Source organism: Methylobacterium sp. JK268 (genome assembly GCF_054052225.1).
The window spans coordinates 1-55,859 of the sequence record NZ_JBSVZN010000007.1 but is presented as its reverse complement, the minus strand read 5'-3'; the positions used below and the strand labels follow the sequence as shown (position 1 = coordinate 55,859).

At 72.1% G+C, this 55,859-nt stretch carries 48 protein-coding genes, 3 tRNA genes and 1 pseudogene (1 of these 52 running past the window's edge); 30 read left to right on the top strand and 22 right to left on the bottom strand.

The genetic code is table 11. The features are described 5' to 3' along the window. Both ACW9J6_RS08925 and murB read right to left on the bottom strand, forming a co-directional pair. A protein-coding gene (locus ACW9J6_RS08925) for a cell division protein FtsQ/DivIB (protein WP_457116107.1) crosses the window boundary here: on the bottom strand, positions 1–338 show its start. 643 nt of this gene lie to the left of the window's left edge; only the first 338 of its 981 coding nucleotides appear in the window; its start codon is at positions 336–338; the stop codon falls past the left edge of the window. Between the two features lie 300 nt (positions 339–638). Next, positions 639–1,553, bottom strand: a complete 915-nt coding sequence (gene murB / locus ACW9J6_RS08920) for a UDP-N-acetylmuramate dehydrogenase (RefSeq protein ID WP_457116106.1) — start codon at positions 1,551–1,553, stop codon at positions 639–641. A 74-nt stretch (positions 1,554–1,627) separates the two neighbouring features. On the opposite strand from murB, the gene ACW9J6_RS08915 reads away from it, so the two are divergent. Together ACW9J6_RS08915 and ACW9J6_RS08910 are read left to right on the top strand one after the other, a co-directional pair. Continuing rightward, a complete protein-coding gene (locus ACW9J6_RS08915; RefSeq protein ID WP_457116105.1) occupies positions 1,628–1,882 on the top strand; it encodes a type II toxin-antitoxin system RelE family toxin in 255 nt (84 codons plus the stop codon). Between the two features lie 10 nt (positions 1,883–1,892). Then, the gene (locus ACW9J6_RS08910) at positions 1,893–2,276 is read left to right on the top strand and encodes a helix-turn-helix transcriptional regulator (RefSeq protein ID WP_457116104.1); all 384 of its coding nucleotides are present in this window, start codon (positions 1,893–1,895) and stop codon (positions 2,274–2,276) included. Positions 2,277–2,341: 65 nt separating this feature from the next. On the opposite strand, the gene murC is transcribed toward ACW9J6_RS08910, so the two are convergent. The 3 genes from murC to ACW9J6_RS08895 form a co-directional block, all read right to left on the bottom strand. Further along, on the bottom strand, positions 2,342–3,757 hold the full coding sequence (gene murC / locus ACW9J6_RS08905; protein ID WP_457116103.1) for a UDP-N-acetylmuramate--L-alanine ligase: 1,416 nt from the start codon (positions 3,755–3,757) through the stop codon (positions 2,342–2,344). A 25-nt stretch (positions 3,758–3,782) separates the two neighbouring features. Beyond that, complete coding sequence (locus ACW9J6_RS08900; RefSeq protein ID WP_457116102.1) at positions 3,783–4,928, bottom strand: UDP-N-acetylglucosamine--N-acetylmuramyl-(pentapeptide) pyrophosphoryl-undecaprenol N-acetylglucosamine transferase; 1,146 nt, start codon at positions 4,926–4,928, stop codon at positions 3,783–3,785. A gap of 106 nt (positions 4,929–5,034) precedes the next feature. Next, positions 5,035–6,174, bottom strand: a complete 1,140-nt coding sequence (locus tag ACW9J6_RS08895; protein ID WP_457116101.1) for an FtsW/RodA/SpoVE family cell cycle protein — start codon at positions 6,172–6,174, stop codon at positions 5,035–5,037. A gap of 207 nt (positions 6,175–6,381) precedes the next feature. Here ACW9J6_RS08895 and ACW9J6_RS08890 point away from each other — a divergent pair, with 207 nt between their 5' ends. The 6 genes from ACW9J6_RS08890 (at position 6,382) to ACW9J6_RS08865 (ending at position 13,359) form a co-directional block, all read left to right on the top strand. Then, positions 6,382–9,201: a bifunctional transaldolase/phosoglucose isomerase gene (locus tag ACW9J6_RS08890; RefSeq protein ID WP_457116100.1), complete on the top strand. Its 2,820-nt coding sequence runs from the start codon at positions 6,382–6,384 to the stop codon at positions 9,199–9,201. A 70-nt stretch (positions 9,202–9,271) separates the two neighbouring features. Then, positions 9,272–10,246, top strand: coding sequence for a phosphogluconate dehydrogenase (NAD(+)-dependent, decarboxylating) (gene gnd / locus ACW9J6_RS08885; protein WP_457116099.1), 975 nt, complete (start codon positions 9,272–9,274; stop codon positions 10,244–10,246). Positions 10,247–10,261: 15 nt separating this feature from the next. Then, positions 10,262–11,785 (top strand): glucose-6-phosphate dehydrogenase, encoded by a 1,524-nt coding sequence (gene zwf, locus ACW9J6_RS08880; RefSeq protein WP_457116098.1) that lies wholly within the window; start codon positions 10,262–10,264, stop codon positions 11,783–11,785. Between the two features lies 1 nt (position 11,786). After that, positions 11,787–12,509 carry a 6-phosphogluconolactonase gene (gene pgl, locus ACW9J6_RS08875; RefSeq protein ID WP_457116097.1) on the top strand — a complete coding sequence of 241 codons (723 nt, stop codon included), beginning with the start codon at positions 11,787–11,789 and terminating at the stop codon, positions 12,507–12,509. 225 nt (positions 12,510–12,734) lie between these two features. Then, positions 12,735–12,974: a hypothetical protein gene (locus ACW9J6_RS08870; protein WP_457116096.1), complete on the top strand. Its 240-nt coding sequence runs from the start codon at positions 12,735–12,737 to the stop codon at positions 12,972–12,974. Positions 12,975–13,065: 91 nt separating this feature from the next. Then, on the top strand, positions 13,066–13,359 hold the full coding sequence (locus ACW9J6_RS08865; protein WP_457116095.1) for a DUF2335 domain-containing protein: 294 nt from the start codon (positions 13,066–13,068) through the stop codon (positions 13,357–13,359). A 72-nt stretch (positions 13,360–13,431) separates the two neighbouring features. Here ACW9J6_RS08865 and ACW9J6_RS08860 read toward each other — a convergent pair whose 3' ends face one another. Beyond that, on the bottom strand, positions 13,432–14,517 hold the full coding sequence (locus tag ACW9J6_RS08860; RefSeq protein WP_457116094.1) for a 2'-deoxycytidine 5'-triphosphate deaminase: 1,086 nt from the start codon (positions 14,515–14,517) through the stop codon (positions 13,432–13,434). A 173-nt stretch (positions 14,518–14,690) separates the two neighbouring features. Between ACW9J6_RS08860 and apaG the strand changes: the two genes are divergently transcribed. Both apaG and argE read left to right on the top strand, forming a co-directional pair. Continuing rightward, positions 14,691–15,083 carry a Co2+/Mg2+ efflux protein ApaG gene (gene apaG / locus ACW9J6_RS08855; RefSeq protein ID WP_457116093.1) on the top strand — a complete coding sequence of 131 codons (393 nt, stop codon included), beginning with the start codon at positions 14,691–14,693 and terminating at the stop codon, positions 15,081–15,083. A gap of 79 nt (positions 15,084–15,162) precedes the next feature. Further along, the gene (gene argE / locus ACW9J6_RS08850; protein ID WP_457116092.1) at positions 15,163–16,347 is read left to right on the top strand and encodes an acetylornithine deacetylase; all 1,185 of its coding nucleotides are present in this window, start codon (positions 15,163–15,165) and stop codon (positions 16,345–16,347) included. 359 nt (positions 16,348–16,706) lie between these two features. Here argE and ACW9J6_RS08845 read toward each other — a convergent pair whose 3' ends face one another. Genes ACW9J6_RS08845 through ACW9J6_RS08835 form a run of 3 tightly spaced genes read right to left on the bottom strand, consistent with a single transcriptional unit; the run spans position 16,707 to position 18,940 of the window. Beyond that, positions 16,707–17,327: a LysE family translocator gene (locus ACW9J6_RS08845; RefSeq protein ID WP_457116091.1), complete on the bottom strand. Its 621-nt coding sequence runs from the start codon at positions 17,325–17,327 to the stop codon at positions 16,707–16,709. Next, on the bottom strand, positions 17,327–18,385 hold the full coding sequence (locus ACW9J6_RS08840) for a DUF2332 domain-containing protein (RefSeq protein ID WP_457116090.1): 1,059 nt from the start codon (positions 18,383–18,385) through the stop codon (positions 17,327–17,329). Before ACW9J6_RS08840 ends, ACW9J6_RS08845 begins: the two co-directional genes overlap by 1 nt. A gap of 60 nt (positions 18,386–18,445) precedes the next feature. Then, positions 18,446–18,940 carry a PRC-barrel domain-containing protein gene (locus ACW9J6_RS08835; protein WP_457116089.1) on the bottom strand — a complete coding sequence of 165 codons (495 nt, stop codon included), beginning with the start codon at positions 18,938–18,940 and terminating at the stop codon, positions 18,446–18,448. 234 nt (positions 18,941–19,174) lie between these two features. On the opposite strand from ACW9J6_RS08835, the gene ACW9J6_RS08830 reads away from it, so the two are divergent. Further along, positions 19,175–21,466 (top strand): NADP-dependent malic enzyme, encoded by a 2,292-nt coding sequence (locus tag ACW9J6_RS08830; RefSeq protein ID WP_457116088.1) that lies wholly within the window; start codon positions 19,175–19,177, stop codon positions 21,464–21,466. Positions 21,467–21,621: 155 nt separating this feature from the next. Here the strand turns inward: ACW9J6_RS08830 and ACW9J6_RS08825 are convergent, their stop codons facing one another. Continuing rightward, positions 21,622–21,897 (bottom strand): hypothetical protein, encoded by a 276-nt coding sequence (locus ACW9J6_RS08825; RefSeq protein WP_457116087.1) that lies wholly within the window; start codon positions 21,895–21,897, stop codon positions 21,622–21,624. Positions 21,898–22,339: 442 nt separating this feature from the next. Here ACW9J6_RS08825 and ACW9J6_RS08820 point away from each other — a divergent pair, with 442 nt between their 5' ends. Together ACW9J6_RS08820 and hrpB are read left to right on the top strand one after the other, a co-directional pair. Continuing rightward, positions 22,340–24,127, top strand: a complete 1,788-nt coding sequence (locus ACW9J6_RS08820; RefSeq protein WP_457116086.1) for an ABC transporter ATP-binding protein — start codon at positions 22,340–22,342, stop codon at positions 24,125–24,127. 55 nt (positions 24,128–24,182) lie between these two features. Continuing rightward, positions 24,183–26,645 (top strand): ATP-dependent helicase HrpB, encoded by a 2,463-nt coding sequence (hrpB, locus tag ACW9J6_RS08815; protein WP_457116085.1) that lies wholly within the window; start codon positions 24,183–24,185, stop codon positions 26,643–26,645. A gap of 84 nt (positions 26,646–26,729) precedes the next feature. Here the strand turns inward: hrpB and ACW9J6_RS08810 are convergent. The 3 genes and pseudogenes from ACW9J6_RS08810 to aroA form a co-directional block, all read right to left on the bottom strand. After that, positions 26,730–27,427, bottom strand: a pseudogene (locus ACW9J6_RS08810) (class I SAM-dependent methyltransferase). 300 nt (positions 27,428–27,727) lie between these two features. Further along, complete coding sequence (gene cmk / locus ACW9J6_RS08805) at positions 27,728–28,360, bottom strand: (d)CMP kinase (RefSeq protein ID WP_457116084.1); 633 nt, start codon at positions 28,358–28,360, stop codon at positions 27,728–27,730. 22 nt (positions 28,361–28,382) lie between these two features. Continuing rightward, on the bottom strand, positions 28,383–29,732 hold the full coding sequence (gene aroA, locus ACW9J6_RS08800; RefSeq protein ID WP_457116083.1) for a 3-phosphoshikimate 1-carboxyvinyltransferase: 1,350 nt from the start codon (positions 29,730–29,732) through the stop codon (positions 28,383–28,385). A 167-nt stretch (positions 29,733–29,899) separates the two neighbouring features. Between aroA and ACW9J6_RS08795 the strand changes: the two genes are divergently transcribed. The 4 genes from ACW9J6_RS08795 to ACW9J6_RS08780 all read left to right on the top strand — a co-directional run bounded on the left by ACW9J6_RS08795 (position 29,900) and on the right by ACW9J6_RS08780 (position 32,076). Beyond that, positions 29,900–30,283, top strand: coding sequence for a TIGR02300 family protein (locus ACW9J6_RS08795; protein WP_457116082.1), 384 nt, complete (start codon positions 29,900–29,902; stop codon positions 30,281–30,283). 179 nt (positions 30,284–30,462) lie between these two features. Next, positions 30,463–30,538: transfer RNA gene (locus ACW9J6_RS08790), tRNA-Ala, on the top strand. Positions 30,539–30,635: 97 nt separating this feature from the next. Continuing rightward, a tRNA-Ala gene (locus ACW9J6_RS08785) sits at positions 30,636–30,711 on the top strand. Between the two features lie 921 nt (positions 30,712–31,632). Further along, positions 31,633–32,076: a hypothetical protein gene (locus ACW9J6_RS08780; protein WP_457116081.1), complete on the top strand. Its 444-nt coding sequence runs from the start codon at positions 31,633–31,635 to the stop codon at positions 32,074–32,076. Between the two features lie 61 nt (positions 32,077–32,137). Here ACW9J6_RS08780 and ACW9J6_RS08775 read toward each other — a convergent pair whose 3' ends face one another. The 6 genes from ACW9J6_RS08775 to ACW9J6_RS08750 all read right to left on the bottom strand — a co-directional run bounded on the left by ACW9J6_RS08775 (position 32,138) and on the right by ACW9J6_RS08750 (position 38,295). Next, on the bottom strand, positions 32,138–33,400 hold the full coding sequence (locus ACW9J6_RS08775) for an FtsX-like permease family protein (protein ID WP_457116080.1): 1,263 nt from the start codon (positions 33,398–33,400) through the stop codon (positions 32,138–32,140). Further along, a complete protein-coding gene (locus ACW9J6_RS08770) occupies positions 33,397–34,083 on the bottom strand; it encodes an ABC transporter ATP-binding protein (RefSeq protein WP_457116079.1) in 687 nt (228 codons plus the stop codon). Before ACW9J6_RS08770 ends, ACW9J6_RS08775 begins: the two co-directional genes overlap by 4 nt. A gap of 4 nt (positions 34,084–34,087) precedes the next feature. Then, complete coding sequence (locus tag ACW9J6_RS08765) at positions 34,088–34,537, bottom strand: hypothetical protein (RefSeq protein ID WP_457116078.1); 450 nt, start codon at positions 34,535–34,537, stop codon at positions 34,088–34,090. Between the two features lie 224 nt (positions 34,538–34,761). Beyond that, the gene (locus ACW9J6_RS08760; protein WP_457116077.1) at positions 34,762–36,510 is read right to left on the bottom strand and encodes an alkaline phosphatase; all 1,749 of its coding nucleotides are present in this window, start codon (positions 36,508–36,510) and stop codon (positions 34,762–34,764) included. A gap of 160 nt (positions 36,511–36,670) precedes the next feature. Next, the gene (locus ACW9J6_RS08755) at positions 36,671–36,898 is read right to left on the bottom strand and encodes a hypothetical protein (RefSeq protein WP_457116076.1); all 228 of its coding nucleotides are present in this window, start codon (positions 36,896–36,898) and stop codon (positions 36,671–36,673) included. After that, positions 36,895–38,295 (bottom strand): YeiH family protein, encoded by a 1,401-nt coding sequence (locus tag ACW9J6_RS08750; RefSeq protein ID WP_457116075.1) that lies wholly within the window; start codon positions 38,293–38,295, stop codon positions 36,895–36,897. The genes ACW9J6_RS08755 and ACW9J6_RS08750 overlap by 4 nt, the downstream gene beginning before the upstream one ends. Positions 38,296–38,774: 479 nt before the next feature. Here ACW9J6_RS08750 and ACW9J6_RS08745 point away from each other — a divergent pair, with 479 nt between their 5' ends. From ACW9J6_RS08745 to ACW9J6_RS08735, 3 genes are all read left to right on the top strand, one after another. After that, positions 38,775–39,503 (top strand): CBS domain-containing protein, encoded by a 729-nt coding sequence (locus ACW9J6_RS08745; RefSeq protein WP_457116074.1) that lies wholly within the window; start codon positions 38,775–38,777, stop codon positions 39,501–39,503. 69 nt (positions 39,504–39,572) lie between these two features. Continuing rightward, a complete protein-coding gene (locus ACW9J6_RS08740) occupies positions 39,573–39,908 on the top strand; it encodes a phasin family protein (RefSeq protein ID WP_457116073.1) in 336 nt (111 codons plus the stop codon). A 441-nt stretch (positions 39,909–40,349) separates the two neighbouring features. Further along, positions 40,350–41,168: a PAS domain-containing protein gene (locus ACW9J6_RS08735; RefSeq protein ID WP_457116072.1), complete on the top strand. Its 819-nt coding sequence runs from the start codon at positions 40,350–40,352 to the stop codon at positions 41,166–41,168. A 927-nt stretch (positions 41,169–42,095) separates the two neighbouring features. Here the strand turns inward: ACW9J6_RS08735 and ACW9J6_RS08730 are convergent. Then, positions 42,096–42,839: a GntR family transcriptional regulator gene (locus ACW9J6_RS08730; RefSeq protein ID WP_457116071.1), complete on the bottom strand. Its 744-nt coding sequence runs from the start codon at positions 42,837–42,839 to the stop codon at positions 42,096–42,098. A gap of 125 nt (positions 42,840–42,964) precedes the next feature. Here ACW9J6_RS08730 and pcaB point away from each other — a divergent pair, with 125 nt between their 5' ends. The 4 genes from pcaB (at position 42,965) to ACW9J6_RS08710 (ending at position 46,868) form a co-directional block, all read left to right on the top strand. Then, the gene (gene pcaB / locus ACW9J6_RS08725; protein WP_457116070.1) at positions 42,965–44,338 is read left to right on the top strand and encodes a 3-carboxy-cis,cis-muconate cycloisomerase; all 1,374 of its coding nucleotides are present in this window, start codon (positions 42,965–42,967) and stop codon (positions 44,336–44,338) included. A gap of 105 nt (positions 44,339–44,443) precedes the next feature. Next, positions 44,444–45,784: a cation:dicarboxylate symporter family transporter gene (locus ACW9J6_RS08720; protein ID WP_457116069.1), complete on the top strand. Its 1,341-nt coding sequence runs from the start codon at positions 44,444–44,446 to the stop codon at positions 45,782–45,784. A gap of 402 nt (positions 45,785–46,186) precedes the next feature. After that, entirely contained in the window at positions 46,187–46,396 is a 210-nt protein-coding gene (locus ACW9J6_RS08715; RefSeq protein ID WP_457116068.1) for a hypothetical protein, read from the top strand. 298 nt (positions 46,397–46,694) lie between these two features. After that, positions 46,695–46,868 (top strand): hypothetical protein, encoded by a 174-nt coding sequence (locus ACW9J6_RS08710; protein WP_457116067.1) that lies wholly within the window; start codon positions 46,695–46,697, stop codon positions 46,866–46,868. Positions 46,869–47,060: 192 nt separating this feature from the next. On the opposite strand, the gene ACW9J6_RS08705 is transcribed toward ACW9J6_RS08710, so the two are convergent. Beyond that, positions 47,061–47,150 (bottom strand) — tRNA-Ser (locus ACW9J6_RS08705). Positions 47,151–47,554: 404 nt separating this feature from the next. On the opposite strand from ACW9J6_RS08705, the gene ACW9J6_RS08700 reads away from it, so the two are divergent. Next, positions 47,555–47,968, top strand: coding sequence for a hypothetical protein (locus ACW9J6_RS08700; protein ID WP_457116066.1), 414 nt, complete (start codon positions 47,555–47,557; stop codon positions 47,966–47,968). Here ACW9J6_RS08700 and ACW9J6_RS08695 read toward each other — a convergent pair. Continuing rightward, positions 47,929–48,573 carry a TetR/AcrR family transcriptional regulator gene (locus tag ACW9J6_RS08695; RefSeq protein WP_457116065.1) on the bottom strand — a complete coding sequence of 215 codons (645 nt, stop codon included), beginning with the start codon at positions 48,571–48,573 and terminating at the stop codon, positions 47,929–47,931. The genes ACW9J6_RS08700 and ACW9J6_RS08695 overlap by 40 nt on opposite strands. 79 nt (positions 48,574–48,652) lie before the next feature. Between ACW9J6_RS08695 and ACW9J6_RS08690 the strand changes: the two genes are divergently transcribed. From ACW9J6_RS08690 to dxs, 5 genes are all read left to right on the top strand, one after another. Further along, a complete protein-coding gene (locus ACW9J6_RS08690; RefSeq protein ID WP_457116064.1) occupies positions 48,653–50,170 on the top strand; it encodes an FAD-dependent monooxygenase in 1,518 nt (505 codons plus the stop codon). 83 nt (positions 50,171–50,253) lie between these two features. Further along, positions 50,254–51,426, top strand: a complete 1,173-nt coding sequence (locus tag ACW9J6_RS08685; RefSeq protein ID WP_457116063.1) for a phosphoserine transaminase — start codon at positions 50,254–50,256, stop codon at positions 51,424–51,426. A gap of 406 nt (positions 51,427–51,832) precedes the next feature. Further along, complete coding sequence (serA, locus tag ACW9J6_RS08680; RefSeq protein ID WP_457116062.1) at positions 51,833–53,425, top strand: phosphoglycerate dehydrogenase; 1,593 nt, start codon at positions 51,833–51,835, stop codon at positions 53,423–53,425. Positions 53,426–53,605: 180 nt separating this feature from the next. After that, positions 53,606–53,890 (top strand): exodeoxyribonuclease VII small subunit, encoded by a 285-nt coding sequence (locus ACW9J6_RS08675; protein WP_457116061.1) that lies wholly within the window; start codon positions 53,606–53,608, stop codon positions 53,888–53,890. An 83-nt stretch (positions 53,891–53,973) separates the two neighbouring features. Beyond that, positions 53,974–55,859: 1-deoxy-D-xylulose-5-phosphate synthase (dxs, locus tag ACW9J6_RS08670; protein WP_457116060.1), on the top strand; the 1,886-nt coding region annotated here is incomplete at its 3' end.

The following is a 55,859-nucleotide window of genomic DNA, read 5'->3' as shown; positions in this document are numbered from 1 at the left end:
TCGAGACCGAACCCGGACCCGCGGGCCACGATGTCGAGGGGCGTGCCGGAGCGCGCCACCATCTCCTTGTAGGCGCCGCTCGCGACGAAGCCCGCGGCGGCGACGAGGCCGAAGAACCCGAACAGCAGGCTCGTTCCGAGGAGCGGCGGCATGCGCTGCTCGATCGGGATCGCCACCGATCCGCGGCGGGGCCGCAGGAACCGGGGCAGCGCGCGCGTCAGGCCCCCGGGCAGCCCCCATCCGGCCGCCGGAGGCGGCGCGACGGGCGCGCTGCCGGCCGCACCGCCGGGCAGACCGGCGGCGAGCGGCGGCTCAGGGTAGCGTCCTCCACCATCCATGGGGCGACTTCACCGAAACTGGACCCGGCACGGGCGTCATGATCCGGCGCGGCAGGCACCCGGTCGCCACGGACCCGGCCTCCGACCCCGTCGGTCCCGGGCGCGTCGCCCGATGGATCACGAGAGGCAGGGGTCGGACCGGTCGCGTCGGCCGCCGAGTGCTTGATGCGCCGTTAACGCCGACTGTCGAACCCGCTGGTAAATTTTCGGTTTAATTTCGCCGGCAGCGGGGCCCCGGTCCCCGGGCCGGAGGCCCCGTCGCCGGGGCGCCACACCGCCGCGCGGCGGCCCGCCGGGGGCTCAGGCCGGCAGACCGATCCGCTTGATCTCCCACTGCAATTCCACGCCGGACTGCGCCCGCACCCGCGCCCGGACCTCCTCGCCCAGGCCCTCGATCTCGGCCGCGGTGGCGCCCCCCGCATTGATTAAGAAGTTGCAGTGCATCTCCGAGACCTGTGCCCCGCCCCGGCGCAGGCCGCGACAGCCCGCCGCGTCGATGAGCTGCCAAGCCTTGCCGCCCGGCGGATTCTTGAAGGTCGATCCCCCGGTGCGTTCGCGGATCGGCTGCGCGGCCTCCCGGGCGGCGGTGACCCGCTCCATCTCGGCCAGGATCGCGGCCCTGTCGCCGGGCCGGCCGCGGAACGTGGCCTGCGTGAAGATCACGTCGGCCGGCGCCTCGGAATGCCGGTAGGAGAAGCCCATCGCGGCGTGGGAGAAGGTGCGGACCTCCCCCGAGCGCGTCACGCCGCGGGCCTCGACCAGCACGTCGGTGGTCTCGCCGCCATGGGCGCCCGCGTTCATGCGCAGCGCCCCGCCGACGGAGCCCGGGATGCCGCGGTAGAAGGCCATTCCGTCGAGCCCGGCCTCGGCGGCCTCCCGGGCGAGCTTCATGTCCGGGACCGCGGTGCCGGCCCGGATCACCGTGCCCTCCACCGCGATGCTCCCGAAGGCCCGGCCCCCGAGGCGGACGACGAGGCCCGGCACGCCGCCGTCGCGCACGATCAGGTTCGAGCCGAGCCCGATCACCGTGACGGGGACCTCCGGCGGCAGCGCCCGCAGGGCCGCCGCGAGATCCTCCTCGTCGGCGGGCGTGAACAGCACCTGCGCGGGGCCGCCGACACGGAACCAGGTGAGGTCGGCGAGCGGGTGATCGGCGAGCAGACGGCCGCGCAGGGCGGCGGGGGCGAGGAGGGTGAGGATGTCGTTCGAGGTCATCGTTCCGTCCGCGCTCGACAGAGCGTGTCGAGGGATCGTAGCGTGTTCTGACGCAGCGTCAGATCGGGGTTGGCTTGAGCAGGATCGTCGCCTTCACGCGCGCGGCCGCCCGGGACCTGCATCGCCTGCCGGCCAATGTCGAGGCGCTGATCCGGGAGAAGCTCGCCCTCCTGGCGGCCGATCCCAACGCGCTTGCCAACAACGTCGCGGCGCTGAGGGGGCGCCCCGGCTACCGCCTGCGCGTCGGATCGTGGCGGATCCTCTTCACGCAGGACGCCGAGCGGATCATTGTCCACGCGGTCGGGCCCCGCGGCTCGGTCTACGAGTAGGATGCGGCGCATGACCATCGTCCGTACCAAGACGCCGGCCGGGGAGCCGATCGTGATCCTGCCGGAGGCCGAGTTCGAGCGGCTGCGGGTCCTGGCCGAGGAGGCGGAGGACGGCCGGATCGTCGCGGCCTCGCAGGCGCGGCTCGATTCGGGGGAGGACGAACTCCTGACCGGGGCCGACCTCGACGCCCTGCGGACCGCGCCGAGCGCCCTCGCCTTCTGGCGCGCGCGGCGCGGCATCGCCCTCGCTGCCCTTTCGGAGGCCGTCGGCGTTTCCGCCGAGCGGTTGCAGACCATCGAGCGGGGCGAGGACACGGCCGACATCCACCTCTCTGCGAAACTGGCGCGGGAACTGGGGATCGACATCGAGGACCTCGCACCGCCGCGCCCGTGAGCACCTGCGGCACCGGACGCGGTGCCGATGACCGGGAGCACGCGCCCGCCCCCGGCCGCCGCCCCTTACGCCGCCTTCTCGCCCAGCGCCGCCAGTTCGCCCGGCAGCGCGTAGGCCCATTGGGTGATGTTGCCGGCGCCCAGGCAGACGACGTAGTCGCCCTCTCCCACGAGCCCGCGGACCATCCCGGCGAGATCCTCGCTGCGCTCCAGCGCCACCGCGTTGCGGTGGCCGCGGGACTTCAGGCCCGCCACCAGGGTGTCGCGGTCGAAGCCCTCGATCGGCGCCTCGCCGGCCGCGTAGACCGGCGCCACGATCACCGTATCGGCGTCGTTGAAGCAGGTGCAGAAATCGTCGAACAGCGAGGCGAGGCGCGTGTAGCGGTGCGGCTGCACCACCGCCACCACGTTCCCTTCGGTCGAGGCGCGGGCGGCCTTGAGCACCGCCTTGATCTCCACCGGGTGGTGCCCGTAATCGTCGAAGATCTGGGCGCCGTTCCACTCGCCGGTCTTGGTGAAGCGCCGCTTCACGCCGCCGAAGCCGGAGAGTGCCTTGCGGATCGCCTCGGACGACACGCCGAGCTCGTGCGCCACGGCGAGCGCCGCAGTGGCGTTGAGCGCGTTGTGCTTGCCCGGCATCGGCAGGACCAGATCCTCCATCTCCATCCGGAAGCCCGGGCGGCGGTCGCGGATCATCACCCGGAAGCGGCTCTGGCCGCCCTTGAGGTCCACGTCGATCAGGCGCACGTCGGCCTGCGGGTTCTCCCCGTAGGTGATGATGCGGCGGTCCTCGATGCGCCCGACGAGATCCTGTACGGTCGGGTGGTCGATGCACATCACCGCGAAGCCGTAGAACGGGATGTTGTCGATGAAGGCCCGGAACGCGTCCTTGATCGCGTCGAAGGAGCCGAAATGGTCGAGGTGCTCCGGGTCGATGTTGGTCACGATGGCGATATCGGCCGGCAGCTTGAGGAAGGTGCCGTCGGACTCGTCGGCCTCCACCACCATCCAGTCGCCCTCGCCCATCCGGGCGTTGGTGCCGTAGGCGTTGATGATGCCGCCGTTGATCACGGTCGGGTCGAGCCCGCCCGCGTCCAGGAGCGTGGCGACGAGCGAGGTCGTGGTGGTCTTGCCGTGGGTGCCCGCCACCGCCACGCAGGACTTGAAGCGCATCAGCTCGGCCAGCATCTCGGCCCGGCGCACCACCGGCAGCCGGCGCTCCCGGGCCATGGCGAGTTCCGGGTTGTCGCGCCGGATCGCCGTCGAGACCACCACCAGCTCGGCCTCGGCGAGGTTCTCGGCCCGGTGCCCGACGAAGGTGCGGATCCCCTTCTCGGCGAGCCGCTTCACGTTGTAATTGTCGGCCGCGTCCGAGCCCTGAACAGTGTAGCCGAGGTTGTGCATCACCTCGGCGATGCCGGACATGCCGATGCCGCCGATGCCGATGAAGTGGATGGGTCCGAGCTTGTTCGGCAGCTTCATGGGTCGGCGGTCCTTGCGTCGTGTGTCAGCGGGTCGAGGCCGCGATGGCGGTCTCGCGGGTCGAGGCCGCGATCGCGGTCTCGACCACCAGGGCGGCGAGGCGCTCGGCGGCGTCCGGGATCCCGGCGGCCTTGGCGGCGGAGGCCGCCGCGGCGAGCCGCTCCGGCGCGCCGAACAGGCCCTCGAGATCGGCCGCGAGCCGCTCAGGAGTGAAGTCGGTTTGTGGTCTGGGAAAGGCGGCGCCGGCCTCGCCCAGCACGGCGGCGTTGGCTGCCTGGTCCTGGTCGAGGGAACCGGGCAGCGGCACCAGGATCGCCGGACGGCCGATCACCGCCAGTTCCGCCACCGTCGAGGCGCCCGCGCGCGCCACCACGAGGTGGGCCTGCGCCATGCGGGCCGGCAGGTCCTTGAAGAAGGGCGCGACGGTGACCGAGGCGAGCCCGGCCCCGCCATAGGTCGCGTCGGCCCGGGCGAGGTCCTCCGCCCGCGCCTGCTGGACCACGTGGAGCCGGGCGCGCAGGGATACCGGGAGGCGCGCCACCGCCTCGGGTACCACCTCGGTCATCACGCGCGCGCCCTGGCTGCCGCCGAACGCGAGGAGGTGGAGCGGACCCTCCGCCGACAGGGCCGGATAGGGCGTGCCCGCCGCCGCCAGCACCGCGGGGCGCACCGGGTTGCCGGTATGGACGCGCCGCGCCCGGGCCGCCTCGGGCACGCCGCGCACGGTCGCGAAGCCGGTGGCGATCACGCTCGCGCCGCGGGCGAGGAAGCCGTTGGCGCGCCCCATCACGGCGTTCTGCTCGTGGAGCAGCGTCGGCACCTTGAGCATCTGGGCGGCGAGCAGCGGCGGCACGGTCGGGTAGCCGCCGAACCCCACCACCACCGCCGGGTTGAGGCGCCGCACCGCTCCGACCGCGGCGGCGAAGCCGCGGCCGAGGGTCAGGAAGGCCGCCCCGCGGGCCAGCGGCGAGCGCCCGGAGGGCGTCGCCGAGGGGATGCGGACGATCTCGGAGGCCGGAAACCCGCCCGACAGGGTCTCGACGCGGCTGTCGGTGGCGAGGGCGACCCGGATGCCGCGCTCGCGCAGGGCGAGGGCCAGCGCCTCGGCCGGGAAGAGGTGCCCCCCGGTGCCGCCGGCGGCCAGGAGGACGAGGGGTTGGGCGACCGTCATGGCGGGCCTTTGATCTCCGATGCCGGCCGCTGTTTAGGCAGGTTCGGCCGCAAGATCACCCCCCGGCCGCGCGGCGGGCCGCCCCGCCGCCTCTCCGACCCGCGACCTACCGCGCCATCCCCTCGTCGCGGTTGAGGAGCGCGGTGCGCGGGCGGCGGCGGGTCAGCGCCACCAGGAAGCCCATTCCGAGGGCGAGCGAGATCATCGACGAGCCGCCGTAGGAGACGAAGGGCAGCGTCATGCCCTTGGCCGGCATCAGGCGCACGTTCACCAGCATGTTGATGCAGGCCTGGAGGCCGAACAGGGCGGTCAGGCCCGTGATGGCGAGCCGGCAGAAGATGTCCTCGCTGCGGCGCGCCAGCATCAGGCCGCGCATCACGATGAAGGCGAAGAGCAGGACGAGGCCGATGCAGGCGAGCGTGCCGAACTCCTCGCCCGCCACCGAGAAGATGAAGTCGGTGTGCGCGTCCGGCAGGTGGCGCTTGGCGACGCCCTCCCCGGGCCCGGTGCCGAACCAGCCGCCGGTCAGGAAGGATTCCTTGGACCAGAAGCCCTGGAAGTTTTCGCTCGGGTCCTTGTCGAGGAAGCGGTTGATGCGGTCGCGGACGTGCGGCAGGAACTCGTAGGCCGCCACCACGCCGAGCAACCCCGCCCCGCCGAGGCCCGCCACCCAGATCCAGTGCAGGCCGGCCACGAACACCATGCAGCACCACACCATGGTGAGCAGCATGGTCTGGCCGAAATCCGGCTGGGCGATCAGCGGCACGATGGTCATCGGCAGGAGCAGGAGCGCGAGGAGCCCGCCCGGCATGTCCCGGCGCCGGGCGCCCTCGGCGAAGGCCCAGGCCGCCAGGATCACGAAGGCCGGCTTCACGAATTCGGAGGGCTGCACGCCGATCGAGCCGTACTGGATCCAGCGATGCGCGCCCTTGATCTCCGGGCCGTACTTGGTGGCGAGCACGCAGAGCACGATCCCGGTCCCGTAGGTGACGAGGGCGAGCCGCCGCACGTGCCGGAGCGACAGGAACGACACCGCTACGATCAGCCCGATGCCCGGGGCAAGGTACATCACCTGCCGATTGAGGAAGTAGAAGGTCGAGAGCCCCAGCCGCTCGGCCACCGGCGGGCCGCCCGCCATCAGGAAGACGAGGCCGACCGTCATCAGCACGCCGAGGCCGGCGAGGAGACCCCGGTCGACGGTCCACCACCAGTCGCCGAGATGCGAGCGTTCCGCGCGGGACATCATGGGTCGGGGGATTCCTCGCTGGGGGCGGCCTCAGGCCCGAAACGGGCACGGGCCGCGGCACCCGGACCCCGCGGAGCATCCGACCGAATGGTAAACCGGGGGTTTCGGCGCGCCGCCAGACGCGCGATCCACCGCGCTCCGCCGCCTCTCCCCTGGACAGAGGCCCGCCGATCGCCACATTCCGGCGGGCAGATCAAGGAGGCCGGCATGAACCCGCTCAAGGCGCTGCACGCGGAACAGGGTCAGGCGGTGTGGCTCGACTTCGTGGCGCGCGGCTTCGTCGCGAAGGGCGACCTCGCCCGGCTGGTCCGCGAGGACGGGCTGCGCGGCGTGACCTCGAACCCGGCCATCTTCGAGAAGGCGATCGGCCACTCGGACGAGTACGACGAGGCTCTGCGCGAGGCCGGCGATGCGCGGGTGATCGACCTCTACGAGGGTCTGGCCATCGCGGACATTCAAGCCGCCGCCGACGTGCTGCGCCCGGTCTACGACGAGAGCGGCGGGCAGGACGGCTTCGTGAGCCTGGAGGTCTCGCCTTACCTCGCGATGAACACGCAGGAGACGCTGGCCGAGGCCCGCCGGCTCTGGGCGGCGGTCGGGCGCGACAACCTGATGATCAAGGTGCCTGCGACGCCCGAGGGGCTGCCGGCGATCGAGGCGCTGATCGGCGAGGGCATCAACGTCAACATCACCCTACTGTTCGCGCAGGACGTCTACGAGGCGGTGGCGAAGGCCTACATCGCGGGCCTGGAGGCGCTTGCCGCGAAGGGCGGCCCGGTCGCCAGGGTGGCGAGCGTCGCGAGCTTCTTCGTGAGCCGCATCGATGCCAATGTCGACGCGCAGCTCGACGGCCTGATCGCCAAGGCGTCCGGGGACGAGAGGGCGGCGCTCGAAGGGCTCAAGGGCAAGGTGGCGATCGCCAACGCCAAGCTCGCCTATCAGCGCTACAAGCGGCTGTTCTCAGGGCAGCGCTGGGAGGCGCTCGCCGCCAAGGGCGCGCATCCCCAGCGCCTGCTCTGGGCCTCCACCGGCACCAAGAACAAGGCCTATTCGGACGTCCTCTACGTCGAGGAACTGATCGGCCCGGACACGGTCAACACGATCCCGCCCGCCACCATGGACGCGTTCCGCGACCACGGGCGCGTGCGGGCGAGCCTGGAGGAGGATGTCGGCGGGGCCGAGCGGGTGCTGGCGCAGCTCGCGCGCACCGGCATCGACCTCGACGCGGTGGCCCGGGACCTCGTGCGCGAGGGCGTGGGGCTCTTCGTCGACGCCGCCGACAAGCTGCTGGGCGCGGTGGCGGGCAAGCGGGCGCAGATGCTGGGCGACCGCCTCGACCGGCAGGCGCTGTCGCTCGGCGGCCTCAAGGCGGCGGTCGACAAGGAGGTGGAACGCTGGCGCGCGGAGGGGCTGGTGCGCCGGCTCTGGCAGCGCGACGCCTCGGTGTGGACCGGCTCCGACGAGGGCCGCTGGCTCGGCTGGCTGGAGATCGTCGAGGACCAGCTCGGCAAGGTCGAGGACTACGCGGCCTTCGCCGAGGAGGTGCGCCGCGAGGGCTTCACCGACGCGGTGGTCCTCGGCATGGGCGGCTCCAGTCTCGGGCCGGAGGTGCTGGCGCAGACCTACGGGGAGCGGCCCGGCTTCCCGCGCCTGCGCATCCTCGATTCCACCGACCCGGCGGAGGTGAAGGCGGTGGAGGCGGCGGTGGACCTCTCCCGCACGCTGTTCATCGTGGCGTCGAAGTCGGGCTCGACGCTCGAACCGAACGTCTTCCGCGACTACTTCCTCGCCCGGATGCGCGAGACGGTGGGCGAGAGGGCCGGCCGCCACTTCGTGGCGGTGACCGATCCGGGCTCGGCCATGGAGAAGGCCGCCACCGCCGACGGCTTCCGGCGGATCTTCCACGGCGTGCCGGAGATCGGCGGGCGCTACTCGGTGCTCTCGGCCTTCGGGCTGGTGCCGGCGGCGGCGAGCGGCATCGACGTGGCGGCCTTCCTGGAGAGCGCGCGGCGGATGGTGCGGTCCTGCGGGGCGGACGTGCCCCCCGCAGTCAATCCGGGCGTGCAGCTCGGCCTCGCCCTCGGGGTGGCGGCGCGGGAGGCCGGCCGCGACAAGGTCACGCTCGTCGCCTCGCCGGGGATCGCGGGTTTCGGCGCCTGGGCCGAGCAGCTCATCGCCGAATCGACCGGCAAGGAGGGCAAGGGCCTGATCCCGATCGACAACGAGCCCCTGGGCGCGCCGGAGGTCTACGGGAGCGACCGCTTCTTCGTGCATCTGCGCCTCGACGAAGGGGCGGATCCATCCCAGGACGCGGCCGTGGCGGCTCTGGAGGCGGCGGGGCACCCGGTGGCGCGGATCGGGCTCGCGGGCCGCGAGGGGCTGCCGCAGGAGTTCTTCCGGTTCGAGATCGCCACCGCGGTGGCGGGGGCGGTGCTCGGCATCAACCCGTTCGACCAGCCCGACGTCGAGGCGAGCAAGGTCAAGACGCGGGACTTGACGAGCGCGGCCGAGCGGGACGGGGCGCTGCCGGCCGAGACGCCGATCGCCGAGGATGCGGGCCTCGCCCTCTACACGGACGCTGTGAACGCCGCGGCCCTGCGCGCATCCGGGAGCGATCCCGAGAGCCTGATCCGGGCGCTGATCGGCCGGGCGGGGCCGGGCGACTACGTGGCGCTGCTCGCCTACATCGCCCGCAACGCGGCGCATCTCGCCCCGCTCCAGGCCGCGCGGGTGGCTCTGCGGGACGGGAAGCGCGTGGCGACCTGCGTCGAGTTCGGGCCGCGCTTCCTCCACTCCACGGGCCAGGCCTACAAGGGCGGGCCGGACAGCGGCGTCTTCCTGCAGATCACCGCGGAGGGGCCGGACCTGCCGATCCCGGGCCGGACGATCGGCTTCGCGACGGTGATCGCCGCGCAGGCGCGGGGCGATTTCGGCGTCCTGTCCGAGCGCGGACGGCGGGCGCTGCGCGTCCACATCAAGGGTGATCTGTCCTCCGGGCTCGATCGCCTGCGCGCCGCGCTGACCTAACTCTAGGCGGGTGCAGGGCCGCCTCGGCCCTGCCGGCGTGCGGGGCAGCGCCCCGCGAAGGAGACGCGCGATGCAACTTGGGATGGTGGGTCTGGGTCGGATGGGCGGCAACATCGTGCGGCGGCTCCTCCGGGCCGGCCACACCGCGGTGGTGTACGATCGCTCCCCCGAGGCGGTGGCGGCGCTGGCGAAGGACGGGGCCGTGGCCGCGACCAGCCTGGAGGATCTCGTCGCCAAGCTCGACGCGCCCCGCGCCGCCTGGGTGATGCTGCCCGCCGGCGCGCCGACCGAGGAGTCGGTGACCCGCCTCGCGGGCCTGATGCAGCCGGACGACACCATCATCGACGGCGGCAATTCCTTCTACAAGGACGACATCCGGCGGGCCGCGACCCTGCGCGAGAAGGGCCTGCACTACGTCGATGTCGGCACCTCGGGCGGCGTCTGGGGTCTCGACCGCGGCTACTGCATGATGATCGGCGGCGACAAGCCGGCCGTCGACCGGCTCGACCCGATCTTCGCCACGCTGGCGCCCGGCCTCGGCGACGTCCCGCGGACGCCGGGCCGCGAGGGCCGCGACCCGCGCGCCGAGCACGGCTACATCCATGCCGGCCCGAGCGGCGCCGGCCATTTCGTCAAGATGATCCACAACGGCATCGAGTACGGCCTGATGCAGGCCTATGCCGAGGGTTTCGACATCCTGCGCCACGCCAATTCCGAGGAACTGCCGGAGGCGCAGCGTCTCGACCTCGACCTCGGCGACATCGCGGAGGTGTGGCGGCGCGGCAGCGTGGTGTCGTCCTGGCTCCTCGACCTCACGGCAGCGGCGCTGGCGAGCGACGAGCACCTCGACGCCTTCTCGGGCCACGTCGCCGATTCCGGCGAGGGCCGCTGGACGCTCAACGCCGCCATTGAGGAGGCGGTGCCCGCCAACGTGCTGGCCGCCGCCCTCTATGCCCGCTTCCGCTCCCGGGAGACCACCTCCTTCGCCGACAAGATGCTCTCGGCGATGCGCAAGGGCTTCGGCGGCCACCAGGAACCCAAATAGGCGGGACTCCTCCCCATGACCGAACGGACAGGCCGCACCGACGCGCCGCCCGCCCCGGACTGCACCCTGGTGATCTTCGGGGCGACCGGGGACCTGACCCATCGGCTGCTGATGCCGGCCCTCTACAACCTCGCCCGCTGGAAGCTCCTCCCTGAGCGCTTCGCGGTGGTGGGGGTGAGCCGCAGCGAGATGTCCTCCGAGGATTACCGGCGGGACCTGACCGAGACGGTGCGGGGCTTCGTCACCGCCAAGGGCGGCGAGGCGGGCGGCGGCCGCTTCGACGAGGAGGTCTGGTCCGGCCTCGCCGGCCGGGTCACCTACCTGGCGGGCGACCTCTCGCAGGCCGAGGACTTCGCGCGGATCAAGCGCCACGTCGCGGAGGTATCGGGCCGGGAGGACGGGGGCAGCGTCCTGTTCTACCTCGCCGTCGCGGCAAACCTGTTCGGCCCGACGGTGAAGCAGCTCGGCGCGGCGGGGCTCACCGCGGCGCCCGAGGGCGCGTGGCGGCGGGTGATCATCGAGAAGCCCTTCGGGCACGACCTGGCCTCGGCGCAGGCCCTCAACCGCGAGATCCTGGAGGTTCTCTCGGAGGACCAGATCTTCCGCATCGACCACTTCCTCGGCAAGGAGACGGTCCAGAACATCATGGCTTTCCGGTTCGGGAACGGGATGTTCGAGCCGCTCTGGAACCGGGACCACATCGACCACGTGCAGATCACCGTCGCGGAGACGGTGGGCGTCGAAGGGCGCGGGCGCTTCTACGAGGCGACGGGCGCGCTCCGGGACATGGTGCCCAACCACCTGTTCCAGCTCTACACGCTGGTCGCCATGGAGCCGCCGATCTCCTTCGCGCCCGAGGCGGTGCGCGACAAGAAGGAGGAGGTGCTGCTCGCCACGCCCCCGGCGAGCGCCGATGCGGCAGTGCGCGGCCAGTACCGGGCGGGCCGGGTGCAGGACAGGGACGTCACCGACTACCGGCGCGAGCCGGACGTCGCCGCGGACAGCCGCACCGAGACCTTCGTGGCCCTGAGGCTCGGCATCGACAATTGGCGCTGGGCGGGCGTGCCCTTCTACCTGCGCACCGGCAAGGCGATGACGCGGCGCGACACCGAGATCGCGATCCGCTTCAAGCCGGCGCCGCTGTCGCTGTTTCGCGGCACGGGCGTGGACGAAGCGGTCGAGAACTGGCTGGTGCTGCAGCTCCAGCCCGACGAGGGCATCTCCCTGCAGTTCGGCGCCAAGGTGCCGGGCCCGAAGGTCGCGCTCGACACCGTGCAGATGCGGTTCTGCTACAAGGACTACTTCCAGACCGAGGCGAGCACCGGCTACGAGACGCTGATCTACGACGCGATGATCGGCGATTCGACGCTGTTCCAGCGCGCCGACATGATCGAGGCGGGCTGGCGGATCGTGCAGCCGATCCTGGACGCGGCGGACCGCGACCCGGCGCCCTACCCCGCCGGGAGCGCCGGCCCGGGAGAGGCGGACGCGCTGCTCGCCCGCGACGGGCGCTCCTGGCGCTCTCTCGGGACGCGCTGAGATGGCCGTGCTGCCCCCCGGCGCCGTCGTACTCCGCGATGCCGACGCGGTCGCCCGCGCGGCGGCCGAGCGACTGGTCGCGCGGGCCGCCCCGGCGGAGCGGGTCACGGTCGCGCTCTCGGGGGGCTCGACCCCCAAGCGGCTCTACGATCTGCTCGCCGGACCGGATTTCCGGGCGCGGCTGCCCTGGGAGCGGATCCACTGGTTCTTCGGGGACGAGCGGGTCGGTTCGTCGCCGGAGGCCGGCAGCAACCGGCGCATGGTCGAAGCGGCCTTTGGGGTGCCCTCCCCGGTCCCGGCGGGCCAGCTCCACCCGGTGCCGACCGGGCCGGACCCGGATTCCGCGGCGGCCGCCTATGCGGCAACGCTCAGGGCGCATCACGGGAGCGACCGGCTCGATCCGGCGCGGCCGCTCTTCGACCTCGTCCTGCTCGGGCTCGGCGAGGACGGGCACACGGCCTCGCTCTTTCCGGGCAAGCCGGAGGTCGGTGTGACGGACCGATGGGTCGTGGGCGTGCCGGAGGCGGGGCTCGCGCCCTTCGTCCCGCGGGTGAGCCTGACCCTGCCGGCGCTGGCCTCGGCCCGCGAGGTGCTGTTCCTGGTCACCGGTGAGGGCAAGCGGGCGCCGCTGGCGCGGCTCGCCTCCGGAGAGGATCTGCCGGCCGGGCGTGTGCGGGCCGACGGGGACCTGGTCTGGCTGCTCGATGAGGCGGCGGCGGGGTGAGGGGCGGCCCGAGAGTTCGAAGTCAGGGTGTCGGCCAACGCGGAGCGGCATCCGCTCGCGCAGCCGGAGTGGTGAGGCCGGTTCGGGGATCGGCGGGCTGACCGCCGGCGTGCCGGCGCCCGACGACCGCCGGGCACACTCGTTCGTCGTGAGCACACCGCCGCTGCGCGGAGTTCGGACCGAGATCTGAGCGAACCCCATTGACGTTGGGAGGTGCGAGCCTCCATGTCTGTCGTCATGATCCGTCACACCTTGCCCGTACCCGAGCGGACGTCACGCCCCGGCAGCTTCGTCGCCGCCCTCGGCGCGCTCGTGCGGGCGTGGCCGAGCGCCAAGCGCGCGCCGCGTTATCCTCACCGGCCGGACCTGGACGCGCTCCGCGGTGACGGCTTGCGGATCGGCGCCGATATGCGTCGCGCCATTACGCGGGAAGGCGCTCGTGTCGAAGCCTCCGTCAAGGCGTGAGGCTCCGACGACACGAGATCCTTTGGAGCAGGACGAGTCTTCGCACACAGAAATAAACTAGTATTGGCAAGGCCCGCTCCCACCACCCGCGGTGCTCGAGCAATTTCGCCACCTCGTTCCGGATGCTCCCGAGCGCATCTTTGCGGCCTGGGAAGCGGAGAGCCGCCACCGGCGCGAGTGGGAGAATCGGGCTCTGGACGGTCAGATCACGACGACGCGGATCGGCCAGGCCGCAGCCATCGCCTTCGGCCTCGCGTCGATGGGCGTGACGTGTCTCGCCCTCTTGCTCAACCAGCCGTGGGTTGCGGGCGTTGTCGGCGGATCCACGGTCGTGTCCGTCGTCGGGGCCTTTCTCTACCGGCACGCCAAGGACGAGCGGGAATAGGACGAGCGGCTCCATCGGCGCCGGCCCGACCGGGGTGGATCCTGGTTTGCGTCCCTCGTGAGCGGTCAATCGTCACACGAAGTGCTTCGACAGCTTCAATCCCTGCGCCTGGTAGTTCGACCCGGCCTGCGCCCCATAGAGCGCCGCCGGCCGCGCGGCCATGCGCTCGTAGACGAGGCGCCCGACGATCTGGCCGTCCTCCAGCATGAAGGGCACGTCCCGGGAGCGCACCTCCAGCACCGCCCGCGCGCCCGATCCGCCCGCCTCGGCGTGGCCGAAGCCCGGGTCGAAGAAGCCCGCGTAGTGGACCCGGAACTCGCCCACCAGGGGATCGAACGGCACCATCTCGGCGGCGAAGGCCGGCGGCACCTGCACGCTCTCCTTCGAGGCCAGGATGTAGAACTGGCCCGGATCCAGGATCAGCGTGCCCGAGCCGTCCGCGTGGAGCGGCTCCCAGAACTCCCGCACCGGATAGGCCCGCGGCCGGTCGACGTCGACGAGGCCGGTGTGGCGCTTGCCGCGGTAGCCGATCAGCCCGTCGAAGCCCGCGAGGTCCACGGAGACAGCCACGCCGCCCTGAAAGGAGGGATCCTGCGCGCTCACCAGGGGGCTCGCCGCGTGGAGCCGCGCCAGCGCCTCGTCGTCGAGCCGCACCTGCCCCTTGCGGAACCGGATCTGCGACAGGCGCGACCCCGTGCGCACCAGGACCGGAAAGGTGCGGGGTGAGATCTCGGCGAAGAGCGGGCCCGCGTAGCCGGGCTCCACCATGTCGAACTCGCGGGCGTGGTCGGTGATCACCCGCGTGAACACGTCGATGCGGCCGGTCGAGCTCTTCGGGTTGGCGCTCGCCGCGAGGTCGGGCGGCAGGGCCAGCCCCTCCTGCAATTCGGCGATGTAGACGCAGCCCGTCTCCAGCACCGCGCCCTGGCTGAGATCGATCTCATGGAGCTTGAGCTTCGCGAGGCAGGCGGCCACGTCCCGGGTGCGGCCCGGCAGGAAGCTCGCGCGGACCCGGTAGGCCTTCCGCCCGAGGCGCAGGTCGAGGCTCGCGGGCTGGACCTGATCGTCCGCGAAGGGGGCCTCCGCGCGGATCACCCCCGCCGCATGCAGGGCGAGGATGCTCTCCGCCGCCTGAATTCCGTCGCGCAACGCCACCATGGACCCGTCCTCTTGCCCGATCGTCCCCGATCCGTCTTTCGGATGGGTGAACCTCCCGCAGGATTGCGCAGCCGCCCGCCGGCCGATTGACGGGCGTGGTTGCGGACCGTACCACGGCCCGGCTGGGCGGCGGCTCCGGTTGGCGGGGCGGTCGCGACCCCGGAGGCTCCCTGATGTACAAGGCAGAGACCCGCGGCATCAGCGTGATCGTCACGCCCCGGTTCGTGGAGGAGGAATCCTCGCCGGACGACAGCCGCTACTTCTTCGCCTACACGGTCGAGATCACCAATAACGGCCGCGACAAGGTGCAGTTGCGCTCGCGGCACTGGCGCATCGTCGACGGTCGGGGGGCCCTGCAGGAGGTGCGCGGCGCCGGCGTGGTCGGCAAGCAGCCGGTGCTCGGGCCGGGCGAGTCCTTCAGCTACACCAGCGGCTGCCCGCTGCCGACGCCGAACGGCACCATGGAGGGCACCTACACGATGGCGACGGCCGACGGCGAGAGCTTCGAGGCCGCCATCCCGGCCTTCTCCCTCGACGTGCCGCACGTCCGGCGGGTCATGCACTGAAGGTATCGCGCGCGCGTTGGAACCGGCGCCGGAGGGGCGTAGGCTCGGAGCGTTCCGCCCCCTTCCCTCCCGGATCCCGATGACTCCCACCGGCCAGAGATTGACGCCGCTCGCGATGCTCGAGCGGCTCGTCGCCTTCGACACCGAGAGCGCCAAGTCCAACCTCCCCCTGATCGCCTTCGTGGAGGACTACCTCTCGGGCTGGGGCGTGTCGTCCGTGCGGCTGCCGAACGCGGCGGGCGACAAGGCCGCGCTCTTCGCCACGATCGGTCCGGAGCGCGACGGCGGCGTGCTGCTCTCGGGCCATACCGACGTGGTCTCCCCGGCGGGGCAGGACTGGACCGGCGACCCTTTCCGCCTGCGGGTGGCGGAGGGGCGGATCTACGGGCGCGGCGCCGTCGATATGAAGGGGTTCTGCGCGCTCTGCCTCGCCCTGGTGCCGGACATGCTGGCGGCGGGCCTCGGGACGCCGATCCACCTCCTCCTCTCCTACGACGAGGAGACCACCTGCCTCGGCGTCGTCGACGCGATCGCGCGGCTCGGCGCCGACCTGCCGCGGCCCGCCGCCGTGATCGTGGGCGAGCCGACTGGGCTCGAAGTGGCCGACGCCCATAAGAGCGTCGCCACCTTCCTGACGACGGTGCACGGCCACGAGGCCCACTCGGCCAAGCCCGCGCTCGGCGCCAACGCCATCATGGCGGCGGCGGAGCTGGTGGCGGACCTCAACCGCATCGCCGACGAGATGATCGCCCGGGGCGACCCCAGCGGGCGCTTCGACCCGCCCTACACGACCGTGCATGCCGGGGTGATCGCGGGCGGCACCGTGCGTAACATCCTGCCGGGACGCTGCTCCTTCGAGTGGGAGTTCCGCGGCCTGCCCGACCTCGCCCTCGACGAGATCCCGCGCCGCTTCGCCGTCGCGGTCGAGACGGTGACGCGCGAGCGGCTCAACCGCTTCGGACCCTACGGGCGGATCGAGACGATCCAGGACGCCGCCGTGCCGGGTCTGGGGCCGGAGCCGGGCTCGGCCGCCGAGCGCCTCGCGCTCCGGCTCGCGGGGCGCAACCGCACCGTCTCGGTGCCCTACGCCACCGAGGCCGGTCGCTTCCAGCAGGCGGGCCTGCCCACCGTGGTGTGCGGGCCGGGCTCGATCGACCAGGCCCATCAGCCCGACGAGTTCATCACCGTGGCGGCCTTCGAGGCGGGCGAGGCCTTCCTGCGCGGGCTGACCCGCGAATGCGCGGCGGGTGGCCCGCTCGACTGATACCAGCGGCCCAGGATGCTGACGCATCGATCCGATCTCGGGCAGGCCCGAGATCGACGCAGCCGTTGACCATCTCGAATGTTCGACACCAAGCCCAAGGTTCAGGGTTCTGGGCTTGGCGGACATTCGAGAACGGAACCACCGGTCATTAAGGATGACCGGTGGTGTGAGCGCTCAGGCGGCCGGCGCATCCTCCCGCACGACGACGACCCTGTTCCGCCCCTGGGCCTTCCCTTGCTGGAGCGCCGCGACCGCCCCCGCGATCATGGTATCGCGACCCGCCCGGCACCGCCGGATGCGGCAGGCCCAGGCCCGACACCGCCGCACGGCCGGATGCGCGACCGGGGCGCACCCGCTGGTCACCCGCCGGGCGGGCGCGCTGCCGCGAGGCCGAGGCCGGCCCCGATCAGGCAGCCTCCCGTGAGCCGCTGCCGCCAGCGTCCCCCGCGCGCCAGCATCCCGTGCAGACGCCCGGCGAGGAGTGCCCAGAGGCTGTCGATCGTCGCCGCGACGGTGAGGAAGGTGGCCGCCAGGAGGGCGAACTGGCCCGCCGCATCGGCGCTGGGATCCACGAATTGCGGCAGGAAGGCCCCGAAGAACAGCAGGGTCTTCGGATTGCTGAGCGAGACCAGGAAGCCGCGCCGCGCCATCGCGCCCAGGCCTGGCGGTTCCGGCCGCACGCCGGCGAGGTCGGCGGGCGGCGCCCACCAGGCGCGCAGGCCGAGGACGACGAGGTAGGCGAAGCCGGCCCACCGCACGAGGGCGAACCATCCCGCCAGCGCCGTCAGCAGCGTCGTGGCGCCGAGCACCGTCACGGCGAGCTGTGGCACCATCGCGGCGCTCGTCCCGGCGACGGTGGCGAGACCGGCCCGCGCGCCGTGCGCGAGGCTGTTGGCCACGATCAGCGCCACGTTGGGACCGGGGATCAGCGCCAGCACGGCGCTCGCCGCCACGAAGGCGAGGTAGAGGTCCGCGCGCATCACGTCGTCCCCCAGCGCACCCACTGCCCGTGCGGGTGGGCCGTGGCGAGGCGGCGGCGCTCGCCCCCGGGCCACAGGGTGAGGGTCAGTGCCGAGCCGCTGCCGTCGAACTCGTAGGCGAGCCAAGCGAGCGGGGTGGCGTCGCCCGCGCGTGCCCCCGCTTCGGCGAGAAGCGCCGCGACGCGGGCCCGCCCCTCCGCGGGGAAGTACTGGAGGGCGATCGAGTGCTGCACCACCCGGACCGACCCGGGATCCGGCGGCGCGGCGAGCCGCGCTTCGAGCCACGCCACCGCGTCGCCCCGGTCGAGCGGCGGCGGGGCCGCGGCCGAGAGGGCGACGGCCGCCTCCATCCGGGCGAGGCGCACGCGCTGATCCGGCCAGACATAGGCGATCAGCCGCTCGCGGTCGCGCGGGTCGCCCAGGGAGAGCGGGTTGAGATCGACGCCCCGCCGGGACGCGACCGTGACCCGGGCGGCGGGCGGCGGCGGCCCGCTCCAGTCCGGGGCGAGGCGCACGGCCGAGCCCGCCTCCCCCGCCGCCACGCCGCCGAGGTCGTAGGCGTAGCGGTCGAGAACGAGGTTGAGGCCCGCGCTGGCGCCGAGCTCCCAAAGTACGATCGGCTTCCCGCCGGTCGCGGCCGCCACCGCCATCAGCCCGGGCATCAGGACGCCGGAGCGTGCCACCTCGTTCGTCTGCGGCGGCCCGTCGATCCAGGGGTCGAGCGCCTCGCCTGCCTCCGCCAGCGCCGCGGACAGTGCGGTCCACAGCCCCTCGGGATCGAGGGGTGCGGGCGGGTAGCGCCGGGCGATGTCGGGCAGCCGCCCCGCCCGGACCAGCGCGTGCAGGCCGCCGCACAGCCGCAGCGCCAGGGCGTCGGTCTCCGGGTCGCCCGGCCAGGCGAGGATGCGCCCGCCGAGCGGCGTCTCCGCGTTGAGCCGCTCGGCCAGGAGCCCGCACAGCGAGGCCGTGAAGGGCGATCCCAGCCGCGCGCAATGGCCCGCCTGGGTGGCGAAGGCCCGGCGCACCCGCTCCTCCGGCCCAGGGCTCCGCGCTTTCATGGGCTGACCCTCCGTCAGGCGCACCCTAGCGGAGTCCCGCCGAAAGGCGATGGGCCTGCGTCAGGGCTTGGCCGCGGCCTTCTTGTCGGGCTCCTGCCCGAGATAGACGTATTCGGGCGCGGCGCGGAGTTGGTCGCGGTCGGTGTCGATCACGGCCTTCAGGGTCTTGTCGTCCGTGCGGTCGATCTGGACGGCGCTGCGGGCGATCGAGACGTACTTCGTGCCGATGCCGAGGAAGCCACCGACGCCCACCACGTAGGACTTCACCGACAGGTCCGGCGACAGGACGAGGTCGGCGACGCTGCCGATGGTCTCGTCGGCGCGGTTCTTGATCGACAGCCCGATGAGCTTCGAGGCGACCATCTCGTCCGGCTGCTGGGCCACGAAGGTCGGGCGCAGGTTGTTGTCGAGGGTGGCGGGCGCCGCCGGCTGCGCGGCGGGAGCCTGCGGCGGCGGCGATGCGGGCGGCGCTGCGGCCGGGGTCGCGTCCTGCTGGGCGGCGGCGGAGGCCGCGCCCGCGAGGAGGAGCGCGGCGGCGAGAACGTGACGGGACATGTCGGCTCCGGGAGCGGAAACCGGTCGGGGACCGGCAAACGCCTGAGAAGCGGTCGAGCTTCCGCAAAGTTCCCGTCGGAGGACGGGGGTGCTTCCGAATCCGGCAGCCGCCGATGCCGCCCGATGGCCACCCCATCGGCCGCCCCATCGGCCGCCCTTGAGTAGCGCCCGCGCGAGCCCTATCAGACAACTCCCACCACGGGTTGTCAGACTAAAGGCGAAGAAGGTCCCGGCATGAGCGAGTCCCGTCCCGTCCCGCGCCGCGCGCGCCCGACCTTCACCGATCAGGAGGCCCTGCAGTTCCACGCCCAGGGCCGCCCCGGCAAGCTGGAGGTGGTCGCCACGAAGCCGATGGCGACGCAGCGCGACCTCTCCCTCGCCTACTCGCCCGGCGTCGCCGTGCCGGTGCTCGCCATCGCGGAGGATCCGGCGCTCGCCTTCGACTACACGGCCAAGGGCAACCTCGTGGCGGTCGTGTCGAACGGCACCGCGATCCTCGGCCTCGGCAACCGCGGCGCGCTCGCCTCGAAGCCGGTGATGGAGGGCAAGGCGGTGCTGTTCAAGCGCTTCGCCGACATCGACGCCTTCGATCTCGAGGTCGGCACCGAGGATCCCGACGCGGTGATCAACTGCGTGCGCTATCTCGGCCCGACCTTCGGCGGCATCAACCTGGAGGACATCAAGGCCCCCGAGTGCTTCATCATCGAGGAGCGCCTGCGGGAACTGATGGACATTCCGGTCTTCCACGACGACCAGCACGGCACCGCGATCATTGCGGCGGCGGGCGTGATCAACGCGCTCCACCTCACGGGCCGCGACATCGGCGCGGCGAAGCTCGTGGTCAACGGCGCGGGCGCGGCCGGCATCGCCTGCATCGAGCTCCTCAAGGCGTTGGGCTTCGGGCCCCAGAACGTCATCCTCTGCGACACCAAGGGCGTGGTCTATGCGGGCCGCACCGAGGGCATGAACCAGTGGAAGTCGGCCCACGCGGTCGAGACCAGCCGGCGGACCCTCGCGGAGGCGATCGAGGGCGCCGACATCGTGTTCGGCCTCTCGGTGAAGGGCGCCTTCACGCCCGAGATGATCGCCTCGATGGTGCCCCAGCCGATCATCTTCGCCATGGCCAATCCCGACCCGGAGATCACGGTCGAGGAGGTGGCGAAGGTCCGCGACGACGCCATCGTGGCGACCGGCCGCTCGGACTACCCGAACCAGGTCAACAACGTGCTGGGCTTTCCCTACATCTTCCGGGGCGCCCTCGACGTGCGCGCGACCACGATCAACATGGAGATGAAGATCGCGGCCGCGCAGGCGCTGGCAGCGCTGGCGCGCGAGGACGTGCCGGACGAAGTCGCGGCGGCCTACCAGGGCACGCGGCCGCGCTTCGGGCGCGACTACATCATCCCGGTGCCCTTCGATCCGCGGCTGATCCACACGATCCCGCCCGCGGTGGCCAAGGCCGCCATCGACACCGGCGTTGCCCGCAAGCCGATCGCCTCGATGGACGCCTACCGGGCGCAGCTCTCGGCCCGGCGCGATCCCGTCGCCGGCACCCTCAACCGCATCTTCGAGCGGGTGCGCAAGTTCCCCAAGCGCGTCGTCTTCGCGGAGGGCGAGGAGGAGGTCGTCATCCGGGCGGCCATCTCCTTCGTCAACCAGGGGCTCGGCACCGCGATCCTGGTCGGCCGCGAGGACCGGGTGCTCGCCAACGCGGAAGCCGCCGGGATCGACTTGGCCGGCCGCGAGAACATCGAGATCCACAACGCCGCCAAGTCGGACCGCAACGCGGTCTATGCGCAGTTCCTCTACGCGCGGATGCAGCGCAAGGGCCTGCTGTTCCGCGACTGCCAGCGGCTGATCAACCAGGACCGCAACCACTTCGCGGCCTCGATGGTGGCGCTCGGCGACGCGGACGCGATGGTGACGGGCGCGACCCGCAACTACTCGGTCGCCCTCGACGACGTGCGCCACGTCATCGATCCCAAGCCCGGCCACCGGGTAATCGGCGTCTCGCTCTGCCTCGCCCGCGGGCGGGTCGTGCTGGTCGCCGACACGGCGATCCACGAGATGCCCTCCGCCCAGGAGATCGCCGGCATCGCGATCGAGGCCGCGGGCGTGGCGCGCCGCCTCGGCTACGACCCGCGGGTGGCGCTCCTCTCATTCTCGACCTTCGGCCATCCCAAGGCCGAGCGCGCCGAGAAGGTGCAGGAGGCGGTCAAGATCCTCGACGGGATGCGGGTCGACTTCGAGTACGACGGCGAGATGTCGGCCGACGTGGCTCTCAACCGGGAGATCCTGGCGCAATACCCCTTCAGCCGCTTGAAGCAGCCGGCCAACGTACTCGTCATGCCGGCCTTCCACTCGGCCTCGATCTCCACGAAGATGCTGCAGGAACTCGGCGGCGCGCAGGTGCTCGGGCCGCTGATCGTCGGCCTCGACAAGCCGGTGCAGATCGTCTCGCTCGGCGCCACCGACAGCGACCTCGTCAACATGGCGGCGCTGGCGGCCTTCAACATCGGGGGCTGACGCGGCCCGGGGCGGATCCCGGGTGAACCGGGATCCGCGCTAGAGCATTGTCCGACGAACTCGATATCGGTTCGTCGCAGAAAATGCGTAAGATCAAAGACCTAGAGCAGTATCCGAGTGCAACGTGATCGGAGTCTGCTCTAGGATGGGGCGGGTCAGTAGGCCGGCCCGCCGGTGGTGTTGCCCTTCTGCTGCTGGTAGCCGGGACGCGACGGGTTGCGGGCGTTCGGGTCGGATTCCATCATCCGGCGGCTGACGCCGCGGCCCTGCATCCGGCGCATCTCGCGTTGGGTCATGCGGGCCTGCGCGATCGTGGTGATGTTCGTCGCGACGGCGACCGGGCCGGTGACCGCCGCCGAGGCCGGCGCCGCGGACAGGGCGAGGGAGCCCGCGAGCGTCGCCGCCGCAACGGACAGGGTCAGGATTCGCATCGGGTGGATCTCCTTGGGCAGGTGCCACGGATGACTTGCGTCGCCGTCACGGCGACGAGTCGCGACCCGCGATCCCGTTCCGTCAGCACATCGGGAACCGTTCGTCATCATGACGGCGCGGATGGGCGGATGATCCTGCCTGCCCGCGCGGGGTGTCCCGTCCGCATGACGAAAGGTCAGGAACGCGGATTGCCTCCGCGGCCCGCAGCTGCTAAGGCTTCTCGCAGTTGCACACGAACCAGGAGGGGCGCGACGTGACAGTATGCTTCGTGCACTCCTCTCGAATTCATCGCTGACGCGCGGATTCGACGGTCCCTGATGGCCTAACGGCCGGGGCGACCGCAGCAACCCCTTCCGATACGCGACGACGGCGCGCCGCCCCCCGACCGGGCCCGGCCGCGTCTCCGATGGGATCGACGCCCCACCGCGTCGACGACGCATCATGGCTCCTCGTTCCGACGACCGCGCGGGCGCGACCCGCCGCGTCCTCCTGTTCCTCGCCCGGCGCTGGGGCGAGCGCCTCCGCCTCGTCGCGTCGATCACGGCCGTCATGACCGCTGCGACGGTCGCGGACGTGCTGCTGCCGGTCTATGCCGGGCGGGTGATCGGCGACCTCGCCGGGCCGGATCGCGCCGCCGCCCTCGACGGCGCGATCCGGGCGCTCGCCGCCATGGCGGCCCTTGGCGCCGTCACGGTCGGACTCCGGCAGGCCGGGCTCGCCCTCATCGTGCGGCTGACGCTCGCGATGATGTCGGACATCGCCCGCGACGCCTTCCACCGGGTGCAGCGGCTCTCCACGGACTGGCACGCCGGCACCTTCTCCGGGTCGACGGTGCGCAAGATCTCGCGGGGCATGTGGGCGGTCGACGGCCTGAACGACATCGTGCTCCTCGCCATGGTCCCGACGCTCGTGGCGATGGCCGGGACCGCCTCCGTGCTCGGCTGGGCCTGGCCCGCCATGGGCGCGCTGGTCGGCGGAATGACGGCGCTCTTCATCGGCGTGTCGGTCCTCCTCGCGGCCCGGGTCAGCCAGCCGGCGGCCGCCCTGTCGAACGCGCTCGACTCGCAGCTCGGCGGGGTGATGGCCGACGCCATCGGCAACAACGCGGTGGTGAAGGCCTTCGGCGCGGAGGCGCGCGAGGATGCCCGGCTCGCGCGCACCCTCGGCAAGTGGCGCAAGCGCACGCGGCGCACCTGGTCGATCGCGGTCTGGAGCGGGACCCTGCGCAACGTGATGCTGCTCGTCTTCCGCACCGCCCTGATCGGCCTCGCCCTCTGGTTCTGGTGGCGCGGCGAGGCGAGCCCCGGCGAGGTCGCGACCGTGCTCACGAGCTACTTCGTGCTGCACGGCTACCTGCGCGAGGTCGGCTTCCACATCACCCACCTGCAGCGGGCGCTCGGCGAGATGGAGGAACTCGTGGCCCTCGACGCGGAATCCATCGGCGTCGCCGACGCGCCCGAGGCCGCGCCCCTGCGGGTGACCGGCGGCGCGATCCGCTTCGAGGCCGTGACCTTCCACTACGCGGGCCACGCGGCGCCGCTCTACCGGGACCTCTCGGTCGAGATCCCGGCCGGGGAGCGGGTGGGGCTCGTCGGGCGCTCGGGCTCCGGCAAGACGACCTTCGTCAAGCTGATCCAGCGCCTGCACGACGTCACGGGCGGGCGGGTGCTGATCGACGGGCAGGACGTCGCCCGGGTGACGCAGGCGAGCCTGCGCGCCCAGGTGGCGATCGTCCCCCAGGAGCCCTCGCTGTTCCACCGCACGCTCGCGGAGAACATCGCCTACGGGCGCCCCGGCGCCGCGATGGCGGAGATCGAGCGGGCGGCGCGGCTCGCCAACGCGCACGACTTCATCGCGCGCCTGCCGAAGGGCTACGCGACGCTGGTCGGCGAGCGCGGGGTGAAGCTGTCGGGCGGCGAGCGCCAGCGGGTGGCGCTGGCCCGCGCCTTCCTGGCCGATGCGCCGATCCTGATCCTGGACGAGGCGACGGCGAGCCTCGATTCGGAATCGGAGGCGCTGATCCAGGAGGCGACCGAGCGGCTGATGCGCGGGCGCACGGCGATCGTGATCGCCCACCGGCTCTCGACCGTGCGGTCCCTCGACCGCATCCTGGTCTTCGAGCGCGGGCGCATCGTCGAGGACGGCCCGCACGACGCCCTCGTGCGGCGGCCGGACGGCGCCTACCGGGCGCTGTTCGAGCGCCAGGCGATGGCCGACCCGGTCGGGTGACGCATCGCGGGCGGCGCGGGCTTGCATCCCGCGCCGCCCGCCTCCATGCGACGGCATGCCCACCGCCCTGCCGATCGATACCGTCCTCGGCGACCTCCTCGCCGCCCTGGAGCGGAACCCCAACGCCGTGCTGGTGGCGCCGCCCGGCGCCGGCAAGACCACCCGCGTGCCCCTCGCCCTCCTCGATGCGCCCTGGCGGGGCGACGGGCGCATCCTCGTGCTGGAGCCCCGCCGCCTCGCCGCCCGGGCCGCCGCCGAGCGCATGGCCGAGACCTTGGGCGAGCGGGTCGGCGACACGGTCGGCCTGCGGGTGCGCCTCGGCTCCAAGGTGTCGGCCCGCACCCGGATCGAGGTCGTCACCGAGGGCGTGTTCGCCCGCATGATCCTGGACGATCCCGAACTGACGGGCGTCGCCGCGGTGCTGTTCGACGAGTTCCACGAACGCTCCCTCGACGCGGATCTCGGCCTCGCGCTGGCCCTCGACGCGCAGAGCGGCCTGCGGGAGGACCTGCGCCTCCTCGCGATGTCGGCGACCCTCGACGGCGCCCGCGTGGCGCGCCTGATGGGCGAGGCGCCGGTGATCGCCTCGGAGGGGCGCGCCTTCCCGGTCGAGACCCGCTTCCTCGACCGCGATCCCAACCGCCGCATCGAGGACCAGGTCGCCGAGGCGATCGAGCGGGCGCTCCGCGCCGAGCCCGGCTCGGTGCTGGCCTTCCTGCCCGGCCAGGGCGAGATCCGCCGGGTCGCCGAGATCCTGGAGGGGCGCCTCGCCGCCCATCCGGAGGTCGACCTCGCGCCGCTCTACGGGGCGCTCGACCGGGCCGAGCAGGACCGGGCCGTGCGCCCGAGCCCGCCGGGCCGCCGCAAGGTCGTGCTCGCCACCTCCATCGCCGAGACCTCGCTCACCATCGAGGGCGTGCGGGTGGTGGTGGATTCCGGCCTGGCCCGGGTGCCGGTCTACGAGCCCGATCTCGGCCTCACCCGCCTCGTCACCGTGCGGGCCTCGCGGGCCTCCGTCGACCAGCGCCGAGGCCGCGCCGGGCGCACGCAGCCCGGGATCTGCTACCGGCTCTGGGCCGAGGCGGCCACGGGAGCGCTGGAGCCCTTCACCCGGCCCGAGATCCTGTCGGCCGACCTCGCCGGCCTCGTCCTCGACTGCGCCGCCTGGGGCGTCGCCGACCCGGCCACCCTGCCCTTCCTCGATCCCCCGCCCGCCCCGGCCCTGGCGGAAGCGAAGGCGCTGCTCGCGGGCCTCGGCGCCCTCGACGGGGCGGGCCGGCTGACGCCCGAGGGGGCGAAGCTGCGGGCGCTGCCCCTGCCCCCGCGCCTCGCCCGCATGGTGGTGGCGGCGGGCGAGCGCGGCCGCAGCGCCGCCCGCGACGCCGCCGACCTCGCGGCCGTGCTGGTCGAGCGCGGGCTCGGGGGCGACGCGGTCGACCTCGCCGAGCGGGTGGACCGCTTCCGCCGCGACCGTTCCGGCCGGGCCGAGGACATGCGCCGCCTCGCCGCCGGCTGGGTTCGCGCCGCCGGCCCCGTCGGCGACGGCGAGGCGCCTTCGCCCGGCGCGCTCCTGGCGCTGGCCTATCCGGACCGCATCGCCCGCGCCCGGGGCAAGGCGGGCGACTACGTGCTGGCGAATGGCCGCGGCGCCGCCCTGGACCCCGCCTTGGCCCTGGCGCGGGCGCCCTTCCTGGCGGTGGCGGAGATCGTCGGCAAGGCCGCCGCCTCGCGCATCCTGGCGGCGGCCGCGATCACCCAGGAGGAGATCGAGGCCCTTTTTCCCGACCGGATCGAGGCCCGCACCAGCCTCGCCTTCGACCCGACCGTTCGGGCGCTGCGGGCCCGCGCCCAGCGGCGGCTCGGATCGGTCGTGCTCGGCGAGCGGATCCTGCCGGTGCCCGCCGGCGAGGACGCGGCGCGGCTGCTGGCGCGCGGGATCGCGGATCTCGGGATCTCAACCCTGCCCTGGTCGAAGGCGGCGGCGCAGTGGCGCGCGCGGGTCTCGTTCCTGCGCGGCGCCGAGGGTGAGCCCTGGCCCGACCTCTCGGACGAGGCGCTGGCCGCCACGGCGGAGGATTGGCTCGCCCCGCACCTCGTCGGCCTCACCCGCCTCGACGAGGTCGGGCCGGATCGCGTGGCCGAGGCGCTCCACGCCCTGCTGCCCTGGAGCCTGCGCGCGCGTCTCGACGCCGAGGCCCCGACCCACATCGAGGTGCCGACGGGCTCGCGCATCCCGGTCGACTACGAGGGCGACGAGCCGGTGCTGGCGGTGCGGGTGCAGGAAGTGTTCGGGCTCGCGGTGCATCCGACCATCGGCGGCGGGCGGGTGCCGGTGGTGCTGCACCTGCTCTCTCCGGCCCAGCGCCCGATCCAGATCACCCGCGACCTGCCCGGCTTCTGGCGCGGCTCCTGGGCGGCGGTGCGGGCCGACATGCGCGGGCAGTATCCGAAGCACCCCTGGCCGGAGGACCCGCTCACCGCCCCGCCGACCCGGCGGGCGAAGCCGCGGGGAACATGAGGGGGTGCGCCGGTTTGGCGGGGCAATCCCAACCCCGGTCCGCTCCACCCAAGTCATCAATCGGAAACGGTGATCGATCCCGTGTCACGTCTTGTGTGCCGTTACAAGCCACACCGACGCCGGCAAACTGATCTTCGCGGCATCACCAAGCTTCGCCAATGCCGCTCTCAATCGTGGTTCGGCTTCCGCTCGGAGGGCGAGGTGCTCGCGAACGATCTTCCCAAGCGAGCCAACCTTGAGCAAGACCTCGGTCATCGCGTTGAGATCGCCGCTTGACACCCGCTCGCTGTGACCGCGAACGTCAATCCCCTGGAAGCCTGCTTGTCCGAGGACACCAAGGATAACGCGCGGATCGGCGAAACTGAAAGGGACATCGTCTCTGACGCCTGGGAGACCTACGGCGGCCAGCGGCATGTGATCAAGCTCGTTCTTGTCCAAGGCCTGCCAGCAGACGAAAGCAAGCCTCCCGCCCGGCCTGAAAATCCTGTGAAAATTGGTGAAGGCTGCGACCGGATCAGAGAACCCCATAACGCCGAAACGCGAGTAGATCGCGTCTGCACACCCTGACGGCAGGGCGACCACTTGGGCGTCGGCCTCGATCAAGCTGACGTTCGGGAGCCCCGCGTGCGTTGTGCGGCTATGGCGAGGAGGGTTTCAGCCACATCAACGCCGATGACCCGGCCATTGGCTCCCACGAACTCGGCGAGTTGGCAGAGGGTCTGGCCGGCGCCGCATCCGATGTCGAGCACCGCGGCGCCCGGTGGCGGGGCGAGAACCGTCATGGCCCTCAATCCCAGCGGTGAGAGCTGTCGGTCGATGAGGGGATACGCTTCGGCCCACGCCCGGTCGTGGAGCGCGCGCGCTAGCGGATCGGCAGGCGTGCTTGGGTTAGGCATGAAGGCCAACTCAGCAGGGTAACAGCGGACCGCCTGAGACCCACTGTGAGCGGCCCTTTCGTAAGGTTCAGCTGATCGGGTGTTGACGCGAGCCCCTGTCCCGATCGGGAGACTGGAGCGGCGCAACCGTATGTGTCGCGGACAGCTGCGGTGCAGAGAGGAAGGGCGACGCTTCACGTCCCGTCCCTACCCCTGCACCCGCCAACGCGCCTCGACCACCGCCGTGGCGGCCCGGAACGCCGCGTCGGCGTCGAGATCCGTCGTGTCGATCACCACCGCGTCCTCGGCGACCCGCAGCGGGGCCGCCGCCCGGTCCGCGTCGCGGGCGTCGCGGCGCACGATGTCGTCGAGCACTGCGTCGTAGGCCACCGGCTCGCCCCGGCCGCCGAGCTCCCGGTGGCGGCGATGCGCGCGCTCCTCCGAGGAGGCCGTGATGAACAGCTTCACGGGCGCGTCCGGGCAGACCACCGTGCCGATGTCGCGCCCGTCGAGCACCGCCCCGCCCGGCGCCGCCGCGAAGCGGCGCTGCCAGTCGAGGAGCGCCGCCCGCACCGCCGGGAAGGCCGAGACCACCGAGGCCGCCTCCCCCATGGCGCGGTCGCGCAGCCGCGCGTCGCCGAGCGACTCGGCCCGCAGCGCCCGCGCCGCCGCGGCGGCCGCGGCCTCGTCCCGCAGGTCGGTCCGGGCATCGAGGAGCGTCAGCGCCACCGCCCGGTACAGGAGCCCGGTATCGAGATGCGGCAGGCCGTAATGCTGCGCGAGCCGCCGGGCGAGCGTGCCCTTCCCCGAGGCGGCCGGTCCGTCGATCGCGATCACCATCACGCCGTCACCTCGAAACCCGTCAATCCGCCAGGGCGGCGCCGAGGCCGCGCAGGTCGCTGAGGAAGGCCGGGTAGCTCGTCGCGATCATCGCCCCGTCATCCACCGTGACCGGCTCGCGGGTGGCGAGCCCCATCACCAGGAACGCCATGGCGATGCGGTGGTCGAGATGCGTCGCCACCGTGCCGCCGCCGGCGGCCGGGGTGCCGTCCCCGTGCACGATCAGGTCGTCGCCCTCGACGACGTGCGCGACGCCGTTGGCCTTCAGCCCGTCCGCCACCGCGGCGAGCCGGTCCGATTCCTTGACCCGCAGCTCGTGCAGGCCCTGCATCCGGGTCGTGCCCGCCGCGAAGGCGGCCGCCACGGCCAGAACCGGGTACTCGTCGATCATCGCGGGCGCCCGCTCGGGCGGCACGCTCACGCCGGTGAGGCGGCTTCCCCGCACCCGCAGGTCGGCCACGGTCTCGCCGCCCTCGTCGCGCTCGTTCACCCGCGCGATGTCGGCGCCCATCTCCAGGAGCGTGGTGATCAGGCCGGTGCGCAGCGGGTTCATCATCACGCCCTCGATCGTCACGTCCGAGCCCGGCACGATCAGCGCCGCGACGATCGGGAAGGCGGCCGAGGACGGGTCGGCCGGCACGATCACGTCGGCCGCACGCAAGGTCGGCTGGCCGGTCAGCGCGACGGCGCGGCCGTGGCCGTCCGGCCCGTGGGCCTCCACGGTGACCTCGGCGCCGAACAGGCGCAGCATCCGCTCGGTGTGGTCGCGGGTGGCCGCGGCCTCGATCACCGTGGTGGTGCCCGGCGCGTTGAGGCCCGCGAGCAGCACCGCCGACTTCACCTGCGCCGAGGCGACCGGCGTCGCGTAGGTGATCGGGATCGCCTCGTCGGGGCCGCGCAGGACCAGGGGCACGCGCCCGCCCGCCTCCTCCGAGACCACCGTCGCGCCCATCTGGACGAGCGGGTCGAGGATCCGGCGCATCGGCCGCTTGCGCAAGGAGGCGTCGCCGTCGAAGGTCGCGGTGACCGGCTGGCCGCCGACCACGCCCATCATCAGCCGCGAGCCGGTGCCGGCATTGCCGAAATCGAGCACGCCCGCGGGATCCGACAGGCCGCCGATGCCGACGCCGCGCACCCGCCAGCGGCCGGGCCCGTCATGGTCGATCCCGGCGCCGAGGGCGCGAGCGGCGGCGGCGGTGCGCAGCACGTCGTCGCCCTCCAGCAGGCCCTCGACCCGGGTCTCGCCGAGGCTGAGCAGGCCGAGGATCATCGCCCGGTGGGAGATGGACTTGTCGCCCGGCGGGCGCAGGCGGCCCCGCAGGGGCGTCCCGGCCCGGGCGGTGATCGGCGAGGGGGCGGAATCGTGGGACACGGGAGGAGGCCTGGTCGCGGGAGGGGGCGGAAGCGGCGGGTCGTTACCACGGGGGCGGGGCCGCGTCATCCGCCCGAAGACGGCAACCGCCCTCGATCGATTTGACACCGGCAACGCCCGCGACTAACCGGCCTCTTCCCGAACATCCTCTCGAAGGCTTTCGAACCGTGGCCAGACCGGAACTCGGCTTGAAGCGCCAGTGCATGAGCTGCGGCGCCAAGTTCTACGACCTCAACAGGGACCCCGCCACCTGCCCGAAATGCGGCACGGTCTACCAGATCGCCGCGCTCACGACGACCCGCGTGCCGGCCCCGGCGATCGCCAACCGCGCGGCGGAGGAGGAGCCCGACGAGGAGGCGGGCGCCCCCGAGATGATCTCCCTCGACGAGGTCGAGGCCGCCGAGGACGGGGCCGAGACGGCGACGGACGACGATGCCGACGTGGGCGGCGCGAGCGGCGACGACGACACCTTCCTGGAGGAGGACGAGGAGAGCGGCGACGACGTCTCCGACCTCATCGACGGCGACATCGAGAACGACGAGGAGTCGTGATCCCCTAAGTCGCGGCCGGCGCTAGGTGATTCGCGCCGGTCACGAAAACTTCGCAGAACGGGGCCGCGGGGGCTTGTGTCCGGTGCGGCTCCCCCCTATACAGCCGCCACCGAACGCGACCGCCCCTCGGGGCTCGGTCCGGCGGCACCGCGGGCGTCCCAGCCGCCGCGGTCTCCAGTGGGGCCATAGCTCAGTTGGGAGAGCGCTTGAATGGCATTCAAGAGGTCGGCGGTTCGATTCCGCCTGGCTCCACCAGCTTTCCTCCGGTCGATCCGGGTTTGACGAGGCCGCCGCGAGCGGCCTTTTTGAGTGCGCGACACCCTGCGGCGATCCCAAGCGCCGCGCCGGGAATGGGGCCATAGCTCAGTTGGGAGAGCGCTTGAATGGCATTCAAGAGGTCGGCGGTTCGATTCCGCCTGGCTCCACCAGCGCTCCCACCTTCGCACATTCTCCGACGGCCGCCACCCGACCTGCGGGTCGTCCCGACTTGGCGGTCCGACCCGGTCTGCCCGGGATGACGGCGCGTCCGCACCCAGGACGGTCGATGTCGCTCGCCACCGGTCCGTCTCCTTCCCCGTCCGCCGACCGGGTGCACACAACTCCCAAAAAACCGATCTCGGTTAGTACGATGGACGAAGCCGTCGCGAGGCTTCCGCCGAGCGCATCGGGGCCGAACCGGGAGCATGCTCTGACCGCCCGGCCGACATTGCGGGACAAATTCTCAGCCGAACATCCTGGATGCGCATCAGATTTGATAAGGCAATACGAACTCAAAACTGAGCATATTATCTTAAAAATGGCAACAACCACCTCCTCATGCTGAGGTGCGAGCATAGCGAGCCTCTGGCGGGCCGCAGGCCCGCACGCACCCCAGAGCGTCTCGTCCAAGGCGCCTTTTCTCTTGGATGAACGTTCTGGGTGCTTCGAGGCCGCTGCGCGGCACCTCAGCATGAGGATCGTCGCGCATTCCAGGCGCGGTTAATCGATGAGCCGGCTATTGAGATGTGTGCGCACGGTAGCCCGTCCGCAGGGTGGGCGCGGACAGGAGCCGCCAGGAGGAGCCGCCCGGAGCCGGACGGCCGGTGTCGATCACGCGCCCGCCGCGCACCGGACTGAGAGCCGAGATCTAGCGCTCACGGCATAAGCCGGGCCGCGTTTCACGTGGTTGACTTACGTCAGTCGGCATAAATACAATTCAGTGTTGAGATTTAGCCGACACTACTTATAAGTTGCGGCCGTACACGGGACGTCGCTGCCGCGGTTTGCATTCCATTCCCCGTCGCGCTCCAATCTGTACTTCATCATAAGCGCAATCTCGGGGCCTGCCGTGGCGCAGGCGGGGAGGAATCATGAAGATCGTGGTCGGAAGTCTGTTCGCGTGTGCCGCCCTGCTGGGGCTGACCTCGGGGGCGTCGGCGGGAGGGTGCGACGCAGAACTGGCGATGGTCCGCTCGGACCGTCCGGCGATCTCGGCGGCCGGGCACAGCGCCTACGCCGCCTGCGCGGCCAGGAACAGTGCGGCGTTCGCGCCGGCCCAGGTGGCGCCCAAGCACAGCTGCGATGCGGAGCTGGCCATGATCCGGTCAGACCGTCCGGCGATCTCGGCCGCCGGTCACGGCGCCTATCGGGACTGCGCCTCCCGCAACAGGATCGAGGCGAATGCCGGCCCGGCCCCCGCCAAGCACCGCTGCGATGCGGAACTGGCCATGGTGCGGTCCGACCGTCCGGTGCTCTCGGCCCGCGGCGGCCGCGCCTACGACACCTGCATGAGCGGCTGGTCCGCCCTGCGCTGAGGCGCGATCGGGAGGAGGGTCCGCGGGGCGTTGGCTGGGCACGGCCGGCGCCTCGCAGGGCTCAGGACCGAAGCGCCGCGAGCGGCGACTGCCGGTAGGCCAGGGCCGCCGGCACCAGCGCCAGCAGGGAGGCGGCGACGACGAGCGCGCCCGCGAAGGCGGCGTCCTCCCCTGCCAGTTCCACCGGCAGCGGAAAGCCGCCCTGCCCCTCGTAGACGCGCGCGAGGACCCGCGCGGCCCCGTCGCCCAGGGCGAATCCGAGCGCGATTCCCGCCAGCACCAGGAGCATCGTCTCGCTCCAGACGATCAGGAACACGGCGCGCCGCGGAGCCCCGAAGGCCCGCAGCGCCCCGATCTGCCGCCGGCTCTGCGCCACGTGGATCACCGTGACCAGCATCAGGGAGGCCGCCACCAGCGCCTCCGCCCCGTAGGAGATCGCCATCAGCACCTGGCGGGCGTCGCCCAGGGTGGCGTAGAGGCGCGTCAGCACCTCGCCGGGGAAGACCGCCAGCGTGGTCCCCGACCGGTATTCCTGCCGCAGCTTGTAGGCGGCACCGAACGAGACCGGCTTGACCAGGATCGCGGGCAGGCCCGGCAGGGGCCCGTCGAAGGTCTCGGTCAGCGGCGCGTCCGGGTTGATGCGGCCGTGGTGATGGTGGTGGTGCGCCGCGCCCGCCTCGGCCTGCGCCTCCTCATGCTCCCCGTGCTCCTCGGAGACCGTGCCGAGCCCGTGGGTGTGCCAGACCGCCTGGATCGGCACCAGGATCGCCCGGTCCCAGGCCGTCCCGGTGGGGCTCAGCCGCCCGACGATCCGGTAGGTGGTCTCGCCGTGGGTCTCGCCCGGCTCGGCGCCGCTGCCGTGCATCGGGTGCAGCGCGAAGCCGACCGGCAGGGCGACGGCGCTCCCGGCCAGGGCCTCGCCCTCCGCCGCGAAGATCCGGCCCTCGTGGACGCCGCCGCCGGTGCCGGTGACGAGGCGCGTCGTCGTGCCGATGATCGGATGTCCGCCGTAGGAATCGCCGAAGCCGATCGGCGCCGCCCAGGCCACGCGGGGGTCGCGGGACAACCGCGCCAGCACCTCCCCGGGAGCCAGGGGCAGCGGCGCGGGCTGGAGGAAGACCGCCGAGAGCACGAGTTGCACCTCGCTCCCGGCCGCGCCGACGACGAGGTCGAAGCGGTCCGCCGCCCGGGCGCTGCCGAGGCGCAGGGCACGCTCCTGAAGCGTCACGGCCACGCCCAGCGCCGTGGCGAGGGCCACCAGCAGCACCACGACCAGAGCGGCCGGCCAGAGGCGCCGCAGGTCGGCGAGCACGAAGCGGATCACGCCACGGCCTCCCTGTCGGTGTCGGCGACGACGCGTCCCGCCGCGAGCCGGATGCGGCGCGCGAGACGCTCGGTCAGCCGCTCGTCGTGGCTGACCACGATCAGGGTGGCGCCCTCCTCCTCCGCGAGGGCGACGAGGAGCGTCGCCACCGCCGCGCCGGCCTCCGGATCGAGGCTCGCGGTCGGCTCGTCCGCGACCAGGATCCCCGGCCGGCGCAGCAGCGCCCGCGCCACCGCCACCCGCTGCATCTCGCCCCGCGACAGGGTGGCCACGTCCTGCCCCGGCCGCGAGAGCCCGACCCGCCCGAGCAGGTCGCCCGCCCGGGCCCTCAGGGCGGCATCCGCCGCGCCGGAGAGCCGGGCGGGCAGCAGCACGTTGTCGAGGGCGGACAGGCCGGGGAAGAGGTGGAAATCCTGCATCACCAGCCCGACATGGGCCGCCCGCCAGCGGTCCCGCGCCGCCTCGTTCAGCCGGGCGATGTCGGTCTCGCCCCACAGGATCCGGCCGCGATCCGGCCGCGCGAGCCCGGTGATCAGGTTGACGAGGGTGCTCTTGCCCGAGCCCGAGGCGCCCGTGACGGCGAGGCGGGCGCCGGCCGCGACGGTCAGGCGCTCGATCGCCAGGACCGGTGCGGCGAGGCCCGGGAAGCCGATGGCGAGGTCCGCGAGGGTCAGGGCGAGCATGGGGCTAGACCGTCGTGAAGCGGCCGTGGCGCAGGCGCAGGAGGCTGACGAAGCCGGTCTCGGGGTCGGTCCAGGAGCCCACTTCGAGCCGGCCCGTCACCGCGATGAGCTTGGCGGGCGGCACGAAGGTCTGCCGGCTGTCTAGGTAGACGACCACGATGTCGTTCGGCCAGTCGGCATCCGAGGAGCAGAACGGGCACAGCGCCATCGGGATCGCGGTGAGCACGAAGAACGTCGCCTCCGCCTTGAGCGGCGGGGCCATGTAGCCCCGCATAGCGACCTCCCGGCCGGCCAGCGCCTTGACCTTGTCGGAGAAGCTGAGGCCGAGGACGCCGACCGCGCCGTAGAGCTCCTCGAAGGTGAGCGCCTCTTCGGCCCGGGCGGGGCGCGCCCCGGCGGCGAGGAGGCTGGCCGCGCCGGCGATCAGGGTGCGGCGGTTGGGGCGCTGGAGCATGGGCACTCCTGGATCGAGATGGGGCCTGTCGCGTGCGGGCGGGGCTGAACCCTCCCCCCTCTGCGGGGGAGGGTGGCGAACGCAGTGAGCCGGGAGAGGGGAACCACGCTTCAGGATGGGGCGCCCGTCATAACGGTTCAGGTTTAACCGGCACCGTGGTTCCCCTCTCCCGCCCGGCTCCGCCGGGCACCCTCCCCCGCTGAGGGGGGAGGGTTCTGACGCGCCTACTTCTTCACCGCGCCCAGCGCGAAGGCCTCGGCCAGGACGCGGTAGACGTCGCTCTCCTCCATGTAGCCCTTGAAACCCTCGGCGCCCGGGCCGGAGGATTGCAGCACCACGTCGTCCACCGCGTGCACGGCCGTGTCCTCGTCCTTCGGGATGTTGCCCTTCACGAAGACCGCGCCCGGCACGGACTTGTAGGTCTCGTTGGCGACGTAGATCCCGTCCTGCGTCTTCACCGCCGGCTCGAACGGGCCGTCGAGCTTGGGCCGGAAGGTCTCGTAATGGTCCGGGCCATTGCTGCCGAACAGCGCGAGGCGGCGCGAGACGTCGATGCGGTCGGGATACCCGTCCCCGTCCTTGTCCTCGTAGTTCGGGAAGCCGGCCGAGGCGTAGGTGCCGACCTTCTCGCGCATCTCCGTGCCGGGCTTGTCGTCGTCGATGGTGCCGATCAGGGAGACGCCGTGGGTGTGGTCGCCGGTGACGACGATCAGCGTGTCGGGATGCTCGGCCTGGAACTGCCGCGCCACCGCGATCGCGCGGTCGAACTCGATCGTCTCGAACACCGCCCGGTCCCAGTCCAGCGGATGGCTCGCCTTGTCGATGCAGGAGCCCTCCACCATTAGGAAGAAGCCCTCGGGGTTCTTCGACAGCGTGGCGAGCGCCGTCTTGGTCATCTCGACGAGGCCGGGCTGCTTGGGGAACTTCTCCACCGTGCCCTTCTTCAACTGCATCCGGTCGAGCGCGTAGTCCAGGTTGCCGGTGTGGAACAGGCCGAGCAGCCGGTCGCCGCCAGCGATCGTCTGAAGCTCGTCCTTGTCGGTGGCGAGCGCGTAGCCGGCCTCCCGGAACTGCGCGATGAAGTCCTTGTCGTCCCGGCGCTTGGAGCCCGGCACGGATTTCGGCAGGAAATAGGCCGAGCCGCCGCCCAGCACCACTTCCGGCTTCACGGAGAACAGCATCTCGACGATCTCGGCCTTGTCGGCGCGGCGGCGGGTATGGGCCACCACGGCGGCGGGCGTCGCGTCCTCGATCTCCGAGGTCACGACGAGGCCGACCGACTTCTTGGTCTTGCGCCGCACCGCCTCCGCCATGGTCTCGACCCGCGGGTCGTCGAGGGAGGCGGGCGTCCGGTCCGCGTAGACGCCGAGCGCGTTCACCGCCGTCTTGTGGCCGGTCATCAGCGCCGACATGGTGTTGGCGCTGTCGGTGGCGATGGCGTTGGTCGACGAGGTGCCGATGAACGCCATGTGGTCGAGGTCGTCCATGGCCAGCCGGCCGTTCGCCTTGCCCTCGCTCATGCCCTTGGCCATGATCCGGGCGGCCGTGCGGTGGGCCACCGACAGGCCGTCGCCGAGCAGGAAGATGATGTTCTTGGCCTTCGGCGTGTCGCCGGTGCCGTAGACCTCCCAGGTCACGGTCCTGCGGTCGTTGCCGGCGGTGGCCTCGACGGTGTAGCGGCCGGGCTTGGTGAGCGTCACGCCGCGCAGCAGCACCGCCGCACCGAGATCCTCGCCCTTCGCGCCCTTCTCCGTCTCGACGAAGCCGGCCTGCGTGCCGAGGACGCTCTTGTAATCCTCACCGTTGATGGTGATCCGCACGTCCTCGGCCTTCTTCGGCCCGTCGAACTCGACCTTGAGGTCGAAGGGCGAGCCGACGAGGATCGTGGCGCGGTCGAGCGGCAGGATCGTGGCCGCGCCCGCCGGACCGGCGAGTGCGGTCGTCGCGGCGAGGGCCAGGAGCAGTGAACGCATCGGAGCTTCCCCAGGTGCAGCGCCGGATCGAGCCGGGCGCCGGCTGTCTATCCGCGCGACGTGACGCCTTGGCAACACGCGCAGGGCCGGGATCGACCGGTTTGTTCAGCCACTGACCTGGGTGAGGCGGGTCCGCGCCGTGAATCGGGCGCCCGCCGCGTCAGGCCCGGCCGAACCGGGCGCAGCCGGCGCTGGCCGGGAGGTAGAGCGCCCGCAGGGCGCAGATCCCGTCCTGATCGCGCACGCTGGCCGAGGCGGAACTCATCGCCGCGAGGTTGCCGAAGGCCGCTTCGAGCGCTTCGGGCCGATTCTCGAAGTGCCGGCAGTCGCGGCACCGGCCCGGGGGCGGCGTCCCGGCCCTCCCCCGCAGGCGGGCGAGCAGGCTCACCGCGCGAGGTCCGTCCAGTACGGGCCGAAGACCAGGACCGAGAGGACGAAGCCGAGAACGAGGTTCACCGCCACGCCGGCCGTGAAGGCGATGGCCGGGCGCCCGCCGGCCGGCGCGAAGTCCCGGAACCGCGTCGTGAGCCCGATGGACAGGAAGCTGAAGGTGAAGGCCCAGACCCGCAGCGCGGTGATCGGCGCGATCAGCGCCGGCTTCACCACCCGGTCGTAATCCGCGTAGGACACCGTGCGGGTGACGAAGGTCACGAGCAGCGAGGCGGCCAGGAAGCCGATCACGAATTTCGGGAAGCGCGACCAGATCTGCCCGACCTCGACCGGCCCGGAGGTCTCCGTGCGCTCCCAGTAGGTGACCGAGATGATCGACAGCACGAGGGCCCAGATCCCGATCCAGACGTCGCGGCCCACGACCTTGATCAGCGTGTAGGCCCAGACCGCCTGGTCGGCGGTACCGGCGATGCCGGTGGCGGGGCCCGCGAGGCCGCCATAGGCTTGGGCCGCCGCGAAGCCGGCCGCGTCGGCGAATTCGGACGTCCCGATCCAGGCGCCGCCGACGCCGGCGGGCAGGCCGAGGGCCCGCGCCGCGAGGGGCAGCGCGAAGATCAGCACGATGGCCCAGAGCACCACCAGGGTGATGGCGATCGGCGGATCCTCCCGGCGGGCCCGCACCGCCCCGGCAATGGCGATGGCGGCCGACACGCCGCAGACGGCGCCGCCGGCCCCCAGCACGGCCGCGAGCCGCCGGTCGAGCCCGAGCCGGCGGGCCACCGTGAAGATGACCCCGAAGGTGGCGAGCGAGACGATGGAGGCCTGCAGGATCGCGACCGGGCCGGCCCACAGGATCAGCGTGAACGGCAGCGTCGCCCCGAGCAGCACGATCCCGAGCTTGATGTAGAACTCGACGCGCAACGCGCCCCGAAGCCCGTCGGGCACGCCGACCGTGTTCGAGATCAGGAGCCCCAGCAGCAGCGCGACGAGGGGCGGTTCGAGGTTGTAGGTCTGCGCCCTGTCCCAGGCCCCCGCCGCGACGATCGCGAGCGACAGCCCGTAGACGACCAGGAACGAGGGCAGGAAGGCCGCCGGCCGGTGCCCCAGGGCCGAGACCGCCCCCGCGAAGACCGCCGCGAACAGCACGACCTGGGCGAGGTAGCGCGGGGCATTGGCGGCGAACTGGCCCGCGAGCTGGTCGAGGCTCGACCACTTCGCCGGGGCGACCGCGATCCAGGCGATGCTGCCGCCGCCCGCATAGGCCGCGTAGGCCGCCAGCACCGTGGCGAGGCCGATCCAGACCGCCCACCAATCCTCCTTGCGCCAGAAGGCGGCGCGGTCGGAGGACGTGTCCGGGGCGGCAGCGGCGACGGGCGCGGCGGAGGATCGACTCATGGGGAACCGTTCGGGCGGCAGGATGCGGCAGTCCGGGATGGCACTCCGATCGGCACGGCGTCAACGGAATGATGTTTCCAATATTGATCGACTGATAGGTATCTATTCTCGATCGATGACCTGAAAAGGAAGAATGATCTTTCATCCGATGCCCGCCAGCGCCGGACGCGGGACGGCGGACCTCGCGCGGGTGACCAGAGCCTTGCGCGCGCCCGGGACTTCCCCCTCGACCGGGGGGAGGCGTCTCGTCCGGCCGTCTCAGCTCATGAACTGCCGGGCCGCCTCCGTCTCGTCGGGCGCCGCCCAGCGCCAATCCCGGATCTCCGGCAGATCCTCCCCGGTCCGGCGGACATGCGCGCGGGCGGCGAGCCGCTCGCGCAGGACCTGCTGATCCAGATCAAGGCCCGTTCCGCGCGGCCTCCTAAGGTGACGCGGTCGGCCGCCGGCTGTCCGGCGGCGCGACCGCACGGGAGACGACCATGATCGCGCGGGACGTCATGACCAGGGAGGTGACCGGCGTGCACGCCGACGCCTCGGTCGAACTGGCGGTCGGCCTGATGCTCGAGACGCGGATCAGCGGCCTGCCCGTCCTCGACGCGGACGGGGCCGTGGTCGGCATCGTCACCGAGGGCGACCTCCTCGCCCGGCCCGAGCTCGGGACCTCCCGGCTGAAGCCGAGCTGGGTCCAGTACCTGATCGATCCGGGCCGGCTGGCGGAGGCCTACGCGAGGGAGCGCGGTCGCCGCGTCGGCGACGTGATGACCCGCGCCGTCGCCACCGTCGCGCCCGGAACGCCCCTCGACGAGGTGGTCGAGTTGATGCGGCGCCTCCACATCCGGCGCGTGCCCGTGGTCGAGGGCGGACGCCTCGTCGGCATCGTCACGCGGGCGGATCTCCTGCGCGCCCTGCGGGCGGCGCTGCAGGCGGCGCGGGAGGTGGCGCCGCGCAGCGACGGCGCCATCCACGCCGACGTGGAGGCGGCCCTCTACGAGGCCGGCGTCCTCCCGGTCGACCGCATCACCGTCGCGGTCTCGCAGGGCGACGTCACCCTGAGCGGCCCGCTCGCGGATCCGCGTCAGCGCGCCGCCGCCCGGGCCGCCGCCGAGGCGGTGCCGGGGGTGCGCGCGGTCCACGACTGGCTGACGGTCGCCGATCCCCTCACCGGCCGCGTCGCTCCCTTCGCGGCGGCCGATCCGCGCGTGGCCTGACCCACCCGCCGCGGCGGGACCCGGCCGGGCCCCGGCGCGCATTCCCCTTGCCCGCCACAGGAGGCGACCATGGCATTCGAGACGAGAGCGAGCGACGCGACCGCGCCGTCGGGGTTCGGCGACCTGTCGGCGTTCCTGCTCACCGAGACGCGCCTGTGGAGGTCGTTCGGGATCGACCTCCCGCTCCGCCTCGCCGCCGGCATCCTGACCTTCGGCAGCCGCCGCCTGCAGGCCCAGGCCGATCACCTCGCGGCGCTGGGTCGCTGCGGCTCGCCGGCGGAGCTGCTCAAGGAGCAGTCGGGCTTCCTCACGCAGGCCCTCACGGATTACCAGCGGGAGGCCGCCGTCCTGTCGCAGAACGTCGTGGACACGGCCGTGCCCCTCGGGATCGCCAGGGCGGCGTGAGCCGGGTCCGCCGGCCGACGGCAGCCGTGAGGCGCGCCGGATGAAGCGCGCATGGCCGTTCCGGGCCGGGTCTCCGCGCTCCATCCGACGCCGGTCGCGCCCTGGGTGCGATGATCCGCGTCAATGCGCGCCCCGCGCGACGCGCCCTGCCGTCGACCGGGCCGTCGCGCCGCCGCTGATCGATTGACGATCGGCGGCGTTGACATTATCAAAAGCTAGTGATCGTGGATTGGTGCTCGTTCCACGTGCGCTCTACCAGATAAATTGCGCGCTATGGATAGAAAGACGCTCGGGGCGCAGCTCATTCGGCGTGAGTTGGACGCCATACTAAGCCATAGATTATTCAAGAAGAGCCCTCAGCTAGCGGCTTTCCTATCGTATGTTGTCAATGAAAGTCTTGATGGACGTGGGTCGTCGCTGAAAGCTTACACAATAGCGACGATGGCCCTGGGACGTTCCGACGATTTCGATCCCAATAAGGATGCGATCGTGCGCGTCGAGGCACGCCGCCTGAGAAAGATCATCGAGCAAGTCTATTCCGACCCGCAGATCAGTTTCAACGTGCGGATCGAGCTGCCGGTCGGGCATTACGAGCCGGTCTTCCGCCACGGAGCGGCGCGGGGGCGCGGGACGGGGCATCCCCATCCGGGCGACGTCGCCCTGTCCGAGGCGCTGGCGAGCAGCGAGCAGCGCTACCGCACCCGCGTGGAGGCGAGCGCCGTCGTGGAATGGTCCGCGGATGCGCGGGGCCTGATGGTGGGCGCGCAGGGATGGACGGAGCGCACCGGACAGGAGCAGGACGCCCTCCAGGGCGAGGGATGGCTGGCCGCCCTTCACCCGCAGGACCGGGACCGGGTGGCGGCGGCCTGGGCGGAGGCCTGCCGCACGGCACGGCCGATCGAGATCACCTGCCGCGTCCGGCACCTCGACCGCACCTATCGCTGGCTGCGGATGCGGGGCGTTCCCATCGAGAACGACGACGGCACCGTCCGGGGCTGGGTCGGGACCGCCATCGACGCGCATCATCACCGGGATGCCTCGGCCGGGGGGCACGCCGAAGCGCAGCGGACGACCGGCTACGAGCCGACCGATTCTCTTCACATCCGCCAAAAGAACATCTGGACGATCCTGGAATCGGCCAACCGGGACCGCCTGGACCAGGATCACTGCATCGCCGACGTCAAGGCGATGGCGCTGCGATGCGGGCTGCATCTCAGGTCGAGCCCGGCGGTCCCGAAGATCGGCGCACGCTCGGGCTGACGCCACGGCGTGCCGCTCAGCCCGCGGCCCGCAATCCGGAGACATCCGGTTCTCGGTCGGGCTCGCCATCCGCGTCGTCGCGCGACGCCACGATCCGGTCGACGCCTTCGAGGGCGAGGGCGAGGGCGGCGAGGCATTCGGACCCCCGGTGCCCGCCGAGCGCGATGATTCCATACCTGGGCCGCGCGGTGGCGCGAGACGGTGTGCCCGAAAGACGGGGTCGGACGCCCGTGCGAACCGCAATCCTGTCGGCGTCCCGTCCCTCTCGCGTCCACCGCGTTAACCAATTGTTAATACCTTCTGTGTGACTATGACGCTCGGGGACCGGATGCCCGACTGGGTTGGGTCAGAGGCTGCGCTTCGCCGATCCCCCGCCATCCTCGCGGTACGCGCTCGGCTCAGCGAGCCCGGTGCTGGCGATGATCGGACGGCTTCGAACGTGAGGTCGGCGGATTGGATGGCTCCGCCTCGCGCATGGAGGCCTGGGCTCTTCTCTCCTCGGCCGTGGGATCCGCACGGTCGGGATGCCGCGGTCCCCCAGCGCGCGTGCGATCCTGCGCGCATCGATGATCCCGGACGCACGAGATTCCTGGACGATCCTGTCCACGCACTGGGCTCGGGCTTTCTCGGCGCAAGGCGGTCACGGCCTCGTTGAACGCCTTCGACCGGTCGCGGTCCGTCGCTTCGTGACGGCCACGCGGCGGTCGGTCTGCGACGGGTCGGATCCGCTGCTCCCGCGCCGTGACTCGTTCATCGGTCTGCTGGTTGACGGCCTTCGGCTTTCGGTTCGCGTCATCGGCGGCCATGCGCCGTCGTGTCCCGGGCAGGGATCAAAGTGCGGGCTCGCAGGTCCCCGGCGACAGGCCCCCTCCCGCGTCTCGTTCCGCCACGCGGGGACCGCGTCGATCCCGCTCCTGGTCCCGGCCCTCAGGCGCCCCCGCTGTCGCTCGTGCGCCGCATGCGCTGCGAGACGGTGAACCGCCCCGCCGGGTGGATGGACGAGGAGATCTCGAACACCTTGCCCTTGTCATCGACGTAGTGGCGCAGGATCCGCAGCGCGGGCGTCTCAGCGCGCGCCCGGAGCGCATCGGCCCTTGCGGCCGGGAGCGCGATCGCGTCGACGTCCTGACGGATCTCGGCGCTGCGTCGGCCGTATCGCTGCTCGATCAGGGTGCTGACCAGGAGGTCGGGGGAGGCGCGAACGACGTTGCCGAGGTCGGCGTAGGCCGGGTCGATGTACACGTCGGTCCAGCCGACCGGCGCACCGCCCGGTCTGACATCCAGGCGCAGGCTTGAGATCCGGTACCAGCGCGATCCCTCCTCGCAGCCGAGGTCCGCCGCGAGATCCGCGTCCGCGATGACCACGTCCGTCTCCTGCACCTCGCGGACATGGGCGGCGCCGAACTGGATCAGGTCCTCCACAGAGGCGAGCGACTGCCGGTAGCCGGTCGTCGGCACCGCCGCCTCGACCCGCGTCCCCGCCTTCTTGTTGCGCGAGACGAGGCCCTGGTCCTGCAACTGCCGAATCGCCGTCCTGACCGTGTGACGGCTCGCGCCGTAATGCGCGCAGAGTTCCAGCTCGGTCGGCAGCAGCGACCCGACCGGGAACCGGCCCGAGCCGATGCCGGTCCTCAGATCCCGGGCCACCCGCGCCCAGAGCGTCTCACTCATCCGTCCGTCCCGTGTGCCCACGCGCTGCCACGCGCCCTCTCCTCTTGACATTATGTCCGAACATAATCTATCGGGTTTAATGTCCGTACATAATAGCGCTGCGCGACGAGCGCTCGGAGGAAGCCGTGACCCGCCAGATCCCCCCCGCCGCCACCACCGTCATCGACTCCCTCCTCTTCCGCGATGCGTTCGGCACCCCGGCCATGCGGGCGATCTTCTCCGATCACGCGCTGATCCAGCGCTCCATCGAGATCGAGGTCGCGCTGGCCAAGGCGGAGGCCGCCTGCGGCGTCATCCCGGCCGAGGCCGCCGAGCAGATCGCCGCCCGCTGCGCGTTCGAGGCGCTCGACTTCGACCTCCTGCGCCGCGAGACCGACAACGTCGGCTACCCGATCCTGCCGCTCGTCCACCAGCTCGTGGAGCAGTGCGGCGAGGCGGGGCGCTACCTTCACTGGGGCGCCACCACCCAGGACATCATGGACACCGCCACCGTGCTCCAGGTCCGCGCGGGCCTCGACCTCGTGGCGGCCGACGTCGATGCGCTGCGCGCGATCCTGGCCGACCTGTCGCGCCGCCACCGCGACACGCCGATGGCGGGCCGCACCCACCTCCAGCAGGCCCTGCCGGTCACCTTCGGCTACAAGACTGCGATCTGGCTCGCCGCCCTCGATCGGCACGCCGAGCGCCTCGCCCAGCTCCGCCCGCGGGTGCTCCTGGGCTCCTTCGCCGGGGCTGCGGGCACGCTCGCCTCGCTCGGCGAGCACGGCCTGACCGTGCAGGAGGCCCTCTGCCGCGAACTCGGCCTCGGCGTCCCGGCCTCGACGTGGCACGTCGCCCGCGACGGCTTCGCCGAGGTGGTGAACCTGCTCGCCCTGATCACCGGCTCGCTCGGCAAGATCGCCCTCGACGTGATGATCATGGCCTCGACCGAGTTCGCGGAGGTCTATGAGCCCTTCGTCACCGGGCGCGGCGCCTCCTCGACCATGCCGCAGAAGCGCAACCCGATCTCCTCCGAGCTGATGCTTGCCGCCGCGAAGGCCGTGCGCCAGCAGGCCGGGCTGATGCTCGACGCGATGATCCAGGACTTCGAGCGGGCGACGGGCCCCTGGCACGCCGAGTGGATGGCGATCCCGGAGAGCTTCGTGCTCACGGCGGGCGCCCTCCACCAGGCGAAATTCGCGCTGGGTGGCCTGATCGTGGACGAGGCGCAGATGCGCAGGAACCTCGGGATCAGCCGGGGCCTGATCGTCGCCGAGGCGGTCATGATGGCGCTCGCGCCCCAGACCGGCCGCCAGCAGGCCCACGACCTCGTCTACGCCGCCTGCCGCACCGTGAACGAGCAGGGCGGCACGCTGGCCGAGGTGCTCGCCGGCGTGCCCGAGGTCACGGCCCATTTCGACCGAGCCGCGATCGAGCGGCTGACCGACCCCGCGAACTACCTCGGCTCCGCCCCGCAGATGGTCGACCGCGTGCTCGCTTCGGCGCCGCGCGACCGCTGATCCGATCCTGATGGCCGCAAGCGCCGCGCCGCCGGGCTGATCGCCCGCGGCAGCGACAAGAGCGCGCGGTCCTCGCCCGCCCACGACCTGCCCCGGAGGACGCCCATGTCGACGACCGTCAGCACCCCCACCGATCTGCACCCGCCGCCCGCATCCGCGCCCACCAAGCCCCGCAAGTCGATCTGGATGAACCTCGGCTTCCAGATCATCGTGGCGATGGTGCTCGGCGCGGCGGTCGGTCTGCTGGTCCCGGGCTTCGCCTCTCAACTCAAGATCCTCGGCGACATCTTCCTGCGCCTGATCAAGACGGCGGTGGCGCCGCTGGTCTTCCTGTGCGTGGTCGTCGGCGTGACCTCGGCAGGCGACTTCAAGCGGGTCGGCAAGGTCGGGCTGATCGCGATGCTCTACTTCGAGATCGTGTCCTCCGTCGCACTCGCGGTCGGCCTCCTCGCCGGCAACCTGCTCGGCGTCGGCCAAGGCATGGCGGATTCGACCAAGGCGACGCTCGCCCAGGGCAAGGCGCCGACCGGGGCCGCCTCACCCCACTCGACGCTCGATTTCGTTCTCAACATCTTCCCCGACAACTTCATCGGCGCCTTCGCCCGCGGCGAGCTGCTCCAGGTGCTCGTCGTCGCGCTGATCTTCGGCGCCGCGCTGCTGAACCTGTCGCCCGAGAAGCGCCAGCCGATCGAGCGTGGCCTCAACACCATCTCGGACGCCTTCTTCGAGTTCATCCACCTGATCATGTGGTGCGCGCCGATCGGCACATTCGGGGCGGTGGCCTTCGCGGTCGGATCGAGCGGCACGAGCGTCCTCTTGTCGCTGATCTATCTCGTACTGAGCTTCTACGCGGTCGTGATCGTGTTCATCGTGGTGGTGCTCGGGTCGATCTCGGCGCTGTTCAAGATCAACTTGTTCCGGTTCCTCGCTTTCATCAAGGAAGAGATCTACATCGTGCTCGGCACCGCCTCCTCGGAGAGCGTGCTGCCGCGCCTCCTCGAGAAGTTGCCGTCCTACGGCTGCTCACGGCAATCGGTCGGCCTGGTTCTGCCGACCGGCTACGCCTTCAACCTCGACGGGACCTCGATCTACATGTCGATGGGCGTGATCTTCCTGGCCAACGCCTACCACGTGCCGCTCGATCTCGGGCAGCAGCTCGGCATCCTAGCGGTCATGCTGCTGACCTCGAAGGGCGCCGCGACGGTCTCGGGGGGCAGCTTCGTGGTCTTTGCCGCGACGGTCGCGGCGACCGGGGTGCTTCCGCTGGAGGGCCTGCCGATCCTGTTCGGCGTCTACCGCTTCATGTCGATCGCCATCGCCACCACCAACGTGATCGGCAACAGCGTGGCGACGGTGGTGACCGCGAAGCTCGCGGGCGAGTTCGACGAAGCCGTGGCCCGCGACGCCCTCGCCCGGATGCGCTCCGAGAAGGCGCTCGCGGCCTGATTGAACCGCCCGCGGTTTTCCGCAGGCTCCAGGGACCGAGAGGATGGGGCCATCACGAAGCGAACCGGCCCGTTGTCCCCCGAGAGGCGCGAGCGTGCCGTGGGGATGGTGCGCGACGAGGAGAGCGAGCACGGCTCGCGATGGTCGGCGAGGATCCTCTCGTCGGCCTGCCCACCCTGGCAGGTCGACCGGCCCCGCCGTGCCGGTCATCGCGGTGGATCAACCCACGCTCCGCCACGTCCCGGGACATGATCTGGGGATCCGCCGCTGAGGCCGAGGGGCGGTCTTCGGCCGCGGCGCCCGAAGAAGACTTCTGCGGGCACAGAATGCGTGACGCCCCATCCCGCATGACAGCGACCGAGCTTAGGTCTAGAACCATCGCTCAGGTTCAGGGAGATTGCCATGCAAGCACCCGACGCGCTCGTCATCGATCTTCTCACCTCGTTGAAAGCTGGTCCGCGACCCTACAATGAGGTCATGGAAGCTTGGCGAACAAGTTGCCCGCGCCTGCCAGTCTGGGAGGATGTCGTGGACCATGGGTATGTTCAGCGCGAGCGAAACCTCGTTGTGCTGACCGAGGCCGGAAAGGACCGGCTTGCGGCCCGATCGTGAGGGTCTCGATCTTCAACGGCCGGCACGACACCCTTCGCCACCTCCCCCTGCTTTGCGAAGCCCGACACCGGAGACGGCGAGGTCCGTACCGATCCCGGCGATCTCGGGGATTCCTCGCCCGACGCTCGGTCGACGCACAGGCTCTCGATCTGATCAGCGCGCGGATTCTGTCGAGAACGGAACGACCTTCCCTCACGCGGGAAAGCGGCAGGGAACGCCGGTCATGCGAACGGATGACGACGGATCGACGCGTTTGCCTTACGACGCGACGGGCCTCGTGACCGAGGGAGGTCGTGCGATGGACGCCAACCTGAGGACCGTGCTGACGTTCGTCGGCGTGGGGGCGGTGTTCGCCGCCGCGCTCCTGGCTGGACACCCCCGAGCTGGCGCGACGCAGGCAGCGGATGCGGGTGGCAACTTCGAAGTGCCCGTGAGCGGGTGGTTGCAGATGAGGATCGCCTCCGCGGAGTAGAATGCGCGGTCGCCGCGGCCGCGTGCAGGCCGGGAAACCCCGCCTCGGCGATGTCCCGCCCTGGTCGCGTCACTCACGCGGTGACCCCCATCGTCGCCGCGCACGGACGCAACCGTGAGCGCACGGCCGAGCCGGATCCCACGGTGTCCGAGGCGTTGAGCGTGCGTCGGCGAAGGCCGGCGACAGCGTGCGTGGCGGAAGGGGTGGGATTCGAACCCACGGTGGAGTTGCCCCCACGGCGGTTTTCAAGACCGCTGCCTTAAACCACTCGGCCACCCTTCCGGCCCGTGGGGAACCGGACGCCGTCCGTCGGCCCAGGACGCCGGGGCGCAGCCGGCGCGACCACGTCCGCCGACTAGTAGGGCCTGCCCGCGCGCGGCGTCAACACGCCCGCGGGCAGGCCCTCACCCCCGGCTCTGCGCGAGGCTCGCCGAGAGGACGATCGTCGCCACCGTGACCATGCTCAGCACGAACATCACCATCTCACCACACCATCCGCTCGCTCGCCATGTCGGGATGCGGCCGGGGCCCGATCTGGCCCGCCGGAACCGCGGCGCCGCCCCTAGAGGCTGCACGCAACAGTGGCGTGACGCTTCCGTGACATCGCCCCGTCCGAGGCGCGGCCCCGGTCCCGAAGCCGACCCCCACCCCTACAAGAACGGACCACGAACACCCATATCAACACCATGTTGGATCATGGATTTTTCCCCTGCCTCGACCCGCCCCAAGGGCGGCCGGACGAGGCCGTCTCCCGGGCCGTCGAGCGGCAGGACGGGGAGTGGCGGGTGCTGCCCCTCGAGGGCCGATTCGAGCTCGTCTACGAGGACGGGCGCGGCGCCTGGACGGTCCGGCACCTCGCCGCCCGCGAGCTCAAGGTCGGCCCCGGCAAGGTGCTGCTCGGCGGCACCGACCGGGACCGCGACGGCTACCGGGGCTTTCGGGCCGACCGCATCCACCGCCTGACCGACCGCGACACCGGCGAGCGGGTGGAGCGCAACCTCATCGACTGGCTGCTGCGCCGCGCCGAGGCCGCCCGCCGCGCCCGGGGCCGCGGCGCCCGTCAGGCCCGGCCGGCCTCCGGCAGCACCCAGTCGAGATAGGCGTCCATCACGGCGCCGGTGTCGAGGGGCTCCTCCGCCCCGTAGAGGCCGTTCCAGAGCGTCGCGAGCACGCCGGGCGCCGGCAGCAGCATGGGGAAGCGCTCCAGCGCGTCCGAGGTCAGTTCGCCCCGCGCCCGGGCCTCCGCGGCCAGGCGCCGGATCGCCTCCGTCACCGGCGCGATCACCACCCGCCGGTAGGCCCCCGCCACGGCCGGGAAGCGCCCGCCCTCGGCGATCACGACCCGGATCAGGGCCGCCCGCCGCGAGGATTCGAGCGCCCGGAACGCCGGCAGCAGCGCCCGCCGCAGGAAGGCCCGCAGGGTCTCGCCGGGCTCGGGCGCGTGCAGGATCAGGGCGCCGACGAGGTCGGCCATCGTCTCGCGCAGCACCCCCTCGAACAGCGCCTCCTTGTCCCGGAAGTACAGGTAGAGGGTGCCCTTCGCGACCCCCGCCCGCTCGGCCACGTCGATCATCCGCGTCTCGGAGAAGCCCCGCTCCAGGACCACGTCGAGCGCCGCCGCCACGATGGCCGCCCGCGTGCGCGCCGTCTTGTCCGGGCTCGGTCCCCGCCGGACCGCGCGCGGCGCGCCCACCCCCTCAGCCACCGCCCCCTCCCGCGCCGCGCCGTGAGGCCGTTGCAAAACTGACCTGCCGGTCATATTCTCGCTGCCGGAGGGTTCTCCCATGACCTCGTCCCATCTCCCCGTCCTGATCGTCGGCGCCGGCCCGACCGGCCTCGTCCTCGCCCTGCGGCTCGCCCACCACGGCGTGCCGTTCCGCATCATCGACCGGGCGGCCGGTCCCGGCGAGGCCTCCCGCGCCACGGTGGTCCACGCCCGCACGCTGGAATTCTACCAGCAGCTCGGCCTCGCGGACGAGGTCGTGGCCCGGGGCATCCGCACGGGCGGCGTCCACCTGCGCGAGGGGGGCGCCGACGTGGCGGCGGTCCGCTTCGACGCGATGGGTGCGGGGGTGAGCCCCTTCCCGTTCCTGCTGATCTTCCCCCAGGACGACCACGAGCGCTTCCTGCGCGAGCGGCTCGGGGCGGCCGGGGTCACCGTGGAGGACGGGACCGAACTCGTCGCGTTCGAGGACCGGGGCGACCGCGTCGAGGCCGTGATCGAGAGGGCGGGGCGCCGCGAGTCCGTGACCTGCGCGTCTCTCTGCGGCTGCGACGGTGCCCACAGCCGGGTCCGGCAGGGACTGGGCCTCGGCTTCTCGGGCGGCACCTACGCGCAGCTCTTCTACGTGGCGGATGTGCGCCTCGCGCAGGATCCGGGCGAGGACGTCTTCGTCCATCTCGGGGCGGACGCGCTCGGCCTCGTCATGCCGGTGCGCTCCAGCGGCATGCACCGGCTGATCGGCATCGTGCCCCCCGATCTCGCGGGGCGCGGCGACCCGCGGTTCGAGGAGATCCGACCCGCGGCCGAGGCCCTGTTCGGGTTCCGGATCGCGCAGGTGAACTGGTTCTCGACCTACCACGTCCACCACCGCGTGGCGGAGCATTTCGCGCGCGGGCGCTGCTTCCTCCTCGGCGATGCCGGCCACATCCACAGCCCGGCCGGCGGCCAGGGCATGAATACCGGCATCGGCGACGCCGTGAACCTGTCCTGGAAGCTCGCCGGGGTGCTGCGCGGCGAGGCCCCGCCCGCCCTCCTCGACAGCTACGAGCCGGAGCGGATCGCCTTCGCCCGCAAGCTCGTGGCCTCGACGGACCGGGCCTTCCAGGCGGCGGTCGGACGGGGCTTGGGGCCCGAGGTGCTGCGCACACTCGTGCTGCCCCACCTCATGCCCCTGCTCTGGGGCTTCTCGGCCTCGCGCCGGATGCTGTTCGACATCGTCTCCCAGGTGCGCATCGCCTATCCGGACAGCCCGCTCAGCCGCGGCCGGGCCGGGGCCGTGCGCGGGGGCGACCGCCTGCCCTGGCTGGAGGAGACCGGCAACTACGCGAGCCTGTCGGCGCTCGCCTGGCAACTCCACGTCTACGGGGCGGCCGCGCCCGCCCTGTCGGCCGCGGCGGCGGCGCGGGGCCTGCCCTGCCGCCTCTACCCGCACGGGGCCGAGGCCGCGCGAGCGGGCCTGCCGCGGGATTGCGCCCTGCTGGTGCGGCCGGACGGCCATGTCGCCCTCGCCCTGCCCGACCAGGACCCGGCCGCCCTCGACGCGTATCTGCGCGACCACGGCCTCGGCATCGCCGCTTGACCGCCGCCCGCCGTTGCGTCATTCCCGGCGGCGGGACACCTCTCCCCACCGAGAGGCGCCCATCTGGAAGGATGGACACAGTGATGACGACCCGGCCCGACGCGCGCCCGCGCGCGCCCTTCTTCTCGTCCGGCCCCTGCGCGAAGCGCCCCGGCTGGACCCCCGCCGCCCTCGCGGACGCGGCGCTCGGCCGCTCCCACCGCGCGAAGCTCGGCAAGGCCAAGCTCAAGCAGGCGATCGACCTGACCCGCGCCGTGCTGGAGGTGCCGGACGATTACCGCATCGGCATCGTGCCGGCCTCGGATACCGGCGCCGTCGAGATGGCGATGTGGTCGCTGCTCGGCGCCCGCCCGGTCGAGATGCTGGCCTGGGAATCCTTCGGCGAGACCTGGGTCACGGACGCGATCAAGCAGCTGAAGCTCGACGCCCGCGTGATCAAGGCGGAGTACGGCGCCCTCCCCGATCTCGCGGCGGTGGACACCCAGCACCGCGACGTCGTCTTCACCTGGAACGGCACCACTTCCGGCGTGCGCGTGCCGAATGCCGACTGGATCGCCGCCGACCGCGAGGGCGTGGTGATCTGCGACGCCACCTCGGCGGCCTTCGCGCAGGACCTCGACTGGGCCAAGCTCGATGTCGTGACCTTCTCCTGGCAGAAGGTGCTGGGCGGCGAGGCAGCGCACGGGATGCTGATCCTCTCGCCCCGCGCGGTCGCGCGGCTGGAGAGCCACACCCCGGCCTGGCCGATGCCGAAGATCTTCCGCCTGACCAAGGGCGGCAAGCTGATCGAGGGCATCTTCCAGGGCGAGACGATCAACACGCCCTCGATGCTGGCGGTCGAGGATTACATCGACGCGCTGCTGTGGGCGCAGGGGCTCGGGGGGCTGCCGGCCCTGCGCGCGCGGGCGGATGCCAACGCCAAGGTCATCGCCGACTGGGTGGCGCGCACCCCCTGGGTGGCGCATCTCGCCCGGGATCCGGCGACGGCGTCGAACACCAGCGTCTGCCTCGTCGTCGCCGATCCGGAGGTGACCGGCCGCGGTCCCGAGGCCGTGGCCACCCTCGCCAAGGGCATCGCCGCGAGCCTGGAGCGCGAGGGCGTCGCCCACGACATCGGCGCCTACCGGGACGCGCCGGCGGGCCTGCGGATCTGGTGCGGCGCGACCGTCGAGCGCGCCGATCTCGAGGCGCTGACGCCCTGGCTCGACTGGGCCTTCGCCCAGGAGAAGTCCCGCCTCATCGCCCAGGCCGCCTGAATCCCGCCGATCCGCCTCGCCGCCGCCGAACGAGGCGCGGGGGGAGCCGCGCAGGGTGATCTCACGGATTCATACCGTCCCGTCCGCAACGGCGTGCCGATAACGAGCGCGATTCCCCTCTCCCGAGTGGGAGAGGGGCCAGGGGTGAGGGTGGCTCGGCTTCAGCAAGGAATCCTGAACCGTCGAGCTGCCAGCGGCACGGTCCCGTCTTCCTGCGGAAGCGTCCGTCCCTCACCCCTCCCCCTCTCCCACTCGGGAGAGGGGATCCCGCGTTCCTGTCCGCACCCGTCAGCGCGACGACGGGTGGATGCGTGAGCCCGCCCGGGCCCGGGATCCCGCGCCCCTGACTGCAGCTCCGACCCTCGGACGGACGGCGGATCCGGCCCCACCCTCCGGAGTCTTTCCCATGCCCACCCAGAAGCGCGTCCTCATCTCGGATTCCCTCTCTCCCGCCGCCGTCGCGATCTTCCGCGAGCGCGGGCTCGTCGCCGACCTCCGGCCCGACCTCGGCAAGGACAGGGAGGCGCTCGCCGCCGCGATCGGCGACTACGACGGCCTCGCCATCCGCTCGACCACCAAGGTCACGGCCGCCCTCCTCGACAGGGCCACGCGCCTGCAGGTGGTGGGCCGGGCCGGCATCGGCGTCGACAACGTCGACGTGCCGGCCGCCACCGCCCGCGGCGTCATCGTGATGAACACGCCGCACGGCAACGCGGTCACCACCGCCGAGCACGCCATCGCCATGATGCTCGCGCTCGCCCGCGAGATCCCGCAGGCCGACGCCTCCACGCAGGCCGGGCGCTGGGAGAAGAACCGCTTCCTCGGCATCGAGCTCACCGCCAAGACCCTCGGCGTGATCGGCTGCGGCAATATCGGCGCCATCGTGGCGGATCGCGGCATCGGGCTGCGCATGCGCGTCATCGCCTACGACCCCTTCCTGACGCCCGAGCGCGCCGTCGAGATCGGCGTCGAGAAGGTCGACCTCGACGAGCTGCTGCGGAGGGCCGACGTGATCACGCTGCACGTGCCGCTCACCGACAAGACCCGCAACATCCTGTCGGCGGAGGCGCTCGCCCGCACCAAGCCCGGCGTGCGGATCGTCAACTGCGCCCGCGGCGGGCTCGTGGACGAGGCCGCGCTGCGGGCTGCCCTCGAGAGCGGCCACGTGGCGGGGGCCGCCTTCGACGTCTTTGCGGTCGAGCCGGCCACCGACAACGTGCTGTTCGGCCACCCGAACGTGATCTGCACGCCCCATCTCGGCGCCTCGACCCGGGAGGCGCAGGAGAACGTCGCCCTGCAGGTCGCCGAGCAGATGGCCGACCACCTGCTCCACGGCGCCATCCGCAACGCCGTGAACTTCCCGTCGATCTCCGCCGAGGAGGCGCCGCGGCTCAAGCCCTTCGTGACGCTGGCCGAGCAGCTCGGCTCCTTCCTGGGCCAGCTCACCGAGGCGCCGATCCGCGGCATCCGCATCGCCTGCGAGGGCGAGGTCGCGGGCATGAACCTCAAGGCGATCACCGCGGCGGCGGTGGCCGGCGCCCTCAGGCCCTTCCTGGAGGGGGTCAACATGGTCTCGGCCGTGGAGGTCGCCCGCCAGCGCGGCATCGTGGTCGAGACCTCGACCCGCACCGGCGCCCGCAACTACGCCTCCGTGCTGCACGTGACCGTGGAAGCCGAGGACATGCCCCGCGATGCGGCCGGGACCGTGTTCCAGGACGGGGTGCCGCGCACGGTCGAGATCCGCTCGATCGCGCTCGAGGCGGGCTTCGCGCCGCACATGCTCTACGTGCGCAACGCCGACGAGCCGGGCTTCATCGGCCGCTTCGGCACGCTGCTCGGCGAGGCGGGGGTGAACGTCGCCACCTTCCACCTCGGCCGCGATCGGCCGGGCGGGGACGCGATCTGCTTCGCGGCCGTGGACCAGCCGGTCTCGCCCGAGCTGCTGCGCCGCATCGAGGCGATCCCGCAGGTCAAGCGCGCCCGCGCGGTGCGGTTCTGAGCGCCGGCCAGGGCGGCGGCTCCGCGCCGCCCTGGCCGGGTTCACCAGCATTCGTCGGTGTGGCGCAAAGGCTGCCCGGCTTGGCGTTTGGTCCTGTGTCCCCGGGCCGATGCGGGCCGAGGGTTGTTTTGAATCACTCGGAAGGTCATAACCCGTCGCTCGCGGGGAGAGCTTTTCAGGATGACCGCAGCCCGGTCCGAAACGGCGTCGAGAGCCCAGCCGAGCGGCCCGGCCGCGATGGACGACCTGCCCTTCGAGCGGGCGCTCGAAGAGCTGGAGGGCATCGTGCAGCGCCTGGAGCAGGGCAACGTGCCGCTGGACGAATCGGTGGCGATCTACGAGCGCGGCGAGGCGCTCAAGCGCCATTGCGATCAGCTGCTCCAGCGCGCCGAGGCCCGCATCCAGCGCATCACCCTCGGGGCGGACGGGAGCCCCGTCGGCACGGCGCCGCTCGATGTGGCGTGACGCGGCCTCCTCGCCTATAGGCCACCCGCGGCCATCGCGCGCCCGACCGGCGCGCCCTTCCTACCGGCCATGAGGATCGTTCGGTGTCACCGCTCAGCCTTCCCCTCCTCGATCGCGTCCGTGAGCCGGCGGATCTGCGCGCCCTTCCCGAGAGCGACCTCGCCCAGCTCGCCGAGGAGCTGCGCACCGAGACCATCGACGCCGTCTCGGTCACCGGGGGCCATCTCGGCGCCGGGCTCGGCGTGATCGAGCTCACGGTCGCCCTCCACTACGTCTTTCACACCCCCGACGACCGCCTGATCTGGGATGTCGGCCACCAGGCCTACCCCCACAAGATCCTCACCGGACGCCGCGACCGCATCCGCACCCTGCGCCAGGGCGGCGGCCTCTCGGGCTTCACCAAGCGCGCCGAGAGCCCCTACGATCCCTTCGGCGCCGCCCATTCCTCCACCTCCATCTCCGCCGGCCTCGGCATGGCCATCGCCCGCGACCTCTCCGACGCCGCCGCCCGCGCCCGCGGCGAGACCCCCGAGCGCCGCAACGTCGTCGCCGTGATCGGCGACGGCTCGATCTCGGCCGGCATGGCCTACGAGGCCATGAACAACGCAGGCGCCCTGCGCTCGCGCCTCGTCGTCATCCTCAACGACAACGACATGTCGATCGCGCCCCCGGTCGGCGCCATGTCGGCCTACCTCGCCCGCCTGGTCTCGGGCGACACCTACCGCTCCCTGCGCGACACCGCCCGCACCTTCGGCCGCCTGCTGCCCAAGGCCCTCTACGACACCGCCGTGCGCGCCGAGGAATACGCCCGCGGCATCCTGGCGGGCGGCGGCACCATGTTCGAGGAGCTCGGCTTCCACTACGTCGGGCCGATCGACGGCCACAACCTCGACCACCTGCTGCCGATCCTCAAGAACGTGCGCGACGCGCCCGAGGGGCCGGTGCTGGTGCACGTGGTCACCCAGAAGGGCAAGGGCTACGCGCCGGCGGAAGCCGCCGCCGACCGCGGCCACGCGGTGGTGAAGTTCGACGTGATCTCGGGCCAGCAGGTCAAGGCCAAGCCGAACGCGCCGAGCTACACCAAGGTGTTCGGGGACAGCCTGGTCAAGGCCGCGGACGCGGACGACAAGGTGGTGGCGATCACCGCGGCGATGCCGTCGGGCACGGGCGTGGACATCTTCGCCAAGGCGCATCCGGACCGCACCTTCGACGTGGGCATCGCCGAGCAGCACGCGGTGACCTTCGCGGCGGGTCTGGCGGCGGAGGGGTTCCGGCCGTTCTGCGCGATCTACTCGACGTTCCTGCAGCGGGCCTACGACCAGGTGGTGCACGACGTGGCGCTGCAGAACCTTCCGGTGCGCTTCGCGCTGGACCGGGCGGGTCTGGTGGGGGCGGACGGGGCCACGCATGCGGGCGCCTTCGACCTCGCCTACCTGTGCTGCCTGCCGAACATGGTGGTGATGGCGGCCTCCGACGAGGCGGAGCTGGTGCACATGGTGGCGACGGCCCACGCGCACGATTCGGGCCCGATCGCGTTCCGCTACCCGCGGGGCGAGGGCGTGGGAGTGGACCTGCCGGAGCGGGGCGAGGTGCTGGCGATCGGCAAGGGGCGGGTGATCCGGCGTCCCGAGGGGGCGCGGGTGGCGCTGGTGAGCCTGGGGACGCGGTTGGCCGAGGCGGTGAAGGCGGCGGAGCGTCTGGAGGAGAGCGGGATCGGGGTGACGGTGGCGGATGCGCGGTTCGCCAAGCCGCTGGACGAGGCGCTTCTGCTGGACCTGGCGGGGAGCCACGAGGTGCTGGTGACGGTGGAGGAGGGCTCGACGGGAGGGTTCGGCGCGATGGTGCTGCACCTGCTGTCGGCGAAGGGGGCGCTGGACGGGGGCACGGTGCGGGTGCGCACGCTGACGCTGCCGGACGCCTACCAGGACCACGACACGCCCGAGCGGCTCTACGCCGAGGCCGGCCTCGA

What these genes read in the sequence shown, in the direction of transcription:
- ACW9J6_RS08750 (WP_457116075.1), bottom strand. Translation starts at nt 38,295, where the DNA reads ATGAGTCGATCCTCCGCCGCGCCCGTCGCCGCTGCCGCCCCGGACACG.
- ACW9J6_RS08700 (WP_457116066.1), top strand. Translation starts at nt 47,555, where the DNA reads ATGTTGGATCATGGATTTTTCCCCTGCCTCGACCCGCCCCAAGGGCGG.
- ACW9J6_RS08760 (WP_457116077.1), bottom strand. Translation starts at nt 36,510, where the DNA reads ATGCGTTCACTGCTCCTGGCCCTCGCCGCGACGACCGCACTCGCCGGT.
- serA (WP_457116062.1), top strand. Translation starts at nt 51,833, where the DNA reads ATGCCCACCCAGAAGCGCGTCCTCATCTCGGATTCCCTCTCTCCCGCC.
- ACW9J6_RS08690 (WP_457116064.1), top strand. Translation starts at nt 48,653, where the DNA reads ATGACCTCGTCCCATCTCCCCGTCCTGATCGTCGGCGCCGGCCCGACC.
- murB (WP_457116106.1), bottom strand. Translation starts at nt 1,553, where the DNA reads ATGACCTCGAACGACATCCTCACCCTCCTCGCCCCCGCCGCCCTGCGC.
- ACW9J6_RS08780 (WP_457116081.1), top strand. Translation starts at nt 31,633, where the DNA reads ATGAAGATCGTGGTCGGAAGTCTGTTCGCGTGTGCCGCCCTGCTGGGG.
- ACW9J6_RS08890 (WP_457116100.1), top strand. Translation starts at nt 6,382, where the DNA reads ATGAACCCGCTCAAGGCGCTGCACGCGGAACAGGGTCAGGCGGTGTGG.
- ACW9J6_RS08820 (WP_457116086.1), top strand. Translation starts at nt 22,340, where the DNA reads ATGGCTCCTCGTTCCGACGACCGCGCGGGCGCGACCCGCCGCGTCCTC.
- ACW9J6_RS08845 (WP_457116091.1), bottom strand. Translation starts at nt 17,327, where the DNA reads ATGCGCGCGGACCTCTACCTCGCCTTCGTGGCGGCGAGCGCCGTGCTG.
- gnd (WP_457116099.1), top strand. Translation starts at nt 9,272, where the DNA reads ATGCAACTTGGGATGGTGGGTCTGGGTCGGATGGGCGGCAACATCGTG.
- ACW9J6_RS08740 (WP_457116073.1), top strand. Translation starts at nt 39,573, where the DNA reads ATGGCATTCGAGACGAGAGCGAGCGACGCGACCGCGCCGTCGGGGTTC.
- ACW9J6_RS08900 (WP_457116102.1), bottom strand. Translation starts at nt 4,928, where the DNA reads ATGACGGTCGCCCAACCCCTCGTCCTCCTGGCCGCCGGCGGCACCGGG.
- ACW9J6_RS08840 (WP_457116090.1), bottom strand. Translation starts at nt 18,385, where the DNA reads ATGAAAGCGCGGAGCCCTGGGCCGGAGGAGCGGGTGCGCCGGGCCTTC.
- ACW9J6_RS08770 (WP_457116079.1), bottom strand. Translation starts at nt 34,083, where the DNA reads ATGCTCGCCCTGACCCTCGCGGACCTCGCCATCGGCTTCCCGGGCCTC.
- ACW9J6_RS08710 (WP_457116067.1), top strand. Translation starts at nt 46,695, where the DNA reads ATGGACGCCAACCTGAGGACCGTGCTGACGTTCGTCGGCGTGGGGGCG.
- pgl (WP_457116097.1), top strand. Translation starts at nt 11,787, where the DNA reads ATGGCCGTGCTGCCCCCCGGCGCCGTCGTACTCCGCGATGCCGACGCG.
- ACW9J6_RS08870 (WP_457116096.1), top strand. Translation starts at nt 12,735, where the DNA reads ATGTCTGTCGTCATGATCCGTCACACCTTGCCCGTACCCGAGCGGACG.
- zwf (WP_457116098.1), top strand. Translation starts at nt 10,262, where the DNA reads ATGACCGAACGGACAGGCCGCACCGACGCGCCGCCCGCCCCGGACTGC.
- ACW9J6_RS08730 (WP_457116071.1), bottom strand. Translation starts at nt 42,839, where the DNA reads ATGAGTGAGACGCTCTGGGCGCGGGTGGCCCGGGATCTGAGGACCGGC.
- ACW9J6_RS08675 (WP_457116061.1), top strand. Translation starts at nt 53,606, where the DNA reads ATGACCGCAGCCCGGTCCGAAACGGCGTCGAGAGCCCAGCCGAGCGGC.
- murC (WP_457116103.1), bottom strand. Translation starts at nt 3,757, where the DNA reads ATGAAGCTGCCGAACAAGCTCGGACCCATCCACTTCATCGGCATCGGC.
- ACW9J6_RS08765 (WP_457116078.1), bottom strand. Translation starts at nt 34,537, where the DNA reads ATGCTCCAGCGCCCCAACCGCCGCACCCTGATCGCCGGCGCGGCCAGC.
- ACW9J6_RS08895 (WP_457116101.1), bottom strand. Translation starts at nt 6,174, where the DNA reads ATGATGTCCCGCGCGGAACGCTCGCATCTCGGCGACTGGTGGTGGACC.
- cmk (WP_457116084.1), bottom strand. Translation starts at nt 28,360, where the DNA reads ATGGTGATCGCGATCGACGGACCGGCCGCCTCGGGGAAGGGCACGCTC.
- apaG (WP_457116093.1), top strand. Translation starts at nt 14,691, where the DNA reads ATGTACAAGGCAGAGACCCGCGGCATCAGCGTGATCGTCACGCCCCGG.
- ACW9J6_RS08715 (WP_457116068.1), top strand. Translation starts at nt 46,187, where the DNA reads ATGCAAGCACCCGACGCGCTCGTCATCGATCTTCTCACCTCGTTGAAA.
- ACW9J6_RS08830 (WP_457116088.1), top strand. Translation starts at nt 19,175, where the DNA reads ATGAGCGAGTCCCGTCCCGTCCCGCGCCGCGCGCGCCCGACCTTCACC.
- ACW9J6_RS08835 (WP_457116089.1), bottom strand. Translation starts at nt 18,940, where the DNA reads ATGTCCCGTCACGTTCTCGCCGCCGCGCTCCTCCTCGCGGGCGCGGCC.
- ACW9J6_RS08860 (WP_457116094.1), bottom strand. Translation starts at nt 14,517, where the DNA reads ATGGTGGCGTTGCGCGACGGAATTCAGGCGGCGGAGAGCATCCTCGCC.
- ACW9J6_RS08685 (WP_457116063.1), top strand. Translation starts at nt 50,254, where the DNA reads ATGACGACCCGGCCCGACGCGCGCCCGCGCGCGCCCTTCTTCTCGTCC.
- ACW9J6_RS08720 (WP_457116069.1), top strand. Translation starts at nt 44,444, where the DNA reads ATGTCGACGACCGTCAGCACCCCCACCGATCTGCACCCGCCGCCCGCA.
- argE (WP_457116092.1), top strand. Translation starts at nt 15,163, where the DNA reads ATGACTCCCACCGGCCAGAGATTGACGCCGCTCGCGATGCTCGAGCGG.
- ACW9J6_RS08910 (WP_457116104.1), top strand. Translation starts at nt 1,893, where the DNA reads ATGACCATCGTCCGTACCAAGACGCCGGCCGGGGAGCCGATCGTGATC.
- hrpB (WP_457116085.1), top strand. Translation starts at nt 24,183, where the DNA reads ATGCCCACCGCCCTGCCGATCGATACCGTCCTCGGCGACCTCCTCGCC.
- ACW9J6_RS08825 (WP_457116087.1), bottom strand. Translation starts at nt 21,897, where the DNA reads ATGCGAATCCTGACCCTGTCCGTTGCGGCGGCGACGCTCGCGGGCTCC.
- ACW9J6_RS08745 (WP_457116074.1), top strand. Translation starts at nt 38,775, where the DNA reads ATGATCGCGCGGGACGTCATGACCAGGGAGGTGACCGGCGTGCACGCC.
- ACW9J6_RS08735 (WP_457116072.1), top strand. Translation starts at nt 40,350, where the DNA reads ATGGCCCTGGGACGTTCCGACGATTTCGATCCCAATAAGGATGCGATC.